The sequence below is a fragment of the Halovibrio variabilis genome (genome assembly GCF_007991175.1).
Lineage (GTDB): Bacteria > Pseudomonadota > Gammaproteobacteria > Pseudomonadales > Halomonadaceae > Vreelandella > Vreelandella variabilis.
Genome location: NZ_BJXV01000009.1, coordinates 115,343 through 172,594 on the forward strand (window position 1 = coordinate 115,343; position 57,252 = coordinate 172,594).

Here is a 57,252-nt window from a genome sequence, read left to right on the forward strand (position 1 = left end):
TGCTGAGCAGGCTCGCAGTGCCAGGCGGAAAAGCGCTGTGCCGAACCAGGAAACAGCGCCGAGGGCAGCAAGGGTGCCCGGTTTTCCAGCGCGGTCTGATTGGTCACTGCTGTTTCTGTGGCAGGCGTTGCTGCACAGCCCGTGAGTACCGCGACGAAGCCGGTGGCAACCACTGCGCCGACTCTTTTTTTTACGCCCATGTTTTTAAGCCCCTGTTTTTAAGACTGATGCTTTTAAGACTGATGCTTTTAAGACTGATACTTTTAAGACTGATGCTTTTAAGACCAATGCTTTTAAGACCAATGCTTTTAAGACCAATGCTTTTAAGTCCAATGCTTTACGGCATTGCTGGCGGTATTGCTTAGCCACGTTTAAAGGCTTGCAGGTCTTGTGTATCAACACTTTCCACCTCCGGTGGCAGGCCCATCTCTTCGCGTTTTATTTTTACCTGCATTTTTTCCGCTAGCCGCTCGGCATCATCGTCGGTAGTGCGTCCGTTCAATTCCGCCAACTGGGCCATGCCCTGGTGGTAGAAGGTGAGCAGATCCAGCGCCGTGCGATTATCCTCTGCTACCGCTTTGCGCAGTTGAGAAAGATAACCGCTGACTTGCGATAGGTGGTGTTTAAGCTGCCAGACATAGCGTAATTCCGTCATCCAGGGGCGCTCACGCAGTGCGGCAAATAGCGCGCTGGTGGCCAACAGCCCAAGTAGCACGCCTAAACCGTTCAACCACAGGCTACTGCCGAAGGTTGAGGTGAGTAGCATGGAAAATAGCAGACCAAAAATAATCAGCTGCGCCGCCATGGCAAAGCTTATCATGCGGGCTTTGCGGCGGTAGGTCGCGGGGTCGTGATGCTCTAAGGTAAATACCATGGCCAGCCTCATCATCAAAAGAAGTTACTTATGATACGGGGCTGGGCAGGCCAAACAAGTAAATGGTGTTACAGATACGCTTACGCCAAGCGCTCTGCAGCCGTTTTGAGTAAGTGCTCGGTGGTTTCCCAACCCACGCAGGCGTCGGTAACCGATACGCCGTAGCGCAGCGCGCCGGGCTTGAGCGGCTGCTTGCCTTCAAATAGATGGCTCTCCAGCATGAGTGCTACCAGGTTGGCTTCACCCGACTCACGCTGCGCCAGCACATCAAGCATCACTTCACTTTGACGGCGGTGGTCTTTGCGCGCATTGGCGTGGCTGCAATCGACCATTAGCCGTGGATTCTGCCCGGCGTTGCGCAGCGCGGTAGTAGCCGCACGCACGTGCTGGGCTTGGTAATTGGGTTCGCCGTGGCCGCCGCGCAGCACCACATGAGTGTGCGGGTTGCCCGCGGTTTGCTGGACGACCGGGTGGCCTTGGGCATCGACCGCAAAACGCTGGTGCGGATGGGCCGCCGCGCTCATGGCATTGATAGCCACTTGCACATCGCCGCTGGTGGCGTTTTTGAACCCCACCGCTGCCGCCAAATCGCTGGCCAACTCGCGGTGCAGCTGCGATTCGGTGGTGCGCGCACCAATCGCTACCCAGCTCAACAAATCATCCAGGTAAGGCGCCAGCATGGGCTGTAACAGCTCGGTTGCCACCGGTAGACCACGGGCGGCGACGGCGTGCATCAATTCGCGCGAGAGCGCCAAACCACGCGGCATATCACCGCTGCCATCCAAACCTGGGTCGTAAGCCAACCCTTTCCAGCCCACGGTCGTGCGCGGCTTTTCAACGTAGACACGCATCACCGGTAAAATATGCTCGCTCACCTCCTCACTTAGCGCGGCCAGGCGGTCAGCGTATTCCAGCGCTGCGTCGGGGTCATCCACTGAACAGGGGCCAACCACTACAAGTAGACGGTTGTCATGACCGCTCAGAATTTGCTGCACGGCGTGACGCTGGCGGGCAATTTGTTCACTGAGCGGGTCGCTTAGCGGGATACGCTGACGAAGCTCGCCAGGGGTAGGCAGCCTTAGTGACGCAGAGGGTGTTAGCTGCGAAGTGGCGTGGGCAGTGCTGACAATGGTTTTATTGATAACAGGGCTAGCGGGCGCATTCATGATTAACTCTCCGTCATCGTGTGACATCGTTGGTTCGTTCGCTTGACTAAGTGACCACCCAGGCGCACACGATCGGAGGTGGCAGCTAGCACCGACCGCGCGTCGCTAAATCGCCAGCTATAGCCATAGCCCACAAAGCCGGTCGCGATAGCGTTAGTCAGTGCGCGATACATCATGATGCTGCTCCTTGATGAAATAACGATGAAAAATAACCCAGTTAAAAAAGCGGTCAAAAAGCGATGTTTAAAAATCGCTAGGCCCAAAACGCCAGAAGCCCCGGCGGGGTTACCGACCGGGGCTTCTGTGCTTGCGGCAGGCAACCGAGTGGTGTGCCTGGTGGCGCGACGTTAGGCGTCGGCCAGCGGCACACCGTGGCTAAACCAATACCCATAATAGGCAGCACACGCACCGCTAAACTCAGCCAAGACAGGCAGCGTTTTTGCATTGGCAGTAGAAGGGCACGCTAGCGTTTGCATGACTATTTCCGATTAATGGTGTTCATGGGTATTAGGGGCATTGCCATGTCACTGAGGTTTTATCCTGCCTGCAAGCGCTGCAAATGGCAACACTCAGCCGCTAAAAGCTTGTATCCAGCCAATGGTAGCAGGCAGCGCGGTCATACTAACCAGTACCACTAACCCCATCAAGATGGCCAGAAAACCAGAATCGTCTTTAAAATCTTCGTCGTGATGGGCCATTTTAGCCTCCTTTTTTTATCACTACTGCTTATCACTAGGGTTTATCACTACTAATAAGCCACCGGGGAAGTGACCACATTTAGGGATATATTAGTTAGACCGCGGTGCGTAGGCAAACACATCGGAAAATACCCGCTCTCGCTTTACGCCTTTTGTTTCGAGCGCATCCAGGCAGGCGTACACCATGTTGGGCGACCCTGAGATGTAAACATCGTGTGTGTTCGGGGTAAGCTCGGCGGTCTTCAAGACCTGATCAATACGCCCCTGGTGATGGCTAATCCGCTCGCCTTCCGCCAGCGGCTCCTCCAACGGCTGTTCGGTCACCGCATGGAACGCGACATTAGTATGGCGCTGCGCCCACTCGCTCGCCAGCTGTTCCAAATAGAGATCACGGTGTTCGCGGGCTGCCCACCACAGCGAAATTTCCCGGTCGGGCTGTTCGTGCAGCACCGCTTCAATAATCGTCTTCATCTGGGAAAAACCGGTACCAGCTGCAATCAGCATTAACGGACGCTGGCTTTGGCGGTCCAGCACGCATTCGCCGCCGGGCAACCGCAGGGTGAGCTGGTTGGCGACCTGCAACAGCTCACGCAGCCGCGCAGAGTTATCCCGCTCCGGCCAGTGCTGGATATGCAGCTCAATGATGCCGTCGCCGCGCTCAGGGCTGGCAATCGAAAACGGCACCCAGGTCGCGTCATCTAACTTTAATTCCAAGTATTGCCCCGGCGCATGCTGCATGGCTTCGGCGCGCCCGGCTAGGGTTACGCCAAACACATCGGGGTTTAGGTTTTCAACCTCGGTGACTTGGCACGTCAACGTCCTTGCACTCATGAAAGCCTCTTTTTGCAAATTGGGTCAGCGATACAGCGCATTCAGCGGCGCGGTGGCGGCAGTTCAAGGCCAATGCCCAGCGCTGCCCAGCGTTCATCCACGCGCGTTTTGACGGCATCGTCCATCACAATGGGGGTACCCCATTCGCGATCGGTTTCTCCCGGCCATTTATTGGTGGCATCAAGGCCCATTTTTGAACCCAGGCCTGAAACTGGCGAGGCAAAGTCGAGATAATCAATCGGCGTATTCTCAACCATTGTGGTGTCACGCGCGGGGTCCATGCGGGTGGTGATCGCCCAAATCACGTCCTCCCAATTGCGTGCGTCCACATCGTCATCCAGCACAATCACAAACTTGGTGTACATAAACTGGCGCAAGAAGCTCCAGACCCCCATCATCACGCGTTTGGCGTGGCCAGGATACTGCTTCTTCATCGTCACTACCGCCATGCGGTAAGAACAGCCTTCAGGCGGCAGGTAGAAATCGACAATCTCGGGAAACTGCTTGCACAAAATGGGCACAAACACTTCGTTCAACGCCACCCCAAGTATCGCCGGCTCATCCGGCGGGCGCCCGGTGTAGGTCGAATGGTAAATCGCATCACGGCGCATGGTCATCCGAGTGATGGTAAACACCGGGAAGTGGTCGACCTCGTTGTAGTAACCGGTGTGGTCGCCAAAGGGCCCTTCCGCGGCCATATCATCCGGGTAAATGAAGCCCTCGAGGATGATCTCGCTGGAGGCGGGTACATCCAGGTCGGCGTGGCCGCACTTAACCAGCTCGGTCCGCGAACCGCGCAGCAGGCCTGCAAAGGCGTACTCCGAGAGCGAATCCGGCACCGGCGTCACCGCGCCCAAAATCGTCGCCGGGTCGGCGCCTAGCGCCACGGCAACGGGGAAAGGCTCGCCCGGGTGGGCCTTTTGGAATTCAAGAAAATCCAAGGCCCCACCGCGATGCGATAACCAGCGCATGATCAGGCGGTTTTTGCCGATTTTCTGCTGACGGTAGATCCCCAGATTCTGGCGGTTCTTATGCGGCCCTTTGGTAATCACCAAGGGCCAGGTGACCAGAGGGCCCGCATCGCCGGGCCAGCAGTGCTGAATCGGCAGCAGGCCCAGATCGACCTCGTCGTCTTCATAGACTACTTCTTGCACCGGGGCATGCTTGACATTTTTCGGCCCCATGCTGAGCACTTGCTTGAAGATCGGCAGCTTGTCCCAGGCGTCTTTCAAGCCTTTAGGCGGGTCAGGCTCTTTGAGAAACGCCAATAGCTTACCGACTTCTCTTAGCGCTTCTACCGAGTCTTGGCCCATGCCCAGCGCTACCCGTTTGGGGGTGCCAAACAGGTTGCCCAGCAGCGGCATGTTGTGGCCCTTAACGTTTTCAAACAGCAACGCCGGGCCCCCGGCACGCAGGGTGCGGTCGCAGATTTCGGTGATTTCCAGGTAAGGATCGACTTCGACGGCAATACGCTTGAGTTCGCCCTGCGCTTCAAGCGCTGCGATGAACTCGCGCAAGTCTTTATACTTCAAGGCACGCTCCCTGGCTGGCAATGCGCCGCGCTAGCGGCGCTTCATCGCTTCAAAGAACTCAAGATTGGTCTTGGTATCTTTCAGACGGTCAATCAGGAATTCAGTGGCGGCGGTGTCTTCCATCGGATTGAGCAGCTTACGCAGAATCCACATGCGCTGCATTTCCTCTTCGGAGGCCAGCAGGTCTTCACGCCGGGTACCACTGCGGCGAATATTAATCGCCGGGAACACGCGCCGCTCAGCCAACTTGCGGTCCAGATGGGCTTCCATATTACCGGTACCCTTGAACTCTTCGAAGATCACTTCGTCCATCTTCGAGCCGGTATCGACCAGCGCCGTGGCGATAATCGTCAGGCTGCCGCCCTCTTCGATATTACGCGCCGCGCCAAAGAAGCGTTTCGGCTTCTCAAGCGCATGGGCATCGACACCACCGGTGAGTACTTTGCCAGAGCTAGGCACCACGGTGTTGTAAGCCCGCGCCAAACGGGTAATCGAGTCGAGCAGGATAACCACGTCTTTCTTGTGCTCAACCAAACGCTTCGCTTTTTCGATAACCATTTCAGCGACTTGCACGTGACGCGCTGGCGGCTCATCGAAGGTCGACGCCACCACTTCGCCACGCACGGTGCGCGACATTTCGGTGACTTCCTCAGGGCGCTCATCGATCAGCAGTACGATCAAATGGCACTCTGGGTTGTTGCGCGTGATGGAGGTCGCGATGTTTTGCAACATCAGTGTTTTACCCGCTTTAGGCGGCGACACCAGCAGGCCACGTTGGCCTTTACCAATCGGCGCGGTTAGATCGATGATCCGCGCGGTAAGGTCTTCCGTGGAGCCGTTACCGATCTCCATGCGCATGCGATCGTCTGGGAACAGCGGCGTCAAGTTCTCAAACAGAATCTTGTGCTTGGCATTTTCCGGACGGTCAAAGTTAATTTGACTGACCTTCAGCAGGGCGAAATAGCGCTCCCCCTCCTTCGGCGGGCGGATTTTGCCTGAGATGGAATCGCCCTTGCGCAGATTGAAACGACGGATCTGCGAAGGAGAAATATAGATATCGTCCGGGCCAGCGAGATAGGAGCTATCAGCGCTACGCAGGAAGCCGAAGCCATCCTGAAGAATTTCCAGCACACCGTCGCCGTAAATATCCTCGCCACTTTTGGCATGCTTTTTGAGGATGGCGAAAATGATGTCCTGCTTGCGCGAACGGGCTAAGTTATCGATACCCATTTCACGGGCGATATCGAGAAGCTCGGGGACGGTTTTTTGCTTGAGTTCAGTGAGATTCATCGGTGTGTTAGAAAGTTGCTCATGGAAGCTAGGCGCCAGGCGCCGGGAGTAAGACAGGAGGCGTGAAAGTGACGCCGTGTGATGCGTTCAGATCCCGGTAAAGGCACGCGCTCGAAGGTGAAAGGAACTGCGTTGGACTCAGTTAACAACGCTGTTGCCGGTCGTTACCAAGACTCAACTCGAGGGTGCTGACACTTGTTTACTCTGGTTCTTACAGATCTAGTTCTCACCGGAGAGTGGCGAAACCAGTGGGTTATCTGACGACTTGGAATTCTGGCTGACGTTAACGAGATAAACAGTGAGTAACGTCTGGGGCGACCAAGGTGCCGTACTTGAACGACGCATGCAAGATTATTTTCCTAAGCAACTTATCTAAAATGTTACTTGTCTAAAATATTGCTCAATCCCAACAGCGTCGAGCTTATGGACACGCTAATTAACCAGGTCATATCAAGCCAGTAGCTCGATGTTAGTCAAGCCCCGCGACAAACGCAAGCCTTTGGCAATTGACAATGGATAAAGGTCACCGCAACCTTGGCACAGCCAACACGAAGGATAGCTCATGCCCAAGGACATTTCTCTCCCCATTGCCGACGCCAACGCTGAGAGTGATAGCAGTGCCCCCCAGCGCTTCGCCGCTATTGACCTGGGCTCGAACAGCTTTCACCTGCTGGTGGCCAACTACCAGCACGAGCGTCTCCAGGTGGTGGCACGCCTGGGCGAAAAAGTGCAGTTGGCGGCGGGATTAGACGATAACGGCCTGCTCAGCGAAGACGCCATGCAGCGCGCACTGGACTGCCTGGGCCGCTTTGCACCGTTTTTAAGCGACATTACCAACGCCAACCTGCGTATCGTCGGCACCAACGCGCTGCGCGATGCCGACAATAGCCAAACCTTTATCGAGCGTGCCGAGGCCCAGTTAGGCCACGCCATCGAGATTATTGCTGGCCGCGAAGAGGCCCGACTGATCTATCTAGGCGCCGCCCACGCCCTGGCCGAAAATGGCCGTCGTCTGATTGTCGATATCGGCGGAGGATCGACCGAATTTATCATCGGCGAAGCCTTTGAACCCAAAGCGCTGGAAAGCCTGCGCATGGGCTGCGTGACCTTTTCTCGGCGCTTCTTCGCCGACGGCGAGTTAAACGAAAAACGCATGCGCCGCGCCGAGCTAGCCGCCCTGTCGGAACTAGCCAACATTCAGCGCCCCTACCAGCGTTTGGGGTGGGATGACCCGGTGGGATCCAGCGGCACCATCAAAGCAGCCGCTAGCGTGCTACATGCTTACGGCGACACCCCGCATGAAGGATTGATTACCCACAGCGGTCTAAAGAAACTGCGTGAGCGGCTAATCAAGTGTAAACAGCTGGATAAAGTCGAGCTGGATGGCCTTAAGGCCGATCGCGCTAAAGTCTTTCCGGCGGGGATTGCTATCCTGGAGGCAATTTTTGAAGCCTTTGATTTAACTCAGATGCGCTATTCGGATGGCGCGCTGCGCGAAGGCGTGCTCTACGACATGGCCGGGCGCAATAGCGCAGAGGATTCGCGCTCGAAAAGCCTTGAGTCGCTAAAGCGCACCTACGATGTGGATACCCGCCAAGGGGCCAACGTCGCTGACACCGCCGAACGCTTATTTCATGAGGTACGCCATGCCTGGTCGCTAAACCTTGATCAAGCGCGCTATTTGCAGTGGGCCAGCCACGTGCATGAAATCGGCCTGGCCATCTCACATAGCCAGTTTCATCGCCACGGTGCCTATCTGCTGGAGCACTCGGACCTCGCCGGTTTTTCACGCCCTGAACAGCGCCAGCTGGCGTTTTTAGTACGCGCCCATCGGCGCAAATTTCCGCTCAAAGAGTGGCAGGCGTTGCCTAAAGCACAGCAAGAGGTCACTGCAAAGCTCGCGCGCCTGCTGCGTTTAGCGGTGCTGCTGAATCACTCGCGGCCGGAAACCGCCCCACCGCTCCCTGCGATAAGCGCCGACGCCGACAGCCTAACGATTACCCTGACCAACGGCGATGAACCCACCCTGCTGAGCACCGATTTGGAGCAGGAGCAGGCCTATATGCAAGCGGCGGGGTTCAAACTTACGATCAAGCAGGCGGCGCTTGGCGAGTAAACACCACCCCCTCGGCCTGCCACAGTAGCTGGGCAGGGGGGCGGACTACCCCAATACACGCCTCCGCTTGATGAATAACCACCAGCCGCTCGCGCTCCCAAGGCGGCACCTCGGCCTCTTGCAGCAGCCGCTTAAGGTCGCGCCGCCCCCGCCCCGCCAGCTGCATCATCTCGCCCCCCTGTCGCCAGGTCGCCTGCAGTCGTTGCGCGTAGCAAGAATGTTGAGCGCCTGGTGGAGACAGCATCACCTGCCAGCCTAACGGCCCTAGCGGTGTCTCAAGTGGCGCCTGGCCGTCCCAGCTAACCGCCCAGGGCGGTAGCGTTGGCAGCGGCGCCATTAGATAGAGCCGCTGTCGCCATAGGCGCGCCTGAGCGCCCGACCACTCAACGCATACCTCGGCATCCGCCTTGGCTGTGAGTTGATCCAACAGGCTTTCCAAGCGCTTTTGCGGCGGTGTCGGCAAGCCCTGCTGTTGGCAAAGAGTGCGCACCAGCAGCCGCTGGCGCGAACGGGAGCGCTCGCCCAGCGCAGTCGCGTCGATGCTCAGGCTATCAAGATACTGGCTACCGACCAGCAGGGTTTGCAGCTCTTCTTGGGCGTATTCGCGCAGTAACGTATCGGCCTCACTGGCATGTTCTGCGCTGTTCGCCAAGGCGGCAGCGGCGCTAGGCCAGCGCTCACGGAGTGCTGGCAGCACCCGGTGGCGCAGGCGATTGCGGTCAAGGCTAATATCGCGATTGGTGGGGTCATCGCACCAGCTCAAATCGAGCAGCCCAGCCGCTGCTTCAAGCTCTGCTCGGCGCACGCTCAGCCATGGGCGCATCAGGGCAATGCCCTGGGCGTCGCGCCGCAAAGGCATGCCCGCCAGGCCGCGCAACCCGCTGCCGCGCAGGGCGGCAAGCAGAAAGGTTTCCGCCTGATCATCCTGGTGCTGGGCCAGCCACAGCGTATCGCCCGCGGAAAGAGTGGCAAAAAAAGCCTTATAGCGGGCGTTGCGGGCGGCGCCTTCAATGCCCTCGCCGTGCGCTTCCACCGCTACATTGACCACCGTTAGGGGTACGTTCAAACGCTCGCAGAGTGTTTGACAGTGTTCTTCGAATGTCTCTGCCGCCGCCTGGAGGCCGTGATTAATGTGGATGGCCCGCAGGTGGCGGTCTGCTTGTTCACAGACCTGGGCGGCTAACGCGAGCAGCAGACAGGAATCCAGGCCGCCCGAGAGTGCCACCCAAACAGCACGCCCCGGCGGGGTTTCCGCCAGGGCGTCGTTGAGAAGGCCTTGGAGTCTATTAAGCGGTGGGGGCGCCATAGCTCATTAAACGCTTGTAGCGACGCTCCAGCAGTGCGTCGGTGTCCATCGCCTGCAAACGTTCAAGGCTCGCTGACAGGGCTTCTTTAACCCGCTCAGCGGTCGTCAGCGGGTGGCGATGGGACCCGCCTAGCGGCTCTTTGATCAGCGAATCGACAAACCCCAGCTCTTTTAAACGCTCGGCGGTAATCCCCATGGCCTGGGCCGCTTCGGAAGCTTTTTCAGCGCTTTTCCACAGAATTGAGGCGCAGCCTTCCGGCGAGATCACCGAGTAGGTGGAGTACTGCAGCATTTGCAGTTCGTCGCACACGCCAATCGCCAACGCCCCGCCGGAGCCGCCTTCGCCCACCACCGTCGAGATAATCGGCGTTTTCAGGCGCGACATCACCGCCAGGTTGTAGGCGATGGCCTCTGACTGACCGCGCTCTTCGGCGTCGATGCCGGGGTAGGCGCCCGGCGTGTCGATAAAGGTCAGCACCGGCATTTTAAATCGCTCGGCCATTTCCATCAGGCGACACGCTTTACGGTAGCCTTCAGGGCGTGGCATGCCGAAGTTACGGCGCACTTTCTCTTTGACGTCGCGGCCTTTTTGGTGGCCAATGACCATCACCGGGGCATCGTTCAAGCGGGCAATCCCGCCCACCAACGCCGCATCATCGGCGAAGTTGCGGTCACCGTGAAGTTCATCAAAGTCGGTGAACACGTGCTCAAGGTAGTCCAGCGTATAGGGCCGCTGGGGGTGCCGTGAAATCTGCGAAACCTGCCAGGGAGTCAAATCCTTGAAGATCGATTCCGTCAGCTTGCGGCTCTTCTCTTCCAGCCGAGCAATCTCGTCGGAAAGGTTGACTTGGCTATCGGAGCTGACTAACCGCAGCTCCTCAATTTTTGCCTGAAGTTCGGCAATCGGCTGTTCAAAATCGAGATAATTAGGATTCATCGGCTCTGCCTGTAAGCTGCTTGAAAAAACAAGCCTGATCAAAATAAGTATTATCGCACCCTGACCCTGCCACGCAAGGTGAGTGCCTGCCCTATCGCCTGCCCTATCGCCTGCCCTATCGCCTTTTAACGATAACGCAGTTGTACACCTGTCTGGCCCTGGACATCCCGCAGCGCCAGCAGCAGGTCGTCACTGGGCGAGACCTTCCACTCATCGGCGAGTTCCAGCCAGGCCACCGCCGAAGGATGGCGGTACTGCAAACGCACCGGCAGCCCCGCCTCATCGCGATAAGGGGACAAACTGTCGCGCAGGCTCTCAATTAAGCGCCCATTGATCTGCCCCGCGTCCAGCGCCAGCTCCACTGCTTGGCCGTAGCGAATACGCGCCGTCACCATCGGTGTAACGTCTTTACCGCGCAGCCGCAGGCCGCCAGAGAATTCATCGCTGGAGACCTCGCCCTCGACGATAAGCACCTGATCGGCCTCAATCTGCCCGCGCAGCTGCTCAAATAGCTCGCCGAACAGCGAGGCTTCAATACGCCCGGTGCGGTCATCCAGGGTAATAAACGCCATGGTATCGCCGCGCTTGGACTTCATGGTGCGCACGCCGACCACCAGCCCCGCCACCCGCTGCGGGTCACGGGAGGGCTTTAGATCGCTGATTCGAGTTGACACAAAACGCTTTAGCTCCCGCTCGTACTCGTCGATCGGGTGGCCCGTGAGGTAAAGCCCCAGGGTGTCTTTCTCGCCTGAGAGCCGTTCGCGATCGGTCCACTCCCGGGCATGGATATACTCGGCGTAAGCGTTACTGTCGCCTTCGTCTGCCTCTGCGTCGGTGCTAAACGCGTCCCCGAACATGTCCAGCATGCCCAGGTTTTGATTAGTGTGGTTCTGCGCGGCGGCTTTGAGCGCGTCTTCCATGGCCGCGAACAGAACGGCGCGATTGGGCCCCAGCTTATCCAGCGCACCGGAGCGAATCAGCGCCTCCAAGGTGCGTTTATTCATCCGCTTCGGATCCATACGACGGCAAAAGTCGAAGATATCCTTAAACGGGCCGTCTGCCTCACGGGCTTCGACAATGGCGCCAATGGGGCCTTCGCCCACGCCGCGAATCGCACCCAGGCCATACACCACGCGCGCGTCGGTATCCACGGTGAACTTGTAGCCACCGACGTTGACATCCGGCGGGGTCACGGTGAGTTTGAGGTTACGGCACTCCTCAATCAGCGGCACCACTTTATCCAGGTTGTCCATTTCGGTGGACATAACCGCCGCCATAAAGGGCCCTGGATAGTGGGCTTTTAGCCACGCGGTTTGGTAGGAAACCAACGCGTAGGCGGCCGAGTGCGACTTGTTAAAGCCGTAACCGGCGAATTTTTCCACCAGGTCAAAGATATTGCCGGCCAGGTCTTTATCGACACCGTTGGCGGCACAACCCTCCATAAAGCCGTCGCGCTGCTTGGCCATCTCTTCGGGTTTTTTCTTACCCATGGCGCGGCGCAGCATATCGGCCTGACCGAGACTGTAGCCCGCCATGACCTGAGCGATCTGCATGACCTGCTCTTGGTAGAGAATGATGCCGTAAGTGGGCGCCAGCACCGGCTTCAGCAACTCATGCTGGTAATCCGGGTGGGGATAAGAGACTTCCGCGCGGCCATGCTTACGGTTGATAAAGTCATCCACCATGCCCGACTGCAGCGGGCCGGGGCGAAACAGCGCCACCAGAGCGATCATATCGTCCAGGGAGTCGGGCAGCAGGCGCTTGATCAGCTCCTTCATGCCGCGGGACTCAAGCTGGAAAACCGCCGTGGTCTCAGCGCGCTTGAGCATCTCAAAGGTAGGCGCGTCATCCAACGGGATGCTTTCGATACTCAGCGGCCCCTGGCCGTTAACGCTACGCACCTTATCGACCATCTCCAGGGCCCAGTCGATAATCGTCAACGTACGCAGGCCCAGGAAGTCAAACTTGACCAGCCCGGCTTCTTCGATATCGTTTTTATCGAACTGAACCATCAAGCCGGAGCCGTCTTCATCGCAGAGCAGCGGCGAAAAGTCGGTCAACTTGGTCGGCGCAATCACCACGCCACCGGCGTGCTTACCCGTGCCCCGCGTGGTGCCCTCTAGCTTGAGCGCCATTTCCCAGATTTCTTCGGCTTCTTCGTCGTTGCCGATAAACTCTTTGAGCGCCGGCTCCTGCTCAATCGCCTTGGCCAGGGTCATGCCGACTTCAAAAGGAATCAGCTTGGAGAGCTTGTCGCCCAGCGAGTAGGGGCGACCTTGGGCGCGGGCCACGTCACGCACCACGGCTTTCGCCGCCATGGTGCCAAAGGTGACGATCTGGGAGACCGCGTTACGCCCGTAACGCTCGGCGACATACTCGATGACTTTGTCGCGCTTCTCCATGCAGAAATCGACGTCAAAGTCGGGCATGGAGACACGCTCGGGGTTCAAAAAACGCTCGAACAGTAGATCGTAGCCAATCGGGTCTAAATCAGTGATCTTTTGTGCGTAGGCCACCAGCGAACCGGCACCCGAACCGCGCCCCGGGCCTACCGGCACGCTGTTGTCCTTGGCCCACTGGATAAAGTCCATCACGATCAGGAAATAGCCAGGGAAGCCCATCTGGATAATAACGTTGAGCTCGAACTCCAGCCGGTCGCGGTAGCGCTGGTCGATCGCCTGATACTCATCGCTGTCGCGAGGGTAACGCTGCGCGGGAAACAGAAAGTCGAGGCGATCCGTTAGGCCGTCGTGAGAGACCTTGCGGAAAAACTCATCCTGGGTCATGCCTTCAGGAATGCCAAACTCAGGCAGGAAAATCTCGCCCAGCCGCACGTCGACGCTGCAGCGCTCGGCGATCATCACGCTATTTTCCAGCGCTTCGGGAATATCGGAGAACAGCGCTGCCATCTCGTCGGGGCTTTTTAGGTACTGCTCTTCGCTGTAGCGGCGTTCGCGGCGCGGGTCATCCAGCGCTTTGCCTTCGCCGATGGCGACCCGGGTCTCGTGGGCCCAGTAATCGTCGCGCTCAAGAAAGCGCACGTCGTTGGTCGCCACGACCGGCGTGCCTGTTTCAATGGCCAGCTTGACGCTGGCATGGACACAAACCTCTTCCAGCGGACGCCCGGTGCGAACGAGCTCCAGGTAAAAGCGCTCGGGAAATGCCGCCTGCCACTCTTCGAGCAGCAGCCGCGCGTCCTGTTCGTGATCGGACAGCAGGTGGCGGCCAATCTCGCCCTCACGGGCCCCGGAGAGTGCAATCAGCCCTTCGTTCTGTTCAAGCACCCACTGCTTATCGAGAATGGCCCGCCCCTGGCGCTGGCCATGGGTCCAGCCTTTCGAGATCAACTCGGTCAGGTTGCGATAACCCACCTCGTTCATCGCCAGCAGCGTTAGCCGGTAAGGGTGGGATTCGTCATGGGGATTCTGCAGCCATAAATCGCTGCCGATAATCGGTTTCAACCCCGCCCCCTGGGCGGCTTTATAAAACTTCACCAGGCCAAACAGGTTGGTTTCATCGGTCAAGGCCAGTGCTGGCATCGCCCGCTCAGCCGTGGTGCTGACCAGCGATTTTAGCTTCACTAAGCCATCGACCAGGGAGTATTCACTGTGCAAACGTAAATGAACGAACGGAACCGTCATGACGCTCTCGCTGACTTCATAACACCCTCAACAAATTGGTAACATTCTCAGCAAAAAAAGAACGGATTTAAAGCAGCGCTAACTGACGCTGAACGGGCGCAAAACTGCGCCGGTGGTCTGGCAAAGGCCCATGAACTGCCAGTGCGGCGAGGTGCTCTTTGGTGGGATAACCCTTATGGCGCGCAAAGCCATACTCAGGGTAGCGCATATCCAGCGTTACCATTTGGGCATCGCGAGCGACTTTAGCCAAAATCGACGCGGCGGCAATGGCACAGTGGCGTGAATCGCCCTTCACCACGGCTTGGCCGGGCAGTAGGTGCCCAGGTAATTTGTTGCCATCCACGAGTAGATATTCCGCCACGGGCGCCAGCGCATCAATAGCGCGACGCATGGCCAAGTGCGTGGCATGGTAAATATTCAGTGTATCTACTTCAGCAGCACTGGCTTCTGCCACGCCAAAGGCTAACGCCCGCTCGCGAATCTGACTATCCAGCGCTTCACGTTTTCGCGCGGTCAACTTTTTGGAGTCGGTAAGACCCTCAATCGGCTGAGCGGGATCGAGAATGACCGCCGCCGCGACGACACTGCCTATCAGCGGCCCGCGACCCACTTCATCCACCCCCGCCAGCCGCTCTCCATTATAGGCAATCTCAAGGGTTGGAAAATCCTTATGCTCAATCAGCCAGCGCTCAATGGCCAGGCCCTTATTTGTCATAACCCGTCTCCAGCGGCTGACCTGCGGCAAGGAGGCTGACCGCCTCGGCAGCGCGACGGCTGGCGTTGCGCTGGAGAGTGGCATGCATCTCGGCAAAGCGTGTTTCCAAGGCATGGCGGCTTGCATCATCCGCCAGCATGGCGCTTAGCTGATCAGCAATCGCCTCCGGTGAGGCGGCCTCTTGTATCAATTCGGGCACCAGGGTTTCTTGCGCAATCAAGTTGGGCAGTGAGACCCACTGGGTTTTGACCATTCGCTTGGCCAGCCAATGCGTCATCGGTGCCATTTTATAGGCCACCAGCATGGTGCGGTGGCACAGCATGGCTTCCAGCGCGGCGGTGCCAGACGCCAACAGCACGATATCGCTGGCCACCATCGCTTCGCGGGCCAAGCCATCCAGCAGCGTTATGCGCGCCGCCAACAGCGGGTAATTGGCAAGCAGGGCGCTGATTTCGCGGCGACGATCAGCCGTCGCTGCGGGGATCACCACCTTCAGCGTGGGGTGGCGCTGGCAGAGCTGTTCCGCGGCGGCCAGAAAGGTCGCGCCCAAAAAACGGATTTCATTGGCCCGCGAGCCCGGCAACAGCGCTAATACCTGGCTATCAGGCGCGAGCTCCAGGGCCTGGCGCGTGGCAGCACGGTCATTCTCCAGCGGCATTTCGTCGGCCAGCGGATGACCCACAAACGCAACGGGGACACGATGCTCGCGGTAAAAGGCGGCTTCAAAAGGCAGCAGTGTCAGCATGCCATCGACTGACTTGGCAATGCCTTTTACCCGCCCTTGGCGCCACGCCCATACAGAAGGACTCACGTAGTGGGCGGTGATAATACCCGCTTCGCGAAGCTGGCGTTCCAGGCCCAAATTGAAGTCGGGCGCATCGATGCCGAGCATAATATCCGGCTGCCAGGCCAACGCTTCGGCTTTTAGGGTGCGCCGCACGCGGATCAGTTCGGGGAGGTGCTTAAGCACTTCCACCAGCCCCATTACCGCGAGGGTCTCTAACGGAAAGCGACTCTGCATGCCTACCGCCTGCATGCGCGGCCCGCCAATACCACGGAACTCAACATCCGGATGGTGGGCTTTGAGTTCACGCATCAGGCCCGCACCCAGTATATCGCCGGAAAGCTCCCCGGCCACGAGGTAAACGCGTTGCAGGGTCATAAGGTGGTTAGCATCGGTTAGCGGGTGATACCGCGAGTCGAACGCTCAATGGAGGCGGCAAAGTGCTCGACCTCAGGCAGTTCAAAACGGCTGCGCATTTCGACAAGCGCCTGCTCCGTGGTTAGCCCTTGGCGATAGACCATTTTATACGCGGCGGTGAGCGCGCTGATCGCTTCGTGGCTAAAACCACGCCGCTTTAAACCCACCAGGTTAAGCCCCCGCGCTTCGGCCGGGTTGCCATTAATCATGATATAGGCAGGGGTGTCTTTGGTGATAATCGAGCCACCGCCGGCCATGGCGTGATCGCCGAAATGGCAGAACTGATGTACCGCCGCCAGACCGCCCAGAATAACGTAATCGCCAACCGTCACATGGCCCGCCAGGGTAACCTGATTAGCCAAGATGCAGTCGTTACCAATCACGCAGTCGTGACCCACGTGCACATAGGCCATCAACAGATTGCGCGAACCAATGGTGGTTTCGCTGCGATCCTGAACCGTGCCGCGATGGATCGTGGCGCCTTCGCGAATGACATTGTCGTCACCCATGACTAGCCGCGTCGGCTCGCCCGCGTATTTTTTGTCCTGACAGTCTTCGCCCACCGAGGCAAACTGAAAGATACGCGTGCGTTTGCCCAGCGTGGTGGGGCCTTTAATCACCACGTGCGGGCCAATCACCGAGCCTGCGCCAATGGTGACGTCAGGGCCAATAATGCTAAAAGGGCCGACCTCAACGTCGTCGGCAAGGCGCGCCGTCGAGTCGACCAGAGCAGTAGGATGTATCAAGCCACCTTCCTCTCTGCACAAATAATTTCCGCTTCGCAGGCCAATTCACCATCAACGCTGGCGCGGCAGGCAAATTTCCAGATACCGCGTTTACCTTTAATCACGTCGGCTTCCAAGGTGAGCTTGTCACCGGGCATCACCGGACGTTTGAAACGCACTTTGTCGCTGCCCACTAGATAGTAGACGTAGCCATCGGCCGGCAGTTTATTTACCGTTTTAAAGCCAAGAATGCCGCATACCTGGGCCAGGGCTTCGATTACCAGCACCCCGGGCATGATCGGGTGATGGGGAAAATGGCCGTTGAAGAAGGGCTCGTTGATGCTGACATTCTTATACGCAACGATGGATTCACCGATGGCAAGCTGTGTTACTCGATCCACCAGCAAAAACGGGTAGCGGTGGGGCAAGTACTCGCGAATTTCATTGATATCCATAACCATCGTAGCGACCTCTAAAATGACAAAAACCCTGGAATCCCTAAAGGGACTCAGGCAAACACCAGCACGCCGGCGGGCAAAAAGGCAGTGGATTATAACGCTTTGCTAGTTAGCCTCAAGCCAAGGGGGCAGTTTTCATTCAGCATGCATTAATCACGCTGCTTTTTTTCCAATCTTGCCAAGCGCTTAGCGATGTCGTCGAGCTGTTTAAAACGCACTGCGTTTTTTCGCCACTGGGTGTTGGCCATAGCGCCAGTGCCCGAGGAGTAAATCCCAGGCGTGTGGATGGAGTTGGTGACCAAACTCATTCCCGTCACCTGAACACCGTCGCAGATGGTTAGATGCCCGGACAAACCTGCGCCACCGCCCAGCATACAGTGCTTGCCGACCTTGGTAGAACCGGCAATGCCGACACAGCCTGCCAAGGCACTGTGGTCGCCAATGGTGACGTTGTGGGCAATTTGTACCTGACTATCAATTTTAACGTCATTGCCAATCACCGTATCCCCCAGCGCACCCCGGTCGATGCTGGAACAGCTGCCAACTTCCACATCATCGCCGAGCACCACCCCCCCTAGCTGGGCAATTTTATGCCAGCCTGCGCCGTCGTGGGCAAAGCCAAAGCCGTCGCCACCGATGACACAGCCACTTTGCAGAATGGCTCGCTTACCCACCACCACACCATGGCAGACAGTGACATTGGCATGCAGACGCGTTGCTTCACCGATAATGCTATCGGCCCCAACAACACTGCCTGCCCCAATGACGGCGCGGTCGCCCAGCACCGCACCTGCTTCAATCACGGCGTGCGCTTGAATACAGACATCGGCGCCTAGCTGAGCATCCTCTGCCACGACTGCCGTGGGATGAATGCCAACGATGTCCCGCGCTGGCAGCGGATCAAATAGCTGCGACAGCTGGGCATAGCCCAGGTAGGGATTATCAATTTCCAGGCGTGGCACCGGACAGTGCTTGCCGTGCTCAGGGTGCAGTAACACCGCTGCTGCCTGCGTCGTCGCCAAATCTTTCAGGTAGGCGCGATTGGCCAGGAAAGCCACTTGGTCCGGCTGCGCGTCTTTCAGCGTTGCCAGGCCGCGGATCGGCTGCTGCGTATTGCCGCTAAAAGCGATGCCTAGATGGTTCGCAATATCGGCAAGGGTAAGCTGATGAGAAGTGTGCGTCATGGGAACCCAGGGAAGCATTGGTGTGGCTAAGCCACACCCATCGTCGTTTAAATTTAGTTCAGGGTATCAAATATCTGGGTAACTTCGTCGGTCACATTGGGTAGATCGACCCCGGAGTGAAGCACCCCTTGAGGCTCTACCAGCACGTCAATACCATGACGCTCCAGCACCTGCTCGACGGCGCGCTCAAGCTTAGGCTCGGCACCTTCTAAAAACTGCTGTTCAGAACGCTGCTGCGCCTGCATGACCTCTTGGCGACGTTGCTCAAAGCGACTGCCTTTCTCTTGTAACTCGCTAATCAGCGACTCGCGCTGCGACTGCGCCATGGTCTCGCCTTCGTTCTGCAGGCGCTGCTGAAGCTGCTGAAGCTCATTGCCCAGACTCTGCACTTCACGCTGCTGGTTGCCAATTTGCCCTTCCAGCCTACTTAGCGACTCCTGGGCGGACTGGGTATTCATCAGCGCTGCTCGCCAGTCAAGCACCGCCACTTCCGCCGCGTGAGCAGGCAAAATCATCGCCGCTAACAGGCATACAGCCGCTGTCAGTTTACACATCCTATTATCTCCTTAGATCACGCTAGCGCGCGCCGTCATGGCGCGCGGTCTAGCAAAATTAGAACGATTGTCCCAGTGAGAACTGGAAGAACTGGGTGTCGTCGCCGCTCTCATCGTTCAAGGGTTCGGCAACGCTAAACGTCAGCGGACCCACGGGCGTCAGCCACGAGAGGCCGATGCCGGCGCTGTAGCGTAAATTGCCTAAATCAACGCCGGAATTACACCGCTGCCGATCTGCGTCTTCATCAAGCACATCGTAGCAAGAGCTTAAGAAGGTGTTACCACCGTCCAGAAACAGCGATGTTTGCAGCGAGCGCTGATTTTCAATAAACGGCAGCGGGAAAATGATCTCGGCGCTGCCTTCGATGGAGACGTTACCGCCGAGGGTACGATCACGCCCGCCTTCGCGGGCTGGCGTGGTGCGCTGACCCAACGTATTGGACGTGAAGCCACGTACCGAGCCTAAACCACCGGCGTAGAAGTTTTCATAGAAGGGATACGGATCGCTGCCCCCCAACGTATCGGCATAGCCGACGTTGCCGGTAAACTTGAATGCCCAGGACTCATCATCGTTCATCGGGAACAGCTGCTGGGCGCGCGCGCGCAGCTTGTAGTACTCCGCATCGCTGCCCGGCACACCGGTTTCCAGCGATAGGCGCTGATAGCTGCCATCGGTTGGCATAATGCCCCGGTTAAGGTTGTTACGCGTCCAGCTAGCGGTGAGTTTCAGACTTTGCGAATCTTCCCCCTGATCTTCCACATAGCGGCGGATCTCTGAAGCCGTATCGAAGTAGGTTTTAATCGACAGGTCTTCGATATTGGCACCGAAATTCAATCGCGACAGCTCGCTGATCGGGTACCCAAAGTTGATACCGGCCCCATAGGCATCCGTCGAGTAGGTTGAGATATCCGAATCGGCATAATCGGTCTCGCGGTAGAACAGATTATAACCGCGGGAAATGCCATCGAGCGTCCAGTAGGGATCGGTGAAACCAAAGTTGACGCTGGTAAAGGTATCGCTGCGCTGAGCGCCCAGATTGACGCGATTACCCGTGCCCAGGAAATTGTTCTGCGACAGGCCCACGCCGTAAATCACCCCGGCACTCTGCGAGAAACCCACGCTCGCGGAGACCGAGCCAGAAGGCTGCTCTTCGACGTTATAAGTAACGTCCAACAGGTTGGGCTCACCTGGAACAGGCTGGGTATCCACTTCGACCTGACTAAAGAAACCGAGGCGCTCCAGGCGCTGACGCGATTGCGTGATGGCGTCGGTAGAGGCTGGTGCGCCCTCCAACTGGATCATTTCACGGCGCAGCACTTCGTCCTGGGTCGTGGTGTTACCAAAGAATTCAATACGCCGCACATAGGCACGATTACCGGGGTCAACGGCAATCACCAGATCGACGGTTTCGCCGTCATCGGCCATTTCCGGCATGCCCTGCACATCGGCAAAGGCAAAGCCTTCGGCACCCAAGCGCTGACGCAGAGCTTCGGTTGAGGTGTTGACGTCCGCACGCGAAAATATCTCGCCTTCTTCGACGGTGAGCAGCTGGCGGGCTTCATTTTCACTGATTTTCAGGTCGCCTGCGAAACGGATGTCGCCAACGCGGTACTGGGTGCCTTCATCCACGTTGAGGGTAATAAAGATGTCGGATTTTTCGGGGCCAATCGATACCTGGGTCGAGGTAATATCAAAATTGACATAGCCGCGGTCCAAATAATAGGACCGTAGCCGCTCAATATCGCCCGATAGCGCTTCGCGGGAGTATTCATCGCTAGAAAACCAGCCGAAGAAACGCCCCGGCCGGTCGTTTAGCTCAAAGACGTTGCGTAGGGTTTCGTCGTCAAAGGCGTCGTTACCAACGATATTGATCTGACGAATCTTAGCGACTTCGCCTTCGTTGATATTGATGTTGACCTGAACGCGGCCCTCATCAACTTCCTCTACCTCAGTATCGATGCTGGCGCTGTAGCGACCTTGTGATTGATAGACGCCCTCCAGCTCGCGCTGGATCTCTTCCAGGGTCGAGAGTTCGAGCACTTGGCCCTCAGAGAGCCCTGACTGACGCAGGCCCGTACGCAAATCTTCTTCGGATATCTGATCGTTACCGCTAATCTGTAGCCGTGCGATGGTCGGCCGTTCAACCACTTGAATGACAAGAACATCACCCTCGCGTGCTAGCGAAACATCGTCAAACAGCCCCGTCGCAAAGAGGTCACGTGCAGCCTCGGCCAGCTGTTGTTCGCTGACGCGCTCATTGGCACTGACTGGAAATGCGTTGAAGACCGAGGCGGCTGATACCCGCTGTAGTCCTTCTACTCGAATGTCTGAAACATCAAAGGATTGTGCTTGGGCGCCGCTGGCGCCTGCCAGCAAGAGTACCGCCATTCCAAGGGTCTTTATTTTCATGCAGTCAATTCGCTCGCGTTGGTCTGCCTATTATTCCAGAAAGGCACCATATACATTTGTGCAGGCAGATGACAAGGCATCCTGCGCGCTACACGCGTCGTTACCACAGGCGCATCAGATCAAAATAGAGGGCCATCAACATCAGGGTGCCGACCATGGCAAGCCCGATGCGCAATCCTACCGCTTGCGTTTTTTCAGATACCGGTCGTCCACGCACAACCTCGATAAAGTAATACAGCAAATGACCACCATCGAGCACCGGAATGGGTAGCAAATTAAGCACCCCCAGGCTGATCGAAAGATACGCTATAAAGCCCACAAAAGCGTTCATGCCAGCGCGGGCTGAATCCCCGGATACCTGCGCAATGGTAATCGGCCCCGACAGGTTGGAAGGCGAAATCAGCCCGACCAACATCTTGCGGATAGCATCGATGGTGAGTAGCGTCATCTCGCCAGTGCGTGACAATGCCTGGCCGACAGCGTCAATAGGGCCATAACGAATTTCCCGCTGAAACTCGGCGGGCCACTCAACCTGCTGGGCACCCGCACCGATATAGCCAATCTCAACCCCGGTATCCAGGCGGTTTCGGCCGGGGGTTAAATCAACACTCGACTGCTCGCCGTTACGCTCATAGGTGAGCTGCAGCGTTTCACCTGGACTACTTCGCACCATATTAACGAAGTGCATCCAATCATCCACTGGTTCGCCATTAACCGCCAGCATTCTATCGCCCGCTTCCAGGCCTGCTTTTTCCGCGGCCTCCCCGCTCACTACTTGGCCTAAAACGGCTGGAAAGTCTGGCTGCCAAGGGGTAATACCCAGCGTCTGCAGCGGCTGCGGCGGGTCCTGGCGAACGAGATAATCGCTGACGGCCAACTCATAGCGCTGAGCGTCACTCGCCCCTTCGGGGCGCGCACCGATCGCCAGCTCGCCGCTAAAGCCAATAATCGATACCAGCTTCAGATTAACATCTTCCCAGGAGCGCATCGTATCGCCCTGGACAGCCACGATCTCGTCACCGTGAGCCAACCCGGCCTGTTCTGCCGGTGAGCCAGGCTCGACGCTGCCGACCATCGGCGACAACACCGTGGTGCCCGCTACAAACAGCGCCCAGTAGGCCACAATCGCGAGCAAAAAGTTAGCGATAGGCCCGGCGGCCACAATAGCAATACGCTGCCACACTGTCTTGCGGTTAAACGCCTGGTCGAGCTGCTCTTCGGGTACCGGCGCCTCGCGCTCATCGAGCATTTTGACATAGCCACCCAGTGGAATCGCGGCAATGGCATACTCGGTGCCTTGACGGTCTACCCGCGACCACAGCGGCTTACCAAACCCCACCGAAAAGCGCAGCACTTTGACCCCGCAGCGCCTCGCCATCCAAAAGTGGCCAAACTCATGGAAGGTCACCAAGAGACCCAACACGACAACGACCGCTAAAATATTCTGTATCAGGCCCACACTGCACTCCTTACGCTCAGCTCTTAACGCCCTGCCCAGCAAATGCTTAAGCGGACCACCTTGTTACCAGCTCTAGCGCCTGCTGTCGCGCCCATTGATCGGTTGCTAATACACTTTCCAGGCTGTCAGCATGGCTCTGCGAAGGGCGCGACAGGACCTCCGCGACCAGCTGGCCGATCTGGGTGAAGCCGAGCCGCCGCTGCAGAAAGGCCTCAACGGCCACTTCATTGGCCGCATTGAGGATCACCGGCGCTCCGCCCCCTTGCTGCATCGCTGCCCGAGCAAGCCCCAAACAGGGGAAGCGAGCTTCATCGGGCGCTTCAAAATCTAGCCGCGCCACTTGAAAAAGATCCAGCGTTTCGACACCCGCAGCAATACGTTCTGGCCACGCCAGCCCGTAGGCGATAGGGGTGCGCATATCAGGATTGCCTAACTGCGCAATCACCGAGCCATCTTGGTACGCCGCCATGGAGTGGATCACGCTTTGCGGGTGCACCACCACTTGAATCTGTTCGGGCATGGCATCAAATAGCCAGCAAGCTTCAATAAGTTCCAAACCTTTATTCATTAGCGTGGCGCTATCCACCGATATTTTACGCCCCATTGACCAATTAGGGTGAGCGCAGGCCTGCTCGGGAGTGACCTGATTGATATCCGCCTGACACCACGTGCGAAACGGCCCTCCAGAGGCGGTTAACAGCAGCTGGGTGACGCCGTGGCGCGCCAAACCGCCGCGATGCTGCGCCGGTAGACACTGGTAAATGGCATTATGTTCGGAATCAATTGGCAATAGTGTCGCGCCAGAGCGGGCAACGGCCTCCATAAACAGCGCGCCGCTCATCACCAGCGCCTCTTTATTGGCCAATAGCACACGCTTGCCCGCGTCAGCAGCGGCCAATGCGGGCAGCAAGCCCGCCGACCCTACGATCGCCGCCATCACACAGTCAACGCTTTCGTCGCGGGCCACTTCACAGAGAGCCTCTGGGCCGGCGCTGACCTCGGTTGGCAGACCAGCCCGCTTAAGCGCTTGGCGCAGCCAGACGGCATCGGCTTCAATATCCAGCACGGCCACCGCAGGCCGGTGCACCAAACACTGAGCGAGCAGGGCTTCTTTGGAGGTATGCGCGGTGAGGGCATGGACGCTATAGCGGTCGGGATGGCGGCCAATCACATCCAGCGTGCTAGTGCCCACAGACCCAGTCGATCCAAGCACCGTCACGCGCTGAACCGGTCGTTGTGTCGGCTGATGGCTCATAGTGGCTGCACCCGGTCAAGTAGCTGGACAAGCACTTCAACATAGAACAGGGCAAACAACGGAATCGCGGCGGTGAGGCTATCAACACGATCCAGAATCCCACCGTGCCCAGGTAACAGCTGGCTCGAATCTTTAATATTGCGGTAGCGCTTGAGCATGCTTTCCAGCAGATCGCCTAGCACTGAGGCCAAGGTGACCACTGCTGTGACCAGGATCAGGGCAATACTGCCAAGTCCACCCAGTGGCAACCACAGCGTAAACAAAATGGCCAGGACAGCGGTTGCCGCTAAGCCGCCCAAGACACCTTCGCAGGATTTACCCGGGCTCACCTGGGGCGCCAATTTGCGCTGCCCCCAGTGGCGCCCTACAAAATAGGCGCCAATGTCCGCACACCACACCAACAGCAATACGAACAGCAACCATATAGCACCGCTTTCACGCAGGACGTTAAACCCCACCCAGCACGGCAGCAGGACCCATAGGCCCATCAACAGACGCCGCGCGGTGGCCTGCCACTGCTGCCCCGCTGCGGGGTAACGGATAACCCAATAGAAATTGGCTAACCAGCCAACGGCGGCCAGCCACAGCGGCCAAACGCTCGTGGCGGCATCGGTCAGCCACATTCCCAGCATTAAAAGCGCCATTATAGCGACTAACTGAGCGCGCTGTGACGAGCGGGCGACCCCGGCCAGATTGGTCCACTCCCAAGTACCGAGTAGCACAATGACCGCCGTAAACAGCGCATAGGCGCCGCCGTGTAATCCAAACAGGCCGATTAGCGTTAAAGGCACCAACCAGGCTGCGGTGATAATCCGCTGTTTAAGCACCTTGCGCCTCTATTTGTTCGTCGGTCATGCCAAAGCGGCGACGTCGCTGACAAAATTCGTTTAACGCCGAATCAAAGGCGTCCGCGCCAAAATCGGGCCATAGTAGCGATGAGAAGTGCAGCTCGGCATAGGCTAGCTGCCAGAGCATAAAGTTGGATAGCCGCTGTTCGCCGCTGGTGCGAATACACAAATCTACCGGCGGCACGTCAGCCCCCCCCATCGCGGCATCAAAGCACGCCTCATCAATCTGGGCAGGGGCTAACTCCCCGGCCGCCACTCGTTCAGCCAAGCTGCGCGCGGCGCGGGCAATATCCCACTGGCCGCCATAGTTGGCGGCAATCACCAAATGCATACCCGTGTTGTCCGCCGTTAACGCTTCAGCGCGCTGGATATGCTTTTGGATCGCGTGGGAGAAGCCTTGCTGCTCGCCAACAATCGAGAGGCGCACATTACGCTCATTGAGCTTTTTGACTTCGCGCTTAAGGGCCATCAAAAACAGCTCCATCAGCGCGTTGACTTCCGCCGCCGGGCGCTTCCAGTTCTCGCTGGAGAAGGCAAACAGGCTGAGCGTTTTCACCTCGCGTTCGGCCGCCCGCTGAATCACCGCGCGAACGGCTTCCACCCCAGCGCGATGACCACGCACCCCCGAAAGACCGCGCGCGCGCGCCCAGCGGTTGTTGCCATCCATAATAATGGCCACGTGAGACGGTGGAGCCTCCCCGGCCGAAGGAAGCGTGCAGGCGTCGCCCGGCTGTTCGTTAGGAAACTGCGGTGACGTCATGGGTTCTCGCACCAAAAGTCAGTCATAAAAAACCAGCCAAAGTGTGGCAAAACGGGCAGCCTAAGCTGCCCGCGGCTGAATAACGCACAGGCTTACACCTGCATAAGGTCTTGTTCTTTGGCGGCCAACGCTTTATCGATCTCAGCGATATATTTATCGGTCAGCTTTTGAACGTCATCTTCGCCTTGGCGCTGATCATCTTCGGTGATGTCTTTATCTTTTAACAACGACTTGAAGTCACCGTTCGCATCGCGGCGTACGTTGCGCACCGCAACACGGGCGTTTTCTGCTTCACTACGCGCCTGCTTGATATACCCTTTACGGGTCTCTTCGGTGAGCATCGGCATCGGTACCCGAATCACCGTGCCGGCGCTGGCCGGGTTCAAGCCAAGATCAGAGGTCATGATAGCCTTTTCAATTTTCGGCACCATGCCCTGTTCCCACGGCACAATACTCAGCGTACGCGCATCTTCAACGTTAACCGACGCCACTTGGCTAAGCGGCACCTGGCTGCCGTAATACTCCACCGTCACGGCGTCTAAAATACTCGGATGAGCTCGCCCGGTACGAATTTTGTTGAAGTTGCTGTGCAGCGCCTCAACGCTTTTTTTCATGCGCGACTCAGCATCTTTCTTAATATCGTTGATCACGTTATTACCCTCTGTATATCAGCGTGCCTTCCTTGCCCCCTACGACCATGTTCAGTAGGGCACCAGGCTTATTCATATCAAATACCCGCACCGGCATATTATGGTCACGTACCAGGCAGATAGCGGTCAAATCCATCACGCCCAACTTTTGATCCAGGGCGTCGTCGTAAGAGAGCTGGTCGTACTTCACAGCATCTGGATGTTTTACTGGGTCTTTATTGTAGACGCCATCGACCTTGGTCGCTTTGATAACCACATCGGCGTCCACTTCAATGCCACGCAAACAGGCGGCTGAATCAGTCGTAAAGAAAGGATTGCCTGTGCCTGCAGAGAACAACACCACATCCCCTGAGGTTAAGTAGCGAATGGCGGTACGCCGATCATAGTGCTCTACCACACCGCTCATGGGAATCGCCGACATCACCCGTGAGCGAATGTTAGAACGCTCTAAGGCGTCGCGCATCGCCAGCGCATTCATCACGGTGGCCAGCATGCCCATATGATCACCGGTGACACGATCCATGCCGGCTTCATTGAGTGCCGCACCGCGGAACAGGTTACCACCGCCAATCACGATACCGACTTGCACGCCAATACCCACCAGCTGGCCGATCTCCAGGGCCATCCGATCAAGCACCTTGGGATCAATACCAAACTCGTGTTCACCCATCAATGCTTCGCCAGAAAGCTTGAGCAAAATACGTTTGTATTTCGACTTCGAACTCTCAGCGCTGCTTTTGCTGGGCGCTACGTGGGGGGCGGACTCTTGAACATCACGTGACATGGCATCTCTCCTGAGGCAGACCTGAACACAGGCAGGCGGGGCAGCCCCACGTTATACCAGGGCCGGATACGCGAAGGCGTGCGCTAATGCGCACGCCATCTTTTTCTGAAACTTCTGGCCCTAGCGACGGCCAGCCTGTTCCATCACTTCTTTAGCAAAGTCGACTTCTTCTTTCTCGATACCTTCGCCAACTTCAAAGCGCGTGAAGCCAACCACTTCGCCGCCCGCCGCTTTGACGAACTCAGCGACAGTCTGGTTCGGGTCTTTAACAAACGGCTGCTCGGTCAGGCTGTTTTCTGCCAGGTATTTTTTCAAGCGACCCTGGACCATTTTCTCAGCGATTTGCTCCGGCTTACCGGCCATATCCGGCTGTGCCAGGATAATGGCTTTTTCTTCATCCAACTGCTCTTGAGGCATATCAGCAGGATGGGCAACCGTCGGATTGATCGCTGCCACGTGCATGGCAACGCCTTTCGCGACGTCTGCAGTGCCGCCAGTCAGAACGGTCAGAACGCCAATGCGGCCACCATGGACGTATTCGCCCACTATGCCACCCTCGGCGGCGCTGACAACAGCGGCGCGACGAACGCCGATATTTTCACCGATTTTCTGAACCAGCTGCTCGCGCGCTGTTTCCAGCGCGCCCGCCATTACGGCAGCAACGTCATCGCTTTTGGCCGTAAAGAAAGCGGCGGCGATTTTGTCGGCAAACGCAATGAAATTATCATCACGGGCAACGAAGTCAGTCTCGGAGTTGATTTCAACCATTACGCCGTAGCTGCTGTCTTCCGCTACGCGCGTGACCACAACACCTTCAGCGGCGATGCGATCAGCTTTTTTCGCCGCTTTTAGACCTGAGTTTTTGCGCAGGTTTTCGATGGCAACTTCGATATCGCCGTCGGTTTCGGTGAGTGCTTTTTTACACTCCATCATGCCGAGACCGGTACGTTCGCGAAGTTCCTTGACCTGAGAGGCGCTAATAGCTGCCATGAGAATTCACCTCTGAAATGATTCTATGAGAGTAAGACGCAACACAGAGTATAGGCATGATAAATGACCATCATGTATCACTCTGCGCTGCGGGGCCGGCACGTGTCACCGGCAAATTCGTTCCGCCCAGACGCTTCCACCTATAGTGGGAGCCTGTAGCGGAAAAGGGGGACATAGCCCCCTTTAACACGATGCGGCACACCAGCTTACCGCACCCACTGCTGCATTACTCAGCGGCAGTGCTGTCTTCAGCTGCAGCGGCCTCTTCGGTCACTTCAACAAACTCTTCAGCGTTGCCTTCTTTGGCACGACCGCAAGCATCCGCAATCGCTTTTACGTAGATCTGGATAGCGCGGATAGAGTCATCGTTGCCGGGGATCACGTAGTCAACGCCATCGGGGTTGGAGTTCGTATCTACCACGCCGATAACCGGGATACCCAGTTTGTTGGCTTCGTTGATCGCGATGCGCTCGTGGTCAACGTCGATGACGAACAGTGCGTCCGGTAGGCCGCCCATGTTCTTGATACCGCCGATAGAACGCTCAAGCTTGTCCTGCTCGCGAGTCGCCACCAACACTTCTTTTTTGGTCAGCTTCTCGAAGGTACCGTCTTCGCGCATGGCTTCAAGATCACGCAGACGCTTAATCGACTGACGGATGGTCTTGAAGTTAGTCAACATGCCGCCCAACCAGCGATGGTTGACGAAATGCTGACCGGCACGGTTGGCTTCTTCTTTAATTACCTTGCTAGCGCTGCGCTTGGTGCCAACAAACAAAATTTTGTTGTTGGATGCCGCCATCTTCTCGATCACATCGACCGCTTCGTTCAGCGCCGGAAGGGTGTGCTCAAGGTTGATGATGTGAATCTTGTTACGCGCGCCGAAGATATATTTGCTCATTTTCGGGTTCCAGTACTTAGTCTGGTGACCGAAGTGAGCGCCTGCTTTAAGCAGGTCACGCATATTAACGTGAGACATGGTAAAACTCCTAAAACTCGGGTTAGGCCTCCACGCACCCCATGGATCCGACCGTTGACGACGTTAGACGCTGCCAGCGGCACCCGGGACCATGTGCCGGTGCATGTGTGTTTTTAAGGCTTGGTCGTTAAGTAGTACGCCCCTTAGTGGCATACTACAGATTCATTGCCCCGCCCTTCAGCGTGCTACCCAGCCAACAAAGAAGCTCGGAATCACGATTGCAGGAAAGCGCGCGGCTTTATACCATAGATCATTGCCAAGATGAAGTCGCACCCGGTTTGACGGTCTTAATTGCGCCATTCTATTTTCCATTTTGAATTCATATCGAGTATTCATGAACGTTCCTATCAAGACGCCTTCTGAAATCGAACACATGCGCGAAGCCGGGCGCCAGGCGGCCAGCGTCATCGAAATGATCACGCCGCTCGTGCAGGCCGGCATCAGCACAGGGGAAATCGACCGTCTTTGCCACGACTACATTGTTAGAGAGTTGGGCTCGACGCCGGCGCCCTTGAACTACCACGGTTTTCCTAAAGCGACCTGCACCTCGCTCAACCATGTGGTATGCCACGGCATCCCGGACGACGCCAAAAATCTCAAAAAAGGCGATATCATGAATTTAGATATCACCGTTAAAACCCGCGATGGCTACCACGGCGACTCCAGCGTGATGTTCGTGGTGGGTGAGACTATTCAGGGCGAACGCCTCTGCCGCATCACCCAGGAGTGCCTGTATAAAAGCATTGAATGGATCAAACCCGGCGTACGCCTTTCGGAGCTTGCCCAGGTGATTCAAAAGCACGCCGAAGAGCATGGCTACTCGGTCGTGCGCGACTTCTGCGGCCACGGCATCGGCGCTGATTTTCACGAAGAGCCGCAGTTTTTGCACTACGACGGCTACGCACCGGATGCCGACATCAAGCTCGCCGCGGGCATGTGCTTTACCATCGAACCCATGATCAACGTCGGTGGCTATAGAACCAAGGTGTTGCGCGATGGCTGGACCGCCGTCACCAAGGACCGCAGCCTCTCGGCGCAATGGGAACACACCCTACTAGTGACCGACGAAGGCGTTGACGTGCTGACCGCGCGCAGCGATGAAGACTTCAGTTTTTTGACTAGCTGATGCTATTACATCACCACCGGTTTGAACCGGACACCTCGCTTTACGACCTGGACACCTTCCGCACCGAGCTTGCCGGTTCGCGCTCCCCGGTCGCCCCGTTTAAAACCGCCCTGCGCGAACTTCAAGCACGCCTGGACGAGCAGTTTCGCGCCGGGGCGGATATTCGTGATCTGGTGCGCGGCCGCGCCTGGTACATGGACCAGCTGCTGGCGATCGCCTGGGCGCAGCATGAGTGGCCTGATGACGGCATCGCCCTGGTGGCCGTGGGCGGCTATGGTCGGGGGGAGCTCCACCCCCACTCGGATATCGATCTGCTATTGCTGCTCGAGCACGACGATGACACCGCCTACCGCGAGCCGCTGACCGCCTTTATCACCTTTCTGTGGGATATTGGCCTGGAAATCGGCCATAGCGTACGCTCGCTCAACGACTGCGAACGAGAAGCCGAAGCCGACGTCACGGTAATTACCAACCTACTCGAATCGCGCTTGATCGCCGGGCCCGAAAGCCTGCGCGACGCCATGCGCGAGCGATTAAGCGCCGCGCACATTTGGCCCGCCGACCGTTTCTTTGAAGCCAAATGGCAGGAGCAAATCACCCGCCACTACCGCTACAACAACTCCGAGTACCACCTAGAGCCCAACATCAAAAGCTCCCCCGGCGGGCTGCGCGATATCCAAATGATTGGCTGGGTCGCCAAGCGCCATTTCGGTACCGAGCAGTACACCGACATCGTCGCCAACGGCTTTATGAACGATGCCGAACTGCGCATTCTAAGCCAGGGCCAGGCGTTCTTGTGGCAGGTGCGCTACGCCCTGCACATGCTCACCGACCGCGCCGAAGACCGCCTGCTGTTTGACCACCAGCGCACCCTTGCCGAGATGTTTGGCTTTCGCGATACGCCGGAGCGCTTGGCGGTCGAGCAGTTTATGAAACGCTACTACCGTCAGGTCACCGCGCTCGCGGGCCTGAACGATATGCTGCTGCAGCATTTTGACGAAGTCATTCTGCGCGGCAAAGAGGCGCTGGAAACCGTCCAGCTGAACGAGCGTTTTGAAACCAAGGGCGGCTATATCCAAGTGCGCTCGCGAACCCTGTTCCGCGAACGCCCGGCGGCGATGCTGGAGCTATTTCTACTGATGGCCAAGCACCCCGAAATTGAAGGCGTGCGCGCCGACACCATCCGCCTGATTCGTGACCATCGCCACCAGATTGACGACCACTACCGCGATGACCCACGCCATCAGCGGCTGTTTATGGCCATTATGCGCGCGCCCGGCAATGTGCCGCGCCAGCTTCGGCGCATGAACCGTTACGGCATTCTAGGCAAATACCTGCCCGAGTTTGGCCGCGCCGTCGGCTTGATGCAGCACGACCTGTTTCATATCTACACCGTTGATGCCCACACCCTGCTGCTGCTTAAATTTCTGCACAATTTCCGCAAACCGGAAGCGAAGAGCGACTTCCCGGTGGCGGTGGCCCTGATGCAGCAGCTGCCCACGCTCGACTTACTCTGGATTGCCGGGCTGTTTCACGACATCGGCAAGGGCCGCGGTGGCGATCACTCGGAAATCGGTGCCCGCGACGTTGAACAGTTTTGCCAGCGCCATAACGTCTCGGCCCACGATACCAATCTGGTCAGCTGGCTGGTGGAACACCACCTGCTGATGTCGATGACCGCACAAAAGCGCGATATCAGCGACCCTGACGTGATTCGCGACTTTGCCCTGATCGTGCGTAACGAAACCCGCCTGGACTACCTGTACGTGCTTACCGTCGCCGACATCAATGCCACCAACCCCACGCTGTGGAACGGCTGGCGGGCGACACTGCTGCGTCAGCTTCACGCCGAGACCAAACGCGCCCTGCGCCGCGGCCTGAACAACCCACCGGATCGCGACGACTGGGTGCGCGAAACCCGCACCGAAGCCCGTTCGCTGCTGCAAACCATCGGCGTTAATCGGGCGCAGATCGACCAGCTGTGGGAATCTCTCGGGGAAGACTACTTTCTGCAGTACGCACCCAGCGAAATCGTCTGGCAAACCCAGGGCATTCTCAATCACAACCAGTCGCCGCTACCGCTGGTGCTGATCAGCGCGCCGACTGCTGACATGTCCGAAGGTGGCACCAAGGTGTTTATTCACACCCGCTCGGTTGACGACCTGTTTGCCGCCACCGCCGCTGCCATGGAGCAGCTGGGACTTTCGATTCACGATGCGCGCATCGCTACTTCCCACAACGATTGGACGCTGAATACGTTTATCGTCCTCGACAGCCACGGTCAGCCGATCCGGGATCCAGGTCACATTGAAGAGATGCGCCAGCACCTGGTCGAAGAGCTCGATGACCCGGACGACTATCCCACTATCGTCACGCGCCATACGCCACGCCAGCTCAAACACTTCAAGGTCTCCACCGAAGTGCTGATTGAGCAGGATCCGGCCAATGAGCGCACCCTGCTGGAACTCACCGCCCCCGACCGCCCCGGCCTACTGGCCCGGGTAGGGCGTATCTTTATGGAGCAGGATATCTCACTCTCCGCGGCAAAAATCGCCACTCTCGGCGAGCGCGTCGAAGACGTGTTTTTCATCACCACCAAGGCAGGCGAACCGCTCCTCGACCCCGAACGCCAGCAGCAACTGCGCGAACGCTTGATTGACGTATTGGGGGTTTAAGCCTCTCCCCAGCCCCGGTTAGGTTTGAGCCTACACCGGGGCTTGCTTATAATCGCCGGTTTACGCCAGCCAGCCATCAACGGACACGCCATGAATCCCGATCTTGACGCCCTGCATCCCTACCCGTTTGAAAAGCTGGCCGCGCTCAAGGCAGCGCTCACTCCGCCAACCGGGATCGCGCCTATCTCGCTGACCATCGGCGAACCTCAACACGCGCCCTACCCCGCGGCGCTTGAAGCGCTGGTGACGCACCAACTGGAAATGGCCCGCTACCCAGCGACCAATGGCCTGCCTGCGCTCCGCGAAGCCATCTCTAGCTGGGCCACTCAGCGCTTTCAACTACAGGGGCTGGATGCCGAGCAGCAGGTGGTCCCGGTCAACGGCACGCGGGAAGCGATTTTTGCCTTTGTGCAGGCAGCGCTGGATCGCACCCGCCCGGCGAAAGTCGCGGTGCCCAATCCGTTTTATCAAATTTACGAAGGCGCGACGCTGCTGGCGGGTGGCGAGCCACTGTATTTAGACTGCCCCGCCGACAACGCTTTTCGTCCCGACATTAGCGCGGTGCCCGCCGCGACGTGGCGCGATGTGCAGATCGTGTTTATCTGCTCGCCGGGCAACCCCACCGGGGCGGTCACCCCGCTTGATGAGTTTAAACAGCTCATCGCGCTCGCCGACGAACACGATTTTATTATTGCCTCGGACGAATGCTATTCAGAGCTGTACCTGGACGAAACCAACCCGCCGCCGGGGCTCTTACAAGCCTGCGCCGAGCTGGGCCGCGATGACTACCGCCGCTGCGTGGTGTTTCACTCGCTCTCCAAGCGCTCCAACCTGCCGGGGCTGCGTTCAGGCTTTGTGGCAGGCGATGCGGCCTTGCTAACGCCGTTTAAGCGCTTTCGCACTTACCACGGCTGCGCCATGTCGCTGCCGCTGCAGCACGCCTCTATCGCCGCCTGGCAGGATGAGCAGCATGTGCGCGCCAACCGCGACGCCTACCGCGAAAAATTTAGCGCGGTGACCGATGTACTTGCCCCGGTCATGGATTTCCCCGCGCCTCAGGCCAGCTTTTATCTATGGCCGGCGGTACCCGGTGGAGACGATATAGCCTTCACCCAGCGACTGTTTGCCGAGCAGCACGTTAGCGTACTGCCCGGCAGCCTAATGGGCCGCACGGGTGCAAACGGCATTAACCCCGGCACAGGCCGTTTACGCTTAGCGCTAGTGGCTGAGCTGGCACCCACGCTGGAAGCCGCCCAACGCATTCGTCATCTTATAGAGCGCGGTTAATTGATTGGCTGTTTACTTATTTAACATCCCATGGAGCTCGTATGCTGACGCTGTATATCATCAATAACTGCGATACCTGCCGCAAAGCGCGCCAAGCCCTGGATGAGAAAGCGCTGCTGTATAAGACCCACGACCTGCGCAAAGACGGCCTTTCCGCTGCCCTGCTGGAACATATTTTACATCGCGTGCCGCTGGTCAAGGCCATTAACAAACGCAGCACAACGTGGCGCGCGCTTTCCGACGAAGACAAAGATTACGACGCCAATTCGGCACGCCAACTCATCCTAAAATACCCCACGCTACTCAAGCGCCCCTTGCTAGAAAGGAACGATGGCACCATTTTAGTCGGCTACCGCGACGGCGATTACGACAAACTGAGCTGATAATCACTACCACCCACTTATTCACGACAGGACAACCTCTTATGCTGAGCTTTGCGCTTGGAATTGGCACCCAAAACACCCAGGGCGACTGGCTGGAAATTTACTACCCGTCACCGCTACTCAATCCGACAGCAAGCCTGGTGGAGGCTGCCCAACAGGCGCTGGATGCGCCCCAAGGCAATGCCGCCATCAGTTTTTTGCCAGAAGACTGCACCCGCCTGGCAAAAGCACTGGAAGCCGCCGGGCACGCTGACCAGGCGGCACTTGCCGAAGCGCTTTCTGCCAGCCAGCGCCCGCTGGTCGCGATGTTTCTGGACACCGACCAACCACCACACACTGCGCCAGAGGTGTATTTAAAACTGCATTTGCTGTCGCACCGTTTAGTCAAACCGCACGGCCTTGATCTCACCGGCATGTTTGGCCTGCTGCGCAATATTGCCTGGACCAACGAAGGCGCGATCGATATTGAAGAACTGCCTGCACGTCGCCTGAAGGCCCGCATGGCAGGCCGCGCGCTGTCGGTCGACTGCGTGGATAAATTCCCCAAAATGACCGACTACGTGGTACCTACCGGCATTCGCATTGGCGATACCGCTCGCGTACGTTTGGGCGCTTACCTGGGCGAAGGCACTACCGTGATGCACGAAGGCTTCGTCAACTTCAATGCAGGTGCCGAAGGCCCCGGTATGATCGAAGGCCGCATCTCGGCGGGCGTAATGATCGGCAAAGGCTCAGACTTGGGCGGCGGCGGTTCCACCATGGGCACCCTCTCCGGCGGCGGCAATATCGTCATCAAGGTCGGTGAAGGCTGCTTAATCGGCGCCAACGCGGGCATCGGCATTCCGCTGGGCGACCGCTGCACGGTAGAAGCTGGCCTGTATATCACCGCCGGCGCCAAAGTGACGCTGCTGGATGACCAGGGCCAGGAAGTAAGCACCGTTGCCGCCCGCGAGCTGGCTGGCCAAGACGACCAGCTGTGGCGCCGCAACTCGCAGAATGGTCGCATTGAGTGCTTGACCAACAAGAGCGCTATCGCCCTGAACGAGGCGCTGCATGCCCACAACTGAGCCAGAAGCACTGTCGCCGACGCTCAAGCTCGCCTTTGAACTGCTCAGCCGGGCCTCGGTAACGCCAGACGACGAAGGCTGCCAGGAGCTGATGATCGAGCGCTTAGCCGCGCTGGGTTTTCATATTGAGCGGCTACCGTTTGGCGACGTAAAGAACTTCTGGGCCATACGCGGCCATCACGGCCCGGTGGTGGCCTTTGCGGGGCACACCGACGTGGTGCCCTGCGGCCCGTATATCAACTGGCAGTACCCGCCGTTCGAGCCCTGCATTGATGATGAAGGTATGCTGTGCGGGCGCGGCGCGGCGGACATGAAGGGCAGCCTTGCCTCAATGTTGACCGCCGTTGAGCGCTTTGTGGCCAAGCACCCGGACCACGATGGGCGTATCGCCTTTTTGATCACCTCCGATGAAGAAGGCCCGGCGGTCGATGGCACCCGCGCCGTGGTCGAGCATCTGCGCGAGCGCAACGAGCGCCTTGATTACTGCATTGTCGGCGAGCCCTCATCTACCGACCGGCTGGGCGATATGATCAAAAATGGTCGCCGCGGCTCGCTGGGCGGCACCCTGCATATTAAGGGCGTACAAGGCCACGTGGCCTACCCACATTTGGCCCGCAACCCGATCCATCAGGCCATGCCAGCGCTGGATGCCCTCGTCAACGAGCACTGGGATGCGGGCAATGCCTTTTTCCCCGCCACCAGCTTTCAAATCTCTAACCTGCGCGCAGGCACCGGCGCCACCAATGTGATTCCCGGCGACGTGGAAGCGGTGGTTAACTTTCGCTTCTCCACCGAGGTGACCGCTGATCAGCTCAAAGCGCGCGCGGAGGCTATTCTCGACCAGCATGGACTGGAGTATCAGGTAGACTGGACGCTCAACGGTGAACCGTTTTTAACCGCAGAAGGCGCGCTTGTCGATGCTGCTATCAAAGGCGTTGAAACGGTAACCGGCCAGCGGCCAGCGCTCTCCACTAGCGGCGGCACCTCGGATGGTCGCTTTATTGCCACCCTGGGCACTCAAGTGGTCGAGCTAGGCCCGCGCAACGACACCATCCACAAGGTCAATGAACGCGTACGCGCCAGCGACCTGGACGACTTAAGCCGGATGTACGAGGCAACGCTGCAAGCGCTGCTCACCTCCGGCGAGGTAAAGCTATGATGGAGCGGTACCCCGATATCGAGATTTACCTGGCCAACGTCTCACTGGAGACGCTCAACGAGTGGCTGAAAAACGCGCTGCGAGCGCCGCCGCTCAGCCCCGTAGGCAAAGGCCAATGGCAAACCCGCGGCCAATACCAGGGTGACTGCGTGCCGGTATTGCTGGTCGATAAAGCCGCCGATGGCTTTGCCAGCCTATGGTTTAACAGCAACCATACCCCCTGGCTGACCGACCAGGACTGCGCCCAGCAGGCCGCCGAGGCGTTGCAAACCGAGGTGCGCTGCTCGTTAGGCGGCTGGAACCCGGGCGATGACCCGGACCGCTTCTGGCAAGTGCTGCCCGGCGGCAAAGAAGGCGCGATTGAGTGGCCGGACTCAGGTCGCTGACCGCTGCTGCTCGCTCAACAATGACGACCCTAAAACGACAACGACCCCGCCGAGACGGGGTCGTTGTCTGTTACTTTATTTAAACTTACTCAATAATACTGACATCGTCGGCCTGCAAACCACGCTCATTTTTAATCACGTGGTAACGCACGATTTGGCCTTCAGCCAACATACGCGGGCCACGGCCACGAATGGCGCGAAAATGGACAAACACATCCTCGCCATTGTCGCGGGTAATAAAACCGTAACCTTTGTTGGTGTTAAACCACTTTACTTCACCCTCTTCACGGCCATCGTTGGGATCGATGATATCTTCTTCCTCATCGTCGTCCAAAGGAGCCGCTGCAGCTTGAGGCTGGCGCGCGGCAGGCTTAGGCCGCGCAGCAACCTCCGCCGCTACCACCATCGGTGGTGCCAAAGCCGCCGCGGCCAAGGTGCCAATCCACAAAACAATAAAACTACCAAACGCAACTGCAATATAGACACCGCTAACACCGCTGATGGCTAACTCGGTCAACCACAGCTCGGCGAGGGCACTATCGGTTAAATGAACAATCCCCGCCAGCAAAAGTGGCGTGGGGGCGGACAGTAATACACTGATTAAGAAACAGCGAAACACAACTTTTGGGTTCATAGAAAAAAAAGGCTCTCTTGTTGTATGGGTAACAGACGAAGGACAATACCTGCGCTATCAGGCCCATTCCCAATAGCACTGGCATACTACTACATAAGGTTGCAATGTTATCATGACCGACGACTTATCGCCTGCTGAGCTGGCTCAACGTTTTGAATCGTTAGAGAGCCGCTTAGCCCACCAGGAACACTGGCTGGACACCTTAGACCAAGCGGTGGTTCAACAGGAACGCCGTCTGGAAAAACTTGAGCAGCTTAGCGGGATGATGCGCGAACGCCTGCGCGAGCAGCATCAAGCACTCCAAGCAAGCGAACCCCAGAGCGACCAGCGCCCTGAGGATGATATTCCGCCGCATTATTAAGTTTACGCTTGCCTCTTTGAGGCTCGGCTAGCTTGCCACAACACTGGCGGGATCGATACTTTCCAGCCCAAACGCTTCGGCCACGGCCAGGTAGGTCACTTGACCTGCGTGCACGTTCAGGCCCGGCAGGAAATGCGGGTCATCGCGTAATGCCTGCTGCCAACCTTTATCCGCCAGGGCGAGCACAAAGGGCAGCGTGGCGTTAGTCAGCCCCTGGGTAGACGTCCGCGCAACCGCGCCGGGCATATTGGCAACGCAGTAGTGCACCACCCCATCAACGATATAGGTCGGCGCCGCGTGGGTGGTAGGCTTGCTGGTTTCAAAACAGCCGCCCTGATCGATCGCCACATCGACCAGCACGCTGCCGGGCTGCATATCGGCCAGCATGCGGCGGGTGATCAATTTTGGCGCGGCAGCGCCGGGCACCAGCACCGCGCCAATAATCATATCCGACTCACGGGCGGCCGTTTCCAACGCATCGGCGGTGGAATACACCGTTTTGATACGTCCCTGGTAGCGGTCATCCAGCACCTCCAGCCGCGCCAGGGATTTATCCAGAATAGTCACCTCTGCGCCTAACCCCAGCGCCATACGGGCAGCATTTTCGCCCACAACACCACCCCCGATGACGGTGACCTTACCCGGCGCCACGCCGGGCACGCCGGGCAGCAGCACCCCTGCACCGCCCTGGGCTTTTTCCAGGCTATGGGCACCCGCCTGCACCGCCATGCGCCCTGCCACGGTGCTCATCGGCGCCAGTAGCGGCAAGCCGCCGCGGGCGTCGGTAATGGTTTCATAGGCGATACAGGTCGCACCGCTTTCCATTAGCCCACGGGTAAGGGGCTCTTCGGCGGCAAGGTGCAGGTAGGTGAACAGGGTGTGCTGCGGGTTCAGGCGCGCCACTTCGTCCGGCTGCGGTTCTTTCACCTTGAGGATCAGCTCCGCGTTGCGCCACAGCGTGTCTACATCGGCTTCTATCTGGGCGCCGGCAGCCTGGAAATCAGCATCGGTAAAACCTGCGCCTTCACCGGCACCCGCTTGAACGCTCACCTGGTGACCACGCCCGGTGAGTTCCCGTGCGCCGGTAGGCGTTAATGCTACCCGGTATTCGTGATTTTTAATTTCTTTGGGAACGGCGACTTTCATTAGCTGATTCCTGTGCTGTTAAGGGTCAATGGTCTTGTACGCAAATTACAGCACAGCTGACGGTGACCACCACCCCGGAAACACAAAACAAAAAAAACGCCGGTTAAGGCGTTTTTTAGGAGAAAAATCCAGTGATTGCCGGTTTTGCACGAAAAAATCCACTTCATTCCAGGTCATTCCTCAATAACCACGCCGCCGTAAATGCGCCGATACTCCTCGGGCAAGCGTTTAGGCCGACCGGTTGAGAGCGCCACGCAGGCAAAGCGGGTGCGGGCCTGCAGCAGCGTTTTTGCGTCTTTAACGCGGACGAGCTGAAAACGACGCGTCAGGCTGAACCGCCCATCGCACTCGACGATCCAGGTCGCCAGCTGTAGCTCGTCGCCTGCAAAGGCAGGCGCGAGGTAATCCAGCTCATGGCGGTGAACCACCATGGCGCGGTCGAGCTGCCGGTAGCGCTCCAGCGTCAGCCCAAGCGCTTCAGAGTGGGCCCAGCTACTCTGCTCAACCCAGCGCAGGTACTCGCTGTTGTTGACGTGCCGGTATGCATCAATGGCCTCATCGGCCACGCGGATATCGATCACGAAGGGGTCTGGCAGTGCCCACGCCATGTCGTTACTCCCCGTTGTTGCACTAAGCTGTTTAACTGTTTAACCCAATGCCCGACCGCCTTATGCGGTTTAATCGCGGAACACACGGACACCGAGCGCTTTCAAGTAAGACGTTTCGGGGATGGCCGGATGCACCGGGTGGTCAGGGCCTTGATGACCCTGGAAAATCACCTGGCCATGGCGGTCCTGATGGCGCACCGCACCGCGTACCACCTCCATTAGCCGCTCTGGCGCCAGGTGCATGGAGCACGACGCCGACATTAACAGGCCATCGCGTCCTAACAAGCGCATAGCCTCACGGTTCAAGCGGGCATAGGCGCGCTCGCCGTTGGGGATATCCTTGCGTTTTTTGATAAACGCGGGCGGATCAAGAATCACCACGTCAAACTCCTCGCCGTCCAACTTCAATGCCGCCAAGGCTTCAAACGCATCTCCCTCGCTAACCGCCACCTTCTCCTGTACGCCGTTCAGCGCGGCGTTGCGTGCCACCTGGTCTAGCGCCGGGCCTGAAGAGTCCAAACACAGCACCTCTTTCGCGCCATGGACGGCCGCCTGCACCCCCCAGCCGCCTACGTAGCTGAATACATCCAGCACGCGCTTACCTTCCACATGCTGATTAACCCATTCGCGGTTAACGCGGTGGTCAAAGAACCAGCCGGTTTTCTGACCATTAAGCACCGGCACCACAAAGCGGGCGCCGTTCTCTTCGAGCACCACTTCGTCAGGCAGCGTGCCTTTGATGACTTCAACGTTGGCTTCCAGGCCTTCCTGACGGCGACCGCCGGTATCGTTGCGGAAAACAATCACTTCCGGCTTGAGGACTTTGTCTAACGCATCCACAATCTCTTCGGCCAGCGTTTGCATACCCGCGGTATTAAGCTGCACCACCACCACATCGCCAAAACGATCGATCACCAAACCTGGCAACAGATCGCCTTCGCCATGAATCAAACGGTAGAACGGCTGCGCATAAAGGCGCTGACGCAAGGCTAACGCCTGATTAAAGCGGTGTACAAACAGCGAACGGTCCAAGCGCATTTCCGGGTCGCGTGACATGACGCGCGCGGCAATTAACGAATGGGGGTTCACGTACGCGACGGCCATCACTTTGCCATTGGAGGCTTCTACCAGAGCGGTTTCGCCTGCGGTAAAGTTTTTTAGCGGCGTCTCCTTGATATCCACCTCGTTGGAGTAGATCCAAAGATGCCCCTCTTTAAGACGACGATCGGCATTTTTATTTAGGCGCAGGCGTTGGGTCACAGCAATCTCCAAAAGACGTAGGCTTAGCAAACAACTTACATAAAACGTTGGGTCGCCATTAGCGCTGGCAACCGGGACAAAAGACGCTAGCACGCTGACCGAGCGTAATGCGACGAAGCTCAGCGCCACAGCGCAAACAAGGCTGGCCGTGGCGACCGTAAACATTCAGGCGCTGGGCAAAGTAGCCGGGCTCGCCCTGGCCGCTGACAAAATCCCGCAGCGTGGTACCGCCTTGGGTAATCGCCGCCGCCAACACCTCTTTGACCGCCAGGGCCAAGGCGTCATAGCGAGCACGGGAAACCCTACCCGCGGCGCGGCGCGGATCAATACCTGCCATAAACAGCGCTTCCGCCGCGTAAATATTACCGGCGCCAACCACCACCTGGTTATCCATCAGAAACTGTTTGACCGCCACCCGCTTATTGCGCGAAAGGGTGTAGAGCCATTTGCCGTTAAACGCCTCCGACAGCGGCTCAGGGCCTAGGTGGGCAAGGCGTTTATCCAGCGCTTCGTCCTCTAACTGCCAATCGACAAAACCAAACCGACGCGGATCGTGGTAGCGCAGCACATAGCCGCTGGTGGTCACCACATCGACATGGTCGTGTTTTTTAGGCAAATCGCCCACCCTGGCAATACGCAGGCTGCCCGACATACCCAAGTGCCACAGCAGCGTTGCGCTGGCAGTACCCGGCGGTGATAGCGGCTGAATAGGAATCTGTAGGTATTTCGCCCGCCGTTTCAAGATACCAATGCGCGCACCCACCAATCGATCGGCTAAGTCATCGGGCACGGGCACACGCAGCCGTGGCTGACGCACCAACACCTCGGTAATTTCCTGGCCTTCCAGGAAGGGGGCAATTCCGCGCCGGGTGGTTTCAACTTCGGGAAGTTCAGGCATATTTGGGCGTAGTTATGGACGACATAGCTTTGAACGACGTAGCTTTAAACATGGTACCAGCCTGTGATGACAACCTAGTGAAGATCGCTTGATGACGCATGCAGTATACAAAAGGCATGCATGCAAAAACCCGGCTTGGGGCCGGGTTTTTGAACAGGCACTCGCCTGCAGGGAAAGCCGATCATCATCGCAAAAGCGATTACTTGATCTTGGCTTCCTTGTACATAACGTGCTTACGGACGACCGGGTCGAATTTTTTGAACTCGAACTTATCCGGGGTGTTCCGCTTGTTCTTATCAGTGGTGTAGAAGTGACCGGTACCGGCACTAGACACCAACTTGATTTTATCGCGCATGGTTTAACCCTTCCAAAATGCTTGGTCCGAAACGCTTGGCCCAAAAAGCTGGCTTAGATAGCGTCGCCGCGCTTACGAATATCAACCAAAACCGTGTCAATACCGTTTTTATCAATAATGCGCATTCCTTTGGTAGAAACGCGCAGCTTGACGAAGCGGTTTTCAGACTCAACCCAAAAGCGATGGGTGTGCAGGTTTGGCAAGAAACGACGACGTGTCTTACGCATTGAGTGTGAAACGTTATTTCCAGTTACCGGACGCTTACCGGTAACCTGACATACTTTGGACATGAGAGCCTCCAACTGCTTGGCCAGGATATACTTGACCGGGATTAATAGCCTGAGTGTTCAAAACTGTCGGGCAAACCGGAGCAGGGAGGGAGTCGACGCAGCTAACCGCCAAGCTTTACCCAAGTCCGTTATTCAACCCAAGTTTAAAGGTGGCACTTTATACCAGAGTGGCCGACCAGCAGCAAGAAAAACCAACTAAAACGGCTTAAAAACGCGCTTTCGTTCATTTTGCTTAGTCAACGTAGTGCCATGCACTTTGATGATTCTGCTTATAGCCAGCCGCGCTCGGCAAAAGAGACCACTTCCCCATCCCCCACCACGAAATGATCCAACACGCGCACTTCAAAAAGTGCGAGGGCGTCTTTTAAACGTTCAGTGATACGACGATCAGCATCGCTTGGCTCTGCCACACCAGAAGGGTGGTTGTGCGCCAGGATAACGGCGCCAGCGCTAAGTTCTAATGCGCGCTTGGCAACTTCGCGGGGGTAAACAGATGCGCTGTCTAGGGTACCGCGAAACAGCGATTCATAGCGAATAATTCGGTGCTGAGTATCCAAAAAAAGCACCGCAAATTCCTCATGCCCTAAATGGCGTAGCTGCGAACTTAAATAATGGCGCACCAAGGCAGGCGATGTCAGCGCATTCCCGCGCGCCAACTGGCTGGCCAGATGGCGCCGCGACAGCTCAAGTGTCGCCTGCAGCTGAGCGTACTTGGCGCTGCCCAAACCACGGGCGGCACAAAAGCTGGCTTGGTCTGCCTCGAGCAGTTGGCGCAGGCCGCCAAAATTACTCAGCAAGTCACGCGCCAAATCAACCGCTGAGCGCCCCTGCACGCCAACGCGTAAAAAAATTGCCAGCAATTCGGCGTCTGAAAGCGTCTGAGCGCCGGTGTTTAATAATTTTTCCCGCGGCCGCTCACCCGCCGGCCAGTGATTGATACCCATCGCGCTTTCCTCCGCTATCCCACCCTTGATCATTAACGCCAGCCGCACACAAGCAAGCCTATCACCACTAGCCTCAGTAAACCTAGCTTACCCTTATTACCCCCCAACATGCCAAATCGGCGGTGCCAATGGTATGGTAAGCGTCCTAACATACGCTGATGTGGATCACTGACATGGCCTCTGTTGTAGATACCCCCACTAACGCTTTCGCAACAGCATCGACGCTAGCGGGCAAACGGGTGTTACTCGGTGTTAGCGCGGGAATCGCTGCCTATAAAAGCGCGTTGATTGTGCGCTTGCTCAAGCAGGCGGGCGGCGAAGTACGCGTAGTGATGACCGACGGTGCTCAGGCATTTATTACCCCGCTGACGCTACAGGCGCTTTCCGGCGAGCCGGTGCGCACCTCCCTGCTCGACCCCGAAGCCGAAGCCGGCATGGGACATATTGAGCTGGCCCGCTGGGCGGATGTGGTGCTGGTTGCCCCAGCCACCGCCGACCTAATCGCCCGCTTGGTGTACGGCATGGCCGACGACCTGCTCACCACGCTCTGCCTGGCCTCTGAAGCACCCAAGCTGATTGCCCCGGCGATGAACCAAGCCATGTGGCGCCATCCCGCCACCCAGCGCAATGTGGCGCAGCTGCAGCGTGACGGCTGGCAACAGATCGGCCCCGCCGCTGGCGACCAAGCCTGCGGCGACGTGGGGCCTGGGCGCATGAGCGAGCCTGAGGAAATTTTTAACGCGGTGACGGCACTGTTTGCCCCGCCTCTTACCGATGCTCACCCTGGGAACGCCCCTCATATTGTGATTACCGCCGGGCCTACCCGAGAGCCACTGGATCCCGTGCGTTATATTTCCAACCACAGCTCGGGAAAAATGGGCTTTGCCTTAGCCGCAGCGGCGGTGGCCGAAGGGGCCAAGGTGACGCTGATCAGCGGTCCGGTTAATCTACCCACGCCCGAGGGTGTCACGCGGGTCGACGTCGAATCTGCCGAGCAAATGCACGCCGAGGCCCAGCGGCTGGCGCCCCAAGCGGCGCTGTTTGTCGGCTGCGCGGCCGTTGCCGACTATCGCGCGGCGGCCCCCGCTGAGCACAAACTCAAAAAACAGCAGGACAGCGACACACTCACCCTGACGTTAATTAAAACCCCCGATATTATCGCCAGCATTGCGGCGCTACCTGCCGAGCAGCGTCCCCTGGTGGTCGGCTTTGCCGCTGAGACCCAGGAAATTGAGCACTACGCACGCGATAAATTACAGCGCAAAGGGCTCGATATGATCGTCGCCAACGACGTCTCCCAGGCGGGCCTGGGCTTTGGCAGCGACCAAAACGCCGCATGGCTACTCTGGCGAACTCCCCAAGGCGTTGAAAGCCAAGCCGAGCCACCACAGTCCAAACACCAGCTCGCCGCGACCGTTGTTCGCCAAGCGCTCGCGCTGCTGAACACAGCACCTGAAACAGCCCTTGAAAAAGCCCCTACGAAAAATTCTGGAGAGTCCTCATGAGTGCCCACCCCCGGCTGCAGTGCAAACTGCTGGATGAGCGCCTGAACGATTATTTACCCCACTATGCAACCCAAGGCTCGGCGGGCATGGACCTACGCGCCCTGCTGGATGAGCCGTTAACCTTGGCCCCCGGCGAATGCCAGCTCGTACGCACCGGCATTGCCATCTATATTGAAGACCCCGGCTTGGCGGGCATGATTCTGCCGCGCTCCGGTTTGGGCCATAAGCACGGCATTGTACTGGGCAATTTAGTGGGTTTAATCGACTCTGATTACCAGGGCGAACTGATGATTTCGGTCTGGAACCGCGGTCAGAGCACGTTTACGCTGGCGCCCTTCGACCGGCTGGCACAGTACGTGCTTGTGCCGGTGGTGCAGGCTGAACTCTCACTAGTAGACGCATTTGAAGACTCCTTACGTGGCAGCGGTGGGTTTGGCAGCACCGGAAGCCAGTAACGCTTGGCAACGCATATTTTGAACTGGAAAGCTTAGCTGGGAAGCCTTATGAACGCACAAAGCGTACCCGCGTCGATTTTTCGCGCCTACGACATTCGCGGCATTGTTGACGACACCCTCACTGAAGAGACGGTAGCAATGATCGGCCGCGCCGTTGGCTCTGAAGCCACCGCTCAGGGCGAATCCCATGTAGTGGTGGCCCGCGACGGCCGCCTTTCCGGCGCTCGGCTGCAAGCAGCGCTAATGCGTGGCCTGAACGCCGCCGGGTGTGATGTGATCGACATCGGCATGGTGCCCACCCCGGTGCTCTACTTTGCCACCCATATTTTACCGGGCACCCAATCCGGCGTGATGGTCACCGGTAGCCATAACCCGCCCGACTATAACGGCTTCAAAATCGTGCTTAACGGCGACACGCTTTCCGGCGATGCGATTACTGGCCTTTTCGAGCGCATTCAGTCCGGTAACCTAGCGGATGGCCATGGCAGTATCACCCAGCAGGATGTCCGTGAACGCTATTTAGCGCGCATTTTAGGCGACGTTACCGTTAGCCGGCCGATCAGAGCCGTGGTTGACTGCGGCAATGGCGTTGCCGGCGAGCTGGGCCCGCAGCTGCTGGCCCGCCTGGGGGTCGACACCATTCCACTGTTTGCCGAGATCGATGGGCATTTTCCCCATCACCACCCCGATCCTGGCAAACTGGAGAATGTTCAAGACCTAATTCGCAAGGTAGCGGAGATCGGTGCGGATATTGGCCTTGCCTTTGATGGGGACGGTGACCGTTTAGGCGTTGTTACCCCCAATGGCAAGCTAATTTATTCTGATCATTTGCTGATGGTCTTTGCCGCCGATATGCTCGCGCGCCAGCCCGGTGCCAAAGTGATTTTTGATGTTAAGTGCACCGGCAATCTGGCTAAAGTCATCAGCGAGGCAGGCGGGGAGCCTGAAATGTGGCGTACCGGGCACTCGCTGATCAAAGCGCGTATGAAGGAAACCGGCGCTCAGCTTGGTGGTGAGATGAGCGGGCATATCTTTTTTAAAGAGCGCTGGTATGGTTTCGACGACGGGCTCTATGCCGCCGCCCGGCTCGTAGAGATCCTGGCTAACCAAACCGACGACGCGAATACGTTTTTTGCCCGCTTTCCCCAAGACGTCGGCACACCGGAAATTAACATCGCGGTTACCGACGCTAACAAGTTTTCTCTGGTAGATAAGCTTGCCCGCGAGGGCGACTTCGGCGAAGGTATCAAAACGACCTTAGACGGCATTCGCGTCGACTATGTGGATGGCTGGGGGTTATGTCGCGCTTCTAACACCACACCAGCACTGGTCATGCGCTTTGAAGGCAAAGACGAGGCCGCACTTTCACGCATCCAAACGGTTTTTTATAACGCGTTAAAACGCGCTGCGCCTGACATTGAACTACCCGGCTAAATAGACAGCCAGGCGCTAAAGGGATCGCGCCCACCTAGAAAGCGCGGCCCGAACCACACAATCAGCATCAACGTTAGCAGCATAATAACGCTTCAAGGGACAACCTAATGAGTTCAGCCAGTCGCGACCCCCAGGTCGTTGTGGAGGTGCTTTCCGAAGCGCTCCCGTATATTCAGCAGTTCTCCGGCAAAACCGTAGTGGTCAAATACGGCGGTAACGCCATGACCGAAAGCACCCTGATTGACTCCTTTGCCCGCGATATCGTGCTGATGAAAGAAGTCGGCATCAATCCGGTCGTGGTACACGGCGGCGGGCCACAGATCGGCGATTTGCTCAAAAAGCTCAACATTGAGTCGCGCTTCGTTAACGGCATGCGGGTCACCGACTCGCAAACCATGGACGTGGTCGAGATGGTGCTGGGCGGCTTGGTCAACAAAAGCATCGTCAACCTGATTAATCAAAGCGGCGGCAAGGCGATTGGCCTGACCGGAAAAGATGGCTCGCAAATTCGTGCCCGCCAGCTCAAGGTCGAGCATCAAAGCCCTGAAATGAAGGCGCCCGAGATTATCGATATTGGCCATGTGGGCGAAGTAGAGTCGATCTCAACCGAACTGATCGAGATGCTGGCGGCACGCGACTTTATCCCGGTAATTGCACCGATTGGCGTCGATGCCGCTGGGCACAGCTACAATATCAATGCTGACCTGGTAGCGGGCAAAATCGCCGAAGCGCTCAATGCAGAGAAGCTGATGCTGCTCACCAATGTGGCCGGTTTAATGAACACCGAAGGCGAAGTCCTCACCGGTTTAAGCACCGCTCAAGTGGACGAACTGATCGCCGATGGCACGATTTATGGCGGCATGCTACCCAAAATCCGCTGCGCACTGGATGCGGTGAAGGGCGGCGTGAATAGCTCGCACATTATTGATGGCCGAGTCCCCCACGCGGTATTGCTGGAAATTTTCACCAACGCTGGGGTAGGTACTCAAATCAAGGACGCGAGCTAACCGCGACGGAGGCCACATTATGAGCGAAGATCAAAAACCTCGCCGCCGCGAGCAGATTCTCCAGGCATTGGCATTAATGCTTGAGGAAGACAGTGGCAAGCGTATTACCACCGCCGCCCTGGCCCGCCAGGTCGGCGTTTCAGAAGCAGCTCTCTACCGCCACTTCCCCAGTAAAGCGCGAATGTTTGAAGGGCTGATCGACTTTATCGAAGAGAGCATTTTTGCCCGCATCACGCGCATCTTAGAAGATGTTCCCGACGCCACCACCCGCTGCGGCACCATTTTAGCGCTGCTGCTGGGCTTTGCCGAAAAAAACCCGGGGCTGGCCCGCATTATGGGCGGCGACGTACTCACTGGCGAAACCGCCCGGCTGCGCCAGCGGGTTAACCAGCTGTTTGAACGCCTGGAAATGCAGCTCAAACAGATACTGCGGGAAGCCGAGTTGCGTGAAGGCCTGCGCCCGACTATTCCTGCCGCCGCCGCCGCCAATTTGCTGAGCACCCAAGCGGAGGGACGCATTTCCCAGTATGTGCGCAGCGACTTTAAGCGCCTGCCCACCGAACACTGGGAAGATCAGTGGTCGCTGTTGTCTGCCCACTTACTGCGCGCCACGGCCCAGCCAGCGTAAGCCAACGCTACCCAGCTTAGCGATAAAAAATCGGGCAATAAAAAAACCGGCTCCTTTTACAAGGGCCGGTTTTTTAATGCTTTCAAAGCGACAAATGCTGACTTTAAGCCACCATCGCCTCGCCCATTTTCTGACGCAACTTTTTCATGGCATTTTTTTCAAGCTGACGGATACGTTCCGCGCTGACCCCGTAAACATCGGCCAGATCGTGCAGCGTTTCCTTGCTGTCCGCCAGCCAACGGCGCTGCAGAATGTCCCGAGAACGATCATCAAGCCCTTCCAGGGCAAGCTGTAAACGCCGCGTTGAGTCTTCCTCGAAGTTGCTATCTTCAAGCTGCGTAGCAGGGTCTGAAGCCGCGTCGTCCAGGAAGTGCACCGGCGCTTGATAGGTACTCTCTTCATCGTCGCCTGCCGGGGCATCATAGCCTGCGTCATAAGATGACAAGCGCCCTTCCATATCACGCACGATCTCGGGCTTGACGTCGAGATCTTTGGCGATGGCGTCCACTTCGTCGTTGTTCAACCACGCCAAGCGTTTTTTCGCCCCGCGTAGATTAAAGAACAGCTTGCGCTGGGCTTTGGTGGTGGCGATTTTGACAATCCGCCAGTTGCGCAGCACAAACTCGTGAATTTCCGCTTTGATCCAGTGCACGGCAAAAGAGACCAAGCGAACGCCCTGATTCGGATCGAAACGCTTGACGGCTTTCATCAAGCCAACGTTACCCTCTTGAATCAAATCTGCCTGGGGTAACCCATAGCCTGAATAGCTGCGCGCAATATGTACCACAAAGCGCAAATGCGACAGCACCAAACGCCGCGCGGCTTCAAGGTCGCCCTCATCGTAAAGACTATAGGCAAGGTCACGCTCTTCATCGGCTGTTAATACCGGAATGCTATTGACCGCACGGGTATAACCGCCCAGGTCGCCACCTGGTGAAAGTTGCCCCACTGGTAGAAGACTAGTGCTCATTTGCATATGGTCTCCCCTGTAACCCATGATGGTTGACGTAGCACGCTGTAAAATAGACTATTATTGATAAACTGCACCTAAGACCTGATCATCTGGATAAGGTTCATGTGGCGCCGCATTGATCATGGGTTGGTCACGTTAATAGGTGGATGCAACCACATAACATAATACGCCCCAACTAGATCAATGTGGGCGAAATCATTGTGGTCGAATGCTTGAAAGGTGGCGAGTCACCGCCAACCAAGCACCCAACCACCCTAACAGTGTACTGCAAGATAGCAGAATTGTAGAGCCTGTCACGTCGAGTTGAGGCAATGAAAAACTGGCGCCATAGCTTGCGGCTAGCGCGGCGACCGGCAACGACAGCCAATGGTTGCCTAAGCCTAATAAACCCAACGCTAATAGCCCGCCACCCAAGCCGTACCAAGCGCCGCTGTACAGGAAAGGCCGCCTGACAAACGCATGCGTAGCGCCGATAAGCATGACCACTTCAATTTCCCGGCGGCGGCTTTCCACCGATAGGCGGATGGTATTGCCGACCACCAGCAGCACCCCTAAACCAAACAGCACACCCAACGCCAGGGCGACGCGACGCCCAAGCTCGGCGAGGTTTCTAAGCCGTTCCACCCAGGCTAAATCAAGGCGCACCTCATCGACGCCAGCAAGCGCTTCCAGCTGGCTGGCCAATTGCTGCATCGCGGCGGGCTCAACGCTTTCAGGACGCACCACAATACTGATCGGCAACGGATTACTCTCCAGACCCGCTAAGGCATCATCGAGTCCCAACGACTGCTGGAACTCGGCCATGCCCTGCTCGGCGCTGATCATCTGGGTTTCGAGCACACTGGGTTCAGCGTTAACCGCCTCTTCGATGCGTAGCGCCTGGGCGTCATCGGTGCTCAAGGCGAGGTAGACCGTAAGCGTGGCGCTTTCATCAAGCTCCGCATCCAGCAGGCGCGCGCTATCCAAGGTTAGCCACAGCGCCGCTGGCAGCACCAGTGCGATCGCAATCGCCAGCATGGTCAGCAGATTACCCAGCGGATAGCGCACTAAGCGCTGAAAACTGTCCCACGCCATGCTGCGGTGGTGGCGCCCCCAGGCGCGCAGGCGGCTGGAAAAGCGCGTTTGCTGCGACCGGGCACCGCGCCGTGGGGTTTTATCGTCGGCGGGTTTGGTGGCGGCTTGGCGGGACGTTTTTAACGCGGCTCCCTGCCGGCGCTTTGACGTCGCGGATGACTTCATACGCCCCCCTCGTCGGCGACTAGGCGGCCATCGCTTAAGCGCAGAGTGCGGTGGTGCAGGCGTGCAATCAGCGCCAAGTCGTGGCTAGCCACCATCACCGTGGTACCAATCCGATTAAAATCCTCAAACAGCGCCATGATATCCGCCGAAAGCTGGGGATCAAGGTTGCCGGTGGGCTCGTCCGCGAGCAGTAACGCTGGTTTGTTGACCACTGCCCTGGCAATGCCCACCCGCTGCTGTTCGCCACCAGAGAGCTCGATGGGCAGGGCCTTTTCACGATGCAGCAGCCCTACCTTATCCAAAGCAGCGCGCACGCGGCGAGCGGCTTCGCGGGGTTCAACCCCCTGGATTTCCAGCGGCAGTGAGACATTATGAAAAATGTTGCGGTCAAAAAGCAGCTGATGATCCTGAAAGACCACACCAATTTGGCGCCGATAGAACGGCACTTGGCTGGCATGCAGCTGAGCGATATCGTGCCCGGCCACCACCACTCGCCCTCGGCTGGGCTTTTCAAGGCGCATAATCAAGCGCAAAAGCGAGCTCTTGCCGGCCCCGGAGTGGCCGGTGAGAAACACCATTTCCCCACGGGCAACGCGAAAACTGAGGTGCGCCAGCGCTTCAAAGCGACCGCCGTAGCGTTTACCTACGTGCTCAAAGGCGATCATGCGCTGGCATCATCGCCTTGGCGATCAAACAGCGCATGGACAAAATCATCCGCCTCGAAGGGGCGCAGATCGTCGAGCCCCTCGCCGACGCCAATAAAGCGAATCGGCGTTTCCAGTTGCTTGGCCAGCGCAAAAATAATCCCGCCTTTGGCGGTACCATCCAGCTTGGTCAAGGTGATGCCGCTAACCGGTACGGCGTCGTTAAAGGTGCTGGCTTGAGAAATAGCGTTTTGCCCGGTGCCGGCATCCAGTATCAGCATCACTTCGTGAGGTGCGGTTTTATCCAATTTCTGCATTACCCGATGGACTTTTTTGAGCTCTTCCATCAGGTGGCTTTTATTATGCAGACGCCCGGCGGTATCAGCGATCAGCACATCCACTCCGCGCGCAGTGGCGGCCGCGACCGCATCGTAAATGACCGAGGCGCTGTCTGCGCCGGTGTGCTGGGCGATGACCGGCACGTTGTTGCGGTCGCCCCACACCTGGAGCTGCTCGACGGCGGCAGCACGGAAAGTGTCACCGGCGGCCAACATCACGCTTTTACCTTCGCGCTGAAAACGCTGGGTGAGCTTGCCGATGGTAGTGGTTTTACCCACGCCATTGACGCCCACGACTAAAATAACAAACGGACCACTACCCTGTTTGTCGAGTACAAGCGGCTTGGCGACCGGCCCCAGCATGGTGGTTAACTCTTCTTGCAGGCCGCGATAGAGCGCCTCGGGATTATTCAGCTCTTTGCGCGACACGCGGGCTTCCAGGCGGCCAATAATCTCGGTAGTGGCGTCGATGCCTACATCGGCCATCAGCAGTTGCGTTTCCAGGTCTTCCAGCAGCTCATCGTCGATCTGTTTTTTGCCCAAAAACAGGTCGGCGATGCCGTCGGTTAGATTGGCGCGGGTTTTGCCCAGGCCAGATTTGATACGCGCAAACCAGCCCTTTTGTTCACCTGGCTGCTCGCTTTGCTTAGCGACCGGCTTTTCTTGCAGGGCAGGCGTCGGCTCTGGCGTGGACGTCGGCTCTGGTAAAGTATCCGGCGCCTTTGGATGCTCTGCAACGGCGTCAGTAGTAGCGTCGGGTGCCTCAACGCCCCCTTCGTCGGCTCGCTCTTGAGACGGTTCTTGAGGCGGTTCTTGTGAACGCGGCTCGTCAAGACGCGCATCGTCCTCTTGGGGCGCCTGCTTAGGGTCGTGCTTATCTTTACGCTTAAAAAAACGAAACATGAGAGTTATCCGGCATAAATAGTGAACATTAGGGTTATGCTAACACCGTCACCCAAGACTTTGGATAAGCAGCCCGCTACAATCCGCGTTATGAAACGACAACGCTCTTCCCGCTCATCCGCCTCTCGCCGTTCGCCTGATCAGCGGGAGGGCAATCGACTTGGCAAAAAGCTTGGCAAACTGCGTATTATCGGCGGTGAATTTCGTCGCCGTCAGCTACCGGTGCTGGATATCCCCGGCTTGCGCCCAACGCCAGACCGCGTGCGTGAAACGCTGTTCAATTGGCTAGGGCAGCAGCTCGACGGCCAGCAGGTACTCGACTTGTTCGCGGGCACCGGTGCGCTGGGCATTGAAGCGGTGTCCCGCGGCGCGGCGTGGGTAGATTTTGTCGAGCGCGACCCGCGGGCGTCGGCACAGCTAACGGCCAATCTGGCACTACTTAATATTACCGCAAGCGGGGTGCATATTGACGATGCTCAAGCCTACCTGACCCGCCCTGCCAAGCCCTATACGCTGGTATTTCTCGACCCGCCTTTCCATCAACAGCTCGCCGCGCCGTGCTGTTTCGCGCTGGAAAGTAACGGCTGGCTCACCACAGAGGCGATGATTTATCTCGAAACCGAGACATCGCTAACGCCCGAGGTGCCCGCCAACTGGCAGTTACAGCGCGAAACCCAGGCGGGCGAAAGCACGGCAAGGCTTTATCAACGCCAAGCACCGTAAACAGCGCTTGCCGCCACGCGGCGGTGGCGTTACGCTCGCCTCATTCGTGCCGATTGACACGCTTGGCGCTTGTTGTTGGGTCGTTTTTTATTAACTATTTGTGAGTTCTCGTTTTTACACTAGGGAGATAGACATGAGTTTGGAACTATTTAACCAGCTTGAACAGAAAGTCACCGATACCGTTGACGCGCTGGAAATGATGAAACTGGAAAACGAAGAGCTACGCGATGAGAACGCCAAGCTGAAAGCGGAGCGCGAAGACTGGGAACGCCGTCTCAACAGCCTGCTCAGCAAATTCGACAGCCTCGATACCTCCAGCACGTCCTAACCAGCGGATAAATGCGCTGCTGCCTACCGTACTTGCCTAAGTACTTAAGAAAGCACTTGCGACATCAGCAGCGCATCCTCACGCCCGGCGGCGGCTAGCGTTGGTAGCGGTGGATAATAGCCTTTGCGGCGCCCGTCTTCGCTAAAGCCACTGCGCTGATAAAGCCGAATAGCGCTAAGGTTGCCCACCCGCACTTCCAGCAGCAGCCGTTCACTGGACCAGCCTTGTGCCGTGGTCAGTACCGCGTCCAGCAGCGCCAGACCCGTACCGTTTCGGCGCTGCTCGGGCAGTACGCCAATCGCTTGCAGTTCTGCCTCAAACGGCAGCCGCGCCACGATGGCGTAACCCACCAAGACGTCGCCCTGCCACCCGCCCAACACGCAGGTATCTTGGCTGCCTAACGCTTCAAGCATCTGCGACTTAGCGGTGCCGCTCTGCGCCTGCTGTTCGAGTGCCATTAGCTGCGTAAGATGTTCAACATTGAGTTCAGTGATCACCCGTCGTCTGCCTCTCGCCAATAGAACCAACGTCCGCCCACTGCCGACCCAGCGCCTGCAGCGCCGGCCAGAAATCGCGCTTGCTCTGGGCACCCTCGAGCAGCGAGGCAAGCGCAGGACCCTGCCACACGGGCAGCGAGAGCGTTTGGCTTTGCCCATCGCTCACGTTGAGTATACGGTCCAGCGGCGCTTGGTCGGGGCCCAGCTCGCCCCACCAAAGCAGCCGCTCTAGCTGCCACCCCTGCCGGCTCACACTGCCGGCGACAAACGCCGCCAAGCCTTCGCGGGCTTCGTCCAATGGGTCCTCTACCGCAAAGGCGTTGGCCATTTGCGGCCAGGTAAAGTGGGTCACTGGCGGCAACGCCCCTCGCTGAATGCCCGCCGCCTGGAGCAAGTTGCCCAGCAGCTGCTGCTCAAGCGAACTCATTTCACCCGCCTGCAGCACCAGCCAGCGCCCCGCTAAGCACACACACGCGAGTGAAAACTTTAACGGCTCGGCAGGCGCCGCTGTTTCAGCACTCGGGGGCGCGGGTTGGGCCGCTGGCTGTTTTGCACTGCCCTGCGGTTCAGTATCCAGCAGTGCCCGCACCGCCGCAGGAGAAGCAATGGCTTCATCTGGCGGTTGGCGTTCGGGTGCTTGGGGTTTGGCCGTTTGAGGCCTGGCCATTTGTGATCTAGGCGCAGGGGCGTCGTCCAGCAACGCCTGCAGCCGCTCGCGTGGTGGCGTCGCGGCAGGCGTCGTGTCCTCCCACTCGCAGGCCTCGGTGGGCAGTGCATTGGGCAGCTGGTATTTAGCGGCCCAGGCGGTAATCCCCATGGCGTCCAGATAGTGACGCCGAGTAACTTCCTGGGTCACTGCCCGCCGCCGCGACAGTTGGGTGAATTGGGTCGTTCACCGCCCCGCGCCTGCCACTCGCTGGGGGTGTAAAGATGCAGCGCCAAGGCATGCACCGGGCCCGAGAGCTCATCGGCCAACAGTGCATAAATCTTTTGATGGCGCTTCACCGGCATCAGGCCGTCGAAAGTGTCGCTGACCAGGGTCACTTTGAAGTGGGTTTCCGAGTTAGCGGGCACGTTGTGCATGTGGCTTTCGTTTTCTACCTGCAGCACGTCGGGCGCGAGCGCCGTTAACTTCTGCTCAATCTGTGTCTGCAGCGTCATGAGGTTCTCCTTGGGATCATAAACCACTTTATTGTACGCGCTTACTGCGCCTTAGACGATGCCCGACGGGCGTGTAAGGCGCGTCTTGCCAGCGGCATGCGCGCTACGCTGGCCAATAGCGCCAGCAGCGTGGTTGCCGCGCCCAGCCAGAGCGTCACCTGCACCGGCCAACCCAGCGCCAGCGCAGCGCCGACGAGAGCCACCCCAAACGACTGCCCCACCGTGCGCGTGGTGCTCATTACGCCCGAGACGTTGGCGCTGCGCTCGGGTGGCAGGCTGCCCATCATCTCGCGGTTATTGGGCGGCTGAAACAAGCCGAAGCCAATCCCGCACAGCGCGGTGCGCCATAAGCTGCCGGCCACACCGGTTGCCTCATCCACCAGCGCTAATGCAATCAGGCCAACGATCAACAGCCCAAGTCCGCTGCTGGACAGCACACTGGGGTTAATATGATCGGCTAAGCGCCCTGCTATCGGCCCGACAATCATGATCGCCAATGGCCAGGGGGTGAACAGCCAGGCGGTTTCGAGCGGCGTAAACCCCATCTGCTCCTGGTAAAAAAACGACAGCGCCACAAACGTCAGCCCCTGGCCGATAAAGGCAAGCCCAGAGGCAGAGACGGCCAGCGTGAAACGCCGCTCGGCAAAGACACTAAGCGGTAATAACGGGTAGGGAGCACGCCGCTGACGCACGATAAACCCGCTACAGGCGATGGCCGCCAACATTGCCCAGCCCGCGCTTTGCCAAACCGGTGCGGCATGGCTCACGGCATCCATGGCAATAAAGAAGCTGGCCAGCATCACCATCGAGAGCAGCGCCCCGGCCACATCAAAACTGCCTTTGCGCGGTTCTTCCCGGGGCAAGGCCCGCTTGGCCAGCCACAGCGAGCAAAGCCCCAGCGGCACATTTAACGCAAACAGCCAGGGCCAGTCAGCAAAAGAGAGAATCACTCCGCTTAGCGTGGGGCCTGCGGCGTAACCACCGGCCACGACCAAGGCGCTTAATCCCAACGCACTCCCCAACAGCCGCGAGGGAAAAATTGCCCGATAGAGCGATGGCCCGATCGACAGCGTCGCGGCCGCGCCTAGCCCCTGAAGGGCACGAAATACCAGCAGCGTTTCCAAATTGCGCGACAAGGCAGCGCCCAGCGCGGCGGCGACAAAGGTGCCCAACCCGAATAGATAAAGCCGACGGCGGGTAACCAGTTCACTGATACCCGCAAACACCAGCAAGAAAGCGGCACACACCACCTGAAACAGGTTGGTGATCCATACTGCCCGGGAAGCCGACACGTTTAAATCGGCGGCAATGGTAGGCAGCGCCAGGTTGATCATGGTGGTATCAACCACTGCCATTAACGTGCCGGTCACCAGCGCCAACACGGCAAGGACGCGCTCAGGGCCTGGCAGGCCATCGTCGCCGGGGCGGGTTTCAAACAGTCGCATGCAAGAGTTCCTAGGGAGGATAGCGGCTAAACG

At 57.9% G+C, this 57,252-nt stretch carries 57 protein-coding genes (1 of these 57 running past the window's edge); 16 read left to right on the forward strand and 41 right to left on the reverse strand.

The features are described from left to right. The 7 genes from HVA01_RS08775 to rho all read right to left on the reverse strand — a co-directional run. On the reverse strand, positions 1-200 hold the start of the coding sequence (locus HVA01_RS08775) for an MliC family protein (protein ID WP_146874934.1). 529 nt of this gene lie to the left of the window's left edge; 200 of the gene's 729 nt are visible here — the first part of the coding sequence; its start codon is at positions 198-200; its stop codon lies beyond the left edge, outside the window. 161 nt (positions 201-361) lie between these two features. Then, complete coding sequence (locus HVA01_RS08780; protein WP_146874936.1) at positions 362-874, reverse strand: DUF3087 family protein; 513 nt, start codon at positions 872-874, stop codon at positions 362-364. 80 nt (positions 875-954) lie between these two features. Beyond that, positions 955-2,040: a 3-deoxy-7-phosphoheptulonate synthase gene (locus HVA01_RS08785; RefSeq protein WP_146874938.1), complete on the reverse strand. Its 1,086-nt coding sequence runs from the start codon at positions 2,038-2,040 to the stop codon at positions 955-957. Between the two features lie 569 nt (positions 2,041-2,609). Then, a complete protein-coding gene (locus HVA01_RS17760) occupies positions 2,610-2,738 on the reverse strand; it encodes a hypothetical protein (RefSeq protein ID WP_281288469.1) in 129 nt (42 codons plus the stop codon). Between the two features lie 90 nt (positions 2,739-2,828). Continuing rightward, positions 2,829-3,569, reverse strand: coding sequence for an NAD(P)H-flavin reductase (locus HVA01_RS08790; RefSeq protein ID WP_146874940.1), 741 nt, complete (start codon positions 3,567-3,569; stop codon positions 2,829-2,831). A gap of 41 nt (positions 3,570-3,610) precedes the next feature. Next, a complete protein-coding gene (gene ubiD / locus HVA01_RS08795) occupies positions 3,611-5,101 on the reverse strand; it encodes a 4-hydroxy-3-polyprenylbenzoate decarboxylase (protein WP_146874941.1) in 1,491 nt (496 codons plus the stop codon). 30 nt (positions 5,102-5,131) lie between these two features. Next, the gene (rho, locus tag HVA01_RS08800) at positions 5,132-6,391 is read right to left on the reverse strand and encodes a transcription termination factor Rho (protein ID WP_008959860.1); all 1,260 of its coding nucleotides are present in this window, start codon (positions 6,389-6,391) and stop codon (positions 5,132-5,134) included. Positions 6,392-6,953: 562 nt separating this feature from the next. Here rho and ppx point away from each other — a divergent pair. Further along, on the forward strand, positions 6,954-8,507 hold the full coding sequence (gene ppx / locus HVA01_RS08805; protein WP_146874942.1) for an exopolyphosphatase: 1,554 nt from the start codon (positions 6,954-6,956) through the stop codon (positions 8,505-8,507). Here the strand turns inward: ppx and tilS are convergent. The 18 genes from tilS to rpsB all read right to left on the reverse strand — a co-directional run bounded on the left by tilS (position 8,482) and on the right by rpsB (position 29,360). Then, complete coding sequence (tilS, locus tag HVA01_RS08810) at positions 8,482-9,813, reverse strand: tRNA lysidine(34) synthetase TilS (protein ID WP_146874943.1); 1,332 nt, start codon at positions 9,811-9,813, stop codon at positions 8,482-8,484. The genes ppx and tilS overlap by 26 nt on opposite strands. Beyond that, on the reverse strand, positions 9,794-10,750 hold the full coding sequence (locus tag HVA01_RS08815) for an acetyl-CoA carboxylase carboxyltransferase subunit alpha (protein WP_146874944.1): 957 nt from the start codon (positions 10,748-10,750) through the stop codon (positions 9,794-9,796). The genes tilS and HVA01_RS08815 overlap by 20 nt, the downstream gene beginning before the upstream one ends. 125 nt (positions 10,751-10,875) lie before the next feature. After that, positions 10,876-14,391 (reverse strand): DNA polymerase III subunit alpha, encoded by a 3,516-nt coding sequence (gene dnaE / locus HVA01_RS08820; protein WP_146874945.1) that lies wholly within the window; start codon positions 14,389-14,391, stop codon positions 10,876-10,878. Positions 14,392-14,458: 67 nt separating this feature from the next. After that, the gene (gene rnhB / locus HVA01_RS08825; protein ID WP_174787772.1) at positions 14,459-15,106 is read right to left on the reverse strand and encodes a ribonuclease HII; all 648 of its coding nucleotides are present in this window, start codon (positions 15,104-15,106) and stop codon (positions 14,459-14,461) included. After that, positions 15,096-16,268 (reverse strand): lipid-A-disaccharide synthase, encoded by a 1,173-nt coding sequence (gene lpxB, locus HVA01_RS08830; protein WP_146874946.1) that lies wholly within the window; start codon positions 16,266-16,268, stop codon positions 15,096-15,098. The genes rnhB and lpxB overlap by 11 nt, the downstream gene beginning before the upstream one ends. Before the next feature lie 17 nt (positions 16,269-16,285). Continuing rightward, positions 16,286-17,053, reverse strand: a complete 768-nt coding sequence (gene lpxA, locus HVA01_RS08835) for an acyl-ACP--UDP-N-acetylglucosamine O-acyltransferase (protein WP_146874947.1) — start codon at positions 17,051-17,053, stop codon at positions 16,286-16,288. Further along, the gene (gene fabZ, locus HVA01_RS08840; RefSeq protein WP_035576564.1) at positions 17,050-17,493 is read right to left on the reverse strand and encodes a 3-hydroxyacyl-ACP dehydratase FabZ; all 444 of its coding nucleotides are present in this window, start codon (positions 17,491-17,493) and stop codon (positions 17,050-17,052) included. Before fabZ ends, lpxA begins: the two co-directional genes overlap by 4 nt. A gap of 146 nt (positions 17,494-17,639) precedes the next feature. Continuing rightward, positions 17,640-18,674: a UDP-3-O-(3-hydroxymyristoyl)glucosamine N-acyltransferase gene (gene lpxD / locus HVA01_RS08845; RefSeq protein ID WP_146874948.1), complete on the reverse strand. Its 1,035-nt coding sequence runs from the start codon at positions 18,672-18,674 to the stop codon at positions 17,640-17,642. 53 nt (positions 18,675-18,727) lie between these two features. Continuing rightward, positions 18,728-19,228, reverse strand: coding sequence for an OmpH/Skp family outer membrane protein (locus tag HVA01_RS08850; RefSeq protein ID WP_146874949.1), 501 nt, complete (start codon positions 19,226-19,228; stop codon positions 18,728-18,730). A 58-nt stretch (positions 19,229-19,286) separates the two neighbouring features. After that, a complete protein-coding gene (gene bamA / locus HVA01_RS08855) occupies positions 19,287-21,638 on the reverse strand; it encodes an outer membrane protein assembly factor BamA (protein WP_371860140.1) in 2,352 nt (783 codons plus the stop codon). Between the two features lie 100 nt (positions 21,639-21,738). Then, the gene (rseP, locus tag HVA01_RS08860; protein WP_146874950.1) at positions 21,739-23,097 is read right to left on the reverse strand and encodes an RIP metalloprotease RseP; all 1,359 of its coding nucleotides are present in this window, start codon (positions 23,095-23,097) and stop codon (positions 21,739-21,741) included. Between the two features lie 46 nt (positions 23,098-23,143). After that, positions 23,144-24,352 carry a 1-deoxy-D-xylulose-5-phosphate reductoisomerase gene (gene ispC, locus HVA01_RS08865; protein ID WP_146874951.1) on the reverse strand — a complete coding sequence of 403 codons (1,209 nt, stop codon included), beginning with the start codon at positions 24,350-24,352 and terminating at the stop codon, positions 23,144-23,146. Beyond that, positions 24,349-25,179 carry a phosphatidate cytidylyltransferase gene (locus tag HVA01_RS08870; RefSeq protein WP_146874952.1) on the reverse strand — a complete coding sequence of 277 codons (831 nt, stop codon included), beginning with the start codon at positions 25,177-25,179 and terminating at the stop codon, positions 24,349-24,351. Before HVA01_RS08870 ends, ispC begins: the two co-directional genes overlap by 4 nt. Beyond that, positions 25,172-25,960 (reverse strand): polyprenyl diphosphate synthase, encoded by a 789-nt coding sequence (uppS, locus tag HVA01_RS08875; protein ID WP_146874953.1) that lies wholly within the window; start codon positions 25,958-25,960, stop codon positions 25,172-25,174. Before uppS ends, HVA01_RS08870 begins: the two co-directional genes overlap by 8 nt. 92 nt (positions 25,961-26,052) lie before the next feature. Beyond that, a complete protein-coding gene (gene frr / locus HVA01_RS08880) occupies positions 26,053-26,610 on the reverse strand; it encodes a ribosome recycling factor (RefSeq protein WP_146874954.1) in 558 nt (185 codons plus the stop codon). 4 nt (positions 26,611-26,614) lie between these two features. Continuing rightward, positions 26,615-27,394 carry a UMP kinase gene (gene pyrH, locus HVA01_RS08885; RefSeq protein WP_146874955.1) on the reverse strand — a complete coding sequence of 260 codons (780 nt, stop codon included), beginning with the start codon at positions 27,392-27,394 and terminating at the stop codon, positions 26,615-26,617. 120 nt (positions 27,395-27,514) lie between these two features. After that, entirely contained in the window at positions 27,515-28,384 is an 870-nt protein-coding gene (gene tsf, locus HVA01_RS08890; RefSeq protein ID WP_146874956.1) for a translation elongation factor Ts, read from the reverse strand. Positions 28,385-28,610: 226 nt separating this feature from the next. Further along, a complete protein-coding gene (gene rpsB, locus HVA01_RS08895) occupies positions 28,611-29,360 on the reverse strand; it encodes a 30S ribosomal protein S2 (protein ID WP_146874957.1) in 750 nt (249 codons plus the stop codon). 334 nt (positions 29,361-29,694) lie between these two features. Here rpsB and map point away from each other — a divergent pair, with 334 nt between their 5' ends. From map to HVA01_RS08930, 7 genes are all read left to right on the forward strand, one after another. Next, complete coding sequence (map, locus tag HVA01_RS08900; protein WP_146874958.1) at positions 29,695-30,486, forward strand: type I methionyl aminopeptidase; 792 nt, start codon at positions 29,695-29,697, stop codon at positions 30,484-30,486. Beyond that, positions 30,486-33,161, forward strand: a complete 2,676-nt coding sequence (locus tag HVA01_RS08905) for a [protein-PII] uridylyltransferase (RefSeq protein WP_146874959.1) — start codon at positions 30,486-30,488, stop codon at positions 33,159-33,161. Before map ends, HVA01_RS08905 begins: the two co-directional genes overlap by 1 nt. A gap of 90 nt (positions 33,162-33,251) precedes the next feature. After that, positions 33,252-34,448 (forward strand): succinyldiaminopimelate transaminase, encoded by a 1,197-nt coding sequence (dapC, locus tag HVA01_RS08910; protein WP_146874960.1) that lies wholly within the window; start codon positions 33,252-33,254, stop codon positions 34,446-34,448. A 41-nt stretch (positions 34,449-34,489) separates the two neighbouring features. Further along, the gene (locus tag HVA01_RS08915; RefSeq protein WP_146874961.1) at positions 34,490-34,831 is read left to right on the forward strand and encodes a Spx/MgsR family RNA polymerase-binding regulatory protein; all 342 of its coding nucleotides are present in this window, start codon (positions 34,490-34,492) and stop codon (positions 34,829-34,831) included. Between the two features lie 41 nt (positions 34,832-34,872). Next, positions 34,873-35,898: a 2,3,4,5-tetrahydropyridine-2,6-dicarboxylate N-succinyltransferase gene (gene dapD, locus HVA01_RS08920; protein ID WP_146874962.1), complete on the forward strand. Its 1,026-nt coding sequence runs from the start codon at positions 34,873-34,875 to the stop codon at positions 35,896-35,898. Continuing rightward, positions 35,885-37,057, forward strand: coding sequence for a succinyl-diaminopimelate desuccinylase (gene dapE / locus HVA01_RS08925; RefSeq protein ID WP_146874963.1), 1,173 nt, complete (start codon positions 35,885-35,887; stop codon positions 37,055-37,057). The genes dapD and dapE overlap by 14 nt, the downstream gene beginning before the upstream one ends. After that, a complete protein-coding gene (locus tag HVA01_RS08930; RefSeq protein WP_146874964.1) occupies positions 37,054-37,443 on the forward strand; it encodes a hypothetical protein in 390 nt (129 codons plus the stop codon). The genes dapE and HVA01_RS08930 overlap by 4 nt, the downstream gene beginning before the upstream one ends. 85 nt (positions 37,444-37,528) lie before the next feature. Here the strand turns inward: HVA01_RS08930 and HVA01_RS17765 are convergent, their stop codons facing one another. Then, positions 37,529-38,077: a cold-shock protein gene (locus tag HVA01_RS17765; RefSeq protein WP_146874965.1), complete on the reverse strand. Its 549-nt coding sequence runs from the start codon at positions 38,075-38,077 to the stop codon at positions 37,529-37,531. Between the two features lie 112 nt (positions 38,078-38,189). Here HVA01_RS17765 and HVA01_RS08940 point away from each other — a divergent pair, with 112 nt between their 5' ends. Then, on the forward strand, positions 38,190-38,438 hold the full coding sequence (locus tag HVA01_RS08940; protein ID WP_146874966.1) for a SlyX family protein: 249 nt from the start codon (positions 38,190-38,192) through the stop codon (positions 38,436-38,438). Positions 38,439-38,465: 27 nt separating this feature from the next. On the opposite strand, the gene ald is transcribed toward HVA01_RS08940, so the two are convergent. The 7 genes from ald to radC all read right to left on the reverse strand — a co-directional run bounded on the left by ald (position 38,466) and on the right by radC (position 43,939). Continuing rightward, positions 38,466-39,584 carry an alanine dehydrogenase gene (gene ald / locus HVA01_RS08945; RefSeq protein ID WP_146874967.1) on the reverse strand — a complete coding sequence of 373 codons (1,119 nt, stop codon included), beginning with the start codon at positions 39,582-39,584 and terminating at the stop codon, positions 38,466-38,468. 173 nt (positions 39,585-39,757) lie between these two features. Next, positions 39,758-40,192 (reverse strand): acyl-CoA thioesterase, encoded by a 435-nt coding sequence (locus tag HVA01_RS08950; RefSeq protein WP_146874968.1) that lies wholly within the window; start codon positions 40,190-40,192, stop codon positions 39,758-39,760. Between the two features lie 69 nt (positions 40,193-40,261). Further along, complete coding sequence (locus HVA01_RS08955) at positions 40,262-41,452, reverse strand: class I SAM-dependent rRNA methyltransferase (protein WP_146874969.1); 1,191 nt, start codon at positions 41,450-41,452, stop codon at positions 40,262-40,264. Positions 41,453-41,510: 58 nt separating this feature from the next. Next, positions 41,511-42,350, reverse strand: a complete 840-nt coding sequence (gene mutM / locus HVA01_RS08960) for a bifunctional DNA-formamidopyrimidine glycosylase/DNA-(apurinic or apyrimidinic site) lyase (protein WP_146874970.1) — start codon at positions 42,348-42,350, stop codon at positions 41,511-41,513. A 199-nt stretch (positions 42,351-42,549) separates the two neighbouring features. Further along, the gene (rpmG, locus tag HVA01_RS08965; protein ID WP_096282193.1) at positions 42,550-42,705 is read right to left on the reverse strand and encodes a 50S ribosomal protein L33; all 156 of its coding nucleotides are present in this window, start codon (positions 42,703-42,705) and stop codon (positions 42,550-42,552) included. A gap of 53 nt (positions 42,706-42,758) precedes the next feature. Beyond that, a complete protein-coding gene (rpmB, locus tag HVA01_RS08970) occupies positions 42,759-42,995 on the reverse strand; it encodes a 50S ribosomal protein L28 (RefSeq protein ID WP_146874971.1) in 237 nt (78 codons plus the stop codon). Positions 42,996-43,264: 269 nt separating this feature from the next. Next, positions 43,265-43,939, reverse strand: a complete 675-nt coding sequence (radC, locus tag HVA01_RS08975) for a RadC family protein (protein ID WP_146874972.1) — start codon at positions 43,937-43,939, stop codon at positions 43,265-43,267. Between the two features lie 173 nt (positions 43,940-44,112). Between radC and coaBC the strand changes: the two genes are divergently transcribed. The 5 genes from coaBC to slmA all read left to right on the forward strand — a co-directional run bounded on the left by coaBC (position 44,113) and on the right by slmA (position 48,968). After that, positions 44,113-45,444, forward strand: a complete 1,332-nt coding sequence (coaBC, locus tag HVA01_RS08980) for a bifunctional phosphopantothenoylcysteine decarboxylase/phosphopantothenate--cysteine ligase CoaBC (protein WP_146874973.1) — start codon at positions 44,113-44,115, stop codon at positions 45,442-45,444. Next, entirely contained in the window at positions 45,441-45,899 is a 459-nt protein-coding gene (dut, locus tag HVA01_RS08985; RefSeq protein WP_146874974.1) for a dUTP diphosphatase, read from the forward strand. Before coaBC ends, dut begins: the two co-directional genes overlap by 4 nt. A gap of 48 nt (positions 45,900-45,947) precedes the next feature. Beyond that, positions 45,948-47,333 carry a phosphomannomutase/phosphoglucomutase gene (locus HVA01_RS08990; protein ID WP_146874975.1) on the forward strand — a complete coding sequence of 462 codons (1,386 nt, stop codon included), beginning with the start codon at positions 45,948-45,950 and terminating at the stop codon, positions 47,331-47,333. A 107-nt stretch (positions 47,334-47,440) separates the two neighbouring features. Next, on the forward strand, positions 47,441-48,340 hold the full coding sequence (gene argB, locus HVA01_RS08995; protein ID WP_146874976.1) for an acetylglutamate kinase: 900 nt from the start codon (positions 47,441-47,443) through the stop codon (positions 48,338-48,340). Between the two features lie 19 nt (positions 48,341-48,359). Then, positions 48,360-48,968, forward strand: coding sequence for a nucleoid occlusion factor SlmA (slmA, locus tag HVA01_RS09000; RefSeq protein ID WP_146874977.1), 609 nt, complete (start codon positions 48,360-48,362; stop codon positions 48,966-48,968). Positions 48,969-49,071: 103 nt separating this feature from the next. Here the strand turns inward: slmA and rpoH are convergent, their stop codons facing one another. The 4 genes from rpoH to ftsY all read right to left on the reverse strand — a co-directional run bounded on the left by rpoH (position 49,072) and on the right by ftsY (position 53,065). Next, on the reverse strand, positions 49,072-49,938 hold the full coding sequence (gene rpoH / locus HVA01_RS09005; RefSeq protein ID WP_146874978.1) for an RNA polymerase sigma factor RpoH: 867 nt from the start codon (positions 49,936-49,938) through the stop codon (positions 49,072-49,074). A 198-nt stretch (positions 49,939-50,136) separates the two neighbouring features. Then, the gene (gene ftsX, locus HVA01_RS09010; RefSeq protein WP_146874979.1) at positions 50,137-51,180 is read right to left on the reverse strand and encodes a permease-like cell division protein FtsX; all 1,044 of its coding nucleotides are present in this window, start codon (positions 51,178-51,180) and stop codon (positions 50,137-50,139) included. Then, complete coding sequence (gene ftsE, locus HVA01_RS09015; protein ID WP_146874980.1) at positions 51,177-51,845, reverse strand: cell division ATP-binding protein FtsE; 669 nt, start codon at positions 51,843-51,845, stop codon at positions 51,177-51,179. Before ftsE ends, ftsX begins: the two co-directional genes overlap by 4 nt. After that, positions 51,842-53,065 carry a signal recognition particle-docking protein FtsY gene (gene ftsY / locus HVA01_RS09020; protein ID WP_146874981.1) on the reverse strand — a complete coding sequence of 408 codons (1,224 nt, stop codon included), beginning with the start codon at positions 53,063-53,065 and terminating at the stop codon, positions 51,842-51,844. Before ftsY ends, ftsE begins: the two co-directional genes overlap by 4 nt. A 90-nt stretch (positions 53,066-53,155) precedes the next feature. Here ftsY and rsmD point away from each other — a divergent pair, with 90 nt between their 5' ends. Together rsmD and HVA01_RS09030 are read left to right on the forward strand one after the other, a co-directional pair. Beyond that, positions 53,156-53,788 (forward strand): 16S rRNA (guanine(966)-N(2))-methyltransferase RsmD, encoded by a 633-nt coding sequence (gene rsmD, locus HVA01_RS09025; RefSeq protein WP_146874982.1) that lies wholly within the window; start codon positions 53,156-53,158, stop codon positions 53,786-53,788. A gap of 133 nt (positions 53,789-53,921) precedes the next feature. Continuing rightward, positions 53,922-54,116, forward strand: coding sequence for a cell division protein ZapB (locus HVA01_RS09030; protein WP_146874983.1), 195 nt, complete (start codon positions 53,922-53,924; stop codon positions 54,114-54,116). A gap of 44 nt (positions 54,117-54,160) precedes the next feature. On the opposite strand, the gene rimI is transcribed toward HVA01_RS09030, so the two are convergent. From rimI to HVA01_RS09050, 4 genes are read right to left on the reverse strand one after another with little or no spacing between them, the layout of a single operon-like run. Beyond that, positions 54,161-54,613 (reverse strand): ribosomal protein S18-alanine N-acetyltransferase, encoded by a 453-nt coding sequence (rimI, locus tag HVA01_RS09035; RefSeq protein WP_146874984.1) that lies wholly within the window; start codon positions 54,611-54,613, stop codon positions 54,161-54,163. Next, positions 54,603-55,469: a hypothetical protein gene (locus HVA01_RS09040; RefSeq protein ID WP_146874985.1), complete on the reverse strand. Its 867-nt coding sequence runs from the start codon at positions 55,467-55,469 to the stop codon at positions 54,603-54,605. Before HVA01_RS09040 ends, rimI begins: the two co-directional genes overlap by 11 nt. After that, positions 55,466-55,774 carry a BolA family protein gene (locus HVA01_RS09045; RefSeq protein ID WP_146874986.1) on the reverse strand — a complete coding sequence of 103 codons (309 nt, stop codon included), beginning with the start codon at positions 55,772-55,774 and terminating at the stop codon, positions 55,466-55,468. Before HVA01_RS09045 ends, HVA01_RS09040 begins: the two co-directional genes overlap by 4 nt. Before the next feature lie 41 nt (positions 55,775-55,815). After that, complete coding sequence (locus HVA01_RS09050; protein WP_146874987.1) at positions 55,816-57,219, reverse strand: MFS transporter; 1,404 nt, start codon at positions 57,217-57,219, stop codon at positions 55,816-55,818. Between the last annotated feature and the right edge of the window lie 33 nt (positions 57,220-57,252).

Bases quoted from the DNA above. Each gene is read 5' to 3' on its own strand.
- HVA01_RS08780 (WP_146874936.1), bottom strand. From the start codon at position 874: ATGGTATTTACCTTAGAGCATCACGACCCCGCGACCTACCGCCGCAAA.
- HVA01_RS08785 (WP_146874938.1), bottom strand. From the start codon at position 2,040: ATGAATGCGCCCGCTAGCCCTGTTATCAATAAAACCATTGTCAGCACT.
- HVA01_RS17760 (WP_281288469.1), bottom strand. From the start codon at position 2,738: ATGGCCCATCACGACGAAGATTTTAAAGACGATTCTGGTTTTCTGGCC.
- HVA01_RS08790 (WP_146874940.1), bottom strand. From the start codon at position 3,569: ATGAGTGCAAGGACGTTGACGTGCCAAGTCACCGAGGTTGAAAACCTA.
- rho (WP_008959860.1), bottom strand. From the start codon at position 6,391: ATGAATCTCACTGAACTCAAGCAAAAAACCGTCCCCGAGCTTCTCGAT.
- ppx (WP_146874942.1), top strand. From the start codon at position 6,954: ATGCCCAAGGACATTTCTCTCCCCATTGCCGACGCCAACGCTGAGAGT.
- tilS (WP_146874943.1), bottom strand. From the start codon at position 9,813: ATGGCGCCCCCACCGCTTAATAGACTCCAAGGCCTTCTCAACGACGCC.
- HVA01_RS08815 (WP_146874944.1), bottom strand. From the start codon at position 10,750: ATGAATCCTAATTATCTCGATTTTGAACAGCCGATTGCCGAACTTCAG.
- dnaE (WP_146874945.1), bottom strand. From the start codon at position 14,391: ATGACGGTTCCGTTCGTTCATTTACGTTTGCACAGTGAATACTCCCTG.
- rnhB (WP_174787772.1), bottom strand. From the start codon at position 15,106: ATGACAAATAAGGGCCTGGCCATTGAGCGCTGGCTGATTGAGCATAAG.
- lpxB (WP_146874946.1), bottom strand. From the start codon at position 16,268: ATGACCCTGCAACGCGTTTACCTCGTGGCCGGGGAGCTTTCCGGCGAT.
- fabZ (WP_035576564.1), bottom strand. From the start codon at position 17,493: ATGGTTATGGATATCAATGAAATTCGCGAGTACTTGCCCCACCGCTAC.
- lpxD (WP_146874948.1), bottom strand. From the start codon at position 18,674: ATGACGCACACTTCTCATCAGCTTACCCTTGCCGATATTGCGAACCAT.
- HVA01_RS08850 (WP_146874949.1), bottom strand. From the start codon at position 19,228: ATGTGTAAACTGACAGCGGCTGTATGCCTGTTAGCGGCGATGATTTTG.
- bamA (WP_371860140.1), bottom strand. From the start codon at position 21,638: ATGAAAATAAAGACCCTTGGAATGGCGGTACTCTTGCTGGCAGGCGCC.
- ispC (WP_146874951.1), bottom strand. From the start codon at position 24,352: ATGAGCCATCAGCCGACACAACGACCGGTTCAGCGCGTGACGGTGCTT.
- uppS (WP_146874953.1), bottom strand. From the start codon at position 25,960: ATGACGTCACCGCAGTTTCCTAACGAACAGCCGGGCGACGCCTGCACG.
- pyrH (WP_146874955.1), bottom strand. From the start codon at position 27,394: ATGTCACGTGATGTTCAAGAGTCCGCCCCCCACGTAGCGCCCAGCAAA.
- tsf (WP_146874956.1), bottom strand. From the start codon at position 28,384: ATGGCAGCTATTAGCGCCTCTCAGGTCAAGGAACTTCGCGAACGTACC.
- rpsB (WP_146874957.1), bottom strand. From the start codon at position 29,360: ATGTCTCACGTTAATATGCGTGACCTGCTTAAAGCAGGCGCTCACTTC.
- map (WP_146874958.1), top strand. From the start codon at position 29,695: ATGAACGTTCCTATCAAGACGCCTTCTGAAATCGAACACATGCGCGAA.
- HVA01_RS08905 (WP_146874959.1), top strand. From the start codon at position 30,486: ATGCTATTACATCACCACCGGTTTGAACCGGACACCTCGCTTTACGAC.
- dapC (WP_146874960.1), top strand. From the start codon at position 33,252: ATGAATCCCGATCTTGACGCCCTGCATCCCTACCCGTTTGAAAAGCTG.
- HVA01_RS08915 (WP_146874961.1), top strand. From the start codon at position 34,490: ATGCTGACGCTGTATATCATCAATAACTGCGATACCTGCCGCAAAGCG.
- dapD (WP_146874962.1), top strand. From the start codon at position 34,873: ATGCTGAGCTTTGCGCTTGGAATTGGCACCCAAAACACCCAGGGCGAC.
- dapE (WP_146874963.1), top strand. From the start codon at position 35,885: ATGCCCACAACTGAGCCAGAAGCACTGTCGCCGACGCTCAAGCTCGCC.
- HVA01_RS08930 (WP_146874964.1), top strand. From the start codon at position 37,054: ATGATGGAGCGGTACCCCGATATCGAGATTTACCTGGCCAACGTCTCA.
- HVA01_RS17765 (WP_146874965.1), bottom strand. From the start codon at position 38,077: ATGAACCCAAAAGTTGTGTTTCGCTGTTTCTTAATCAGTGTATTACTG.
- HVA01_RS08940 (WP_146874966.1), top strand. From the start codon at position 38,190: ATGACCGACGACTTATCGCCTGCTGAGCTGGCTCAACGTTTTGAATCG.
- ald (WP_146874967.1), bottom strand. From the start codon at position 39,584: ATGAAAGTCGCCGTTCCCAAAGAAATTAAAAATCACGAATACCGGGTA.
- HVA01_RS08950 (WP_146874968.1), bottom strand. From the start codon at position 40,192: ATGGCGTGGGCACTGCCAGACCCCTTCGTGATCGATATCCGCGTGGCC.
- mutM (WP_146874970.1), bottom strand. From the start codon at position 42,350: ATGCCTGAACTTCCCGAAGTTGAAACCACCCGGCGCGGAATTGCCCCC.
- rpmG (WP_096282193.1), bottom strand. From the start codon at position 42,705: ATGCGCGATAAAATCAAGTTGGTGTCTAGTGCCGGTACCGGTCACTTC.
- rpmB (WP_146874971.1), bottom strand. From the start codon at position 42,995: ATGTCCAAAGTATGTCAGGTTACCGGTAAGCGTCCGGTAACTGGAAAT.
- radC (WP_146874972.1), bottom strand. From the start codon at position 43,939: ATGGGTATCAATCACTGGCCGGCGGGTGAGCGGCCGCGGGAAAAATTA.
- coaBC (WP_146874973.1), top strand. From the start codon at position 44,113: ATGGCCTCTGTTGTAGATACCCCCACTAACGCTTTCGCAACAGCATCG.
- dut (WP_146874974.1), top strand. From the start codon at position 45,441: ATGAGTGCCCACCCCCGGCTGCAGTGCAAACTGCTGGATGAGCGCCTG.
- HVA01_RS08990 (WP_146874975.1), top strand. From the start codon at position 45,948: ATGAACGCACAAAGCGTACCCGCGTCGATTTTTCGCGCCTACGACATT.
- argB (WP_146874976.1), top strand. From the start codon at position 47,441: ATGAGTTCAGCCAGTCGCGACCCCCAGGTCGTTGTGGAGGTGCTTTCC.
- slmA (WP_146874977.1), top strand. From the start codon at position 48,360: ATGAGCGAAGATCAAAAACCTCGCCGCCGCGAGCAGATTCTCCAGGCA.
- rpoH (WP_146874978.1), bottom strand. From the start codon at position 49,938: ATGAGCACTAGTCTTCTACCAGTGGGGCAACTTTCACCAGGTGGCGAC.
- ftsX (WP_146874979.1), bottom strand. From the start codon at position 51,180: ATGAAGTCATCCGCGACGTCAAAGCGCCGGCAGGGAGCCGCGTTAAAA.
- ftsE (WP_146874980.1), bottom strand. From the start codon at position 51,845: ATGATCGCCTTTGAGCACGTAGGTAAACGCTACGGCGGTCGCTTTGAA.
- ftsY (WP_146874981.1), bottom strand. From the start codon at position 53,065: ATGTTTCGTTTTTTTAAGCGTAAAGATAAGCACGACCCTAAGCAGGCG.
- rsmD (WP_146874982.1), top strand. From the start codon at position 53,156: ATGAAACGACAACGCTCTTCCCGCTCATCCGCCTCTCGCCGTTCGCCT.
- HVA01_RS09030 (WP_146874983.1), top strand. From the start codon at position 53,922: ATGAGTTTGGAACTATTTAACCAGCTTGAACAGAAAGTCACCGATACC.
- HVA01_RS09045 (WP_146874986.1), bottom strand. From the start codon at position 55,774: ATGACGCTGCAGACACAGATTGAGCAGAAGTTAACGGCGCTCGCGCCC.
- HVA01_RS09050 (WP_146874987.1), bottom strand. From the start codon at position 57,219: ATGCGACTGTTTGAAACCCGCCCCGGCGACGATGGCCTGCCAGGCCCT.